Genomic DNA, 57,671 nt, shown 5'->3' on the forward strand with positions numbered 1-57,671 from the left:
TTCTCCCGCAAGCGGGAGAAGGGGACAGCAACCGGATTCTTACTTACCTTCATGCGCGGAACCCTCTACATCGTCGCCGCTCCCTCCGGGGCCGGAAAATCCAGCATCGTCAACGCGGTGCTCGCGCGCGATCCGAACATCCGCCTGTCGATCTCGTTCACCTCGCGCCAGCCGCGTCCGGGCGAGCGTCACGCCGAGCACTACCACTTCGTCAGCGCGCAGGAGTTCGAGGCGATGGTCGAGGCCGGGGATTTCTTCGAATACGCGCGCGTCCACGGCGACTGGAAGGGCTCGGCGCGGCAGTCGGTCGAACCGTTCCTGTCGGCCGGCAAGGACGTGCTGCTGGAAATCGACTGGCAGGGCGCGCGCCAAGTGCGCGCCAAGGTGCCCGACGCGGTCAGCGTGTTCATCCTGCCGCCGTCGCGCGACGCGCTGGAGTCGCGCATGCGTTCTCGCGGCCAGGACAGCGAGCAGGTGATCGGCCAGCGCCTGGACGCCGCGCGCGAGGAGATGTCGCACTACGGCGAGTTCGACTACGTCATCGTCAACGAGATCTTCGACACCGCCGTGGACGAGATGTGCGCGATCTTCCTGGCCAGCCGGCTGCGCCGCGAACCGCAGGTCGCGCGGCATTCGCGCCTGATCACGGCGTTGCTGGCGGATTGATTGGCGGCCGGGATTGGAGATTAGGGATTAGGGATTCGGGATTCAGATAGCCGCGCGGCGGCGAAGTCCGACTAATAGGAGCGGCGCAAGCCGCGACCGCGCCAATCGGTCACTGCGCCACCTCGAGGCCTGTCCGGCCCTGCAATCGCCGCTCGACCCCGCCCCGATAGCGCCCATCCCGGCCTTATCTGGTTGATTCACAAGGCCCCGGTCACCAAAACCTTGCTCCCGCCGGGCACAGCGACTAAACTTCCCGGTCCCCATCCGCATTACAAAGACGGCCGCACCGGCCGCAGGAGCCCCATGGCCCGCATCACCGTCGAAGATTGCCTGGAAGTGGTCGATAACCGCTTCGAACTCGTCATGCTGGCCGCCAAGCGCGCGCGCCAACTGGCCAACGGCGTCGAGCCGCAGCTGGACAACAGCGAAGCCAACGACAAGCCGACCGTGCTGGCGCTGCGCGAAATCGCCGCGCGTCAGGTCAACCCGGAATACATCGACGCGGTCGAGAAGGCCGAGCGCGAGCGCAAGGAACGCGAAGCCCTGGAATGGGCCGCGGCCGAAGTGGTCGCCGACGACGACCTGTCCAAGGGCGACGACTGATCCAAGCGGCTCCGCGCCCGCGCGCGGACGATCCGGATCGACAAACGGCTCCGCCTCGGCGGGGCCGTTTTCGTTTGTGGCCGAGGCCGGGCCGGCATGGAAGCCTGGAGAACCGCACGGGGCGAGGCTTTGCGGACGCGGCCAGCTGGCTTTCCCGACGAGATCGCGTCCGTGCGAGCCTGGTTTCGTGCGCGGCGCTTCGGCGCGACGCGGTCCGTTCCGCTCGAGCTGGAACTTCCCGATAACCTGTTCGAACAGCGCCGGCGCCGGCGCCGCGCCCACAAAGACTTCGGGCAACCGCCTTCAAGCGGCCGGCTTCAGATAACAGATTTGAAGGCCGGATCGGGGCGGGGAGGTCGAATAATCGACCGGCACGTAGCACCCGGAATCGCCCGACAGCCAGGCCCAGCCTGAACCGAACCGCCCGCCAACTGCGCAAGCCGTGACCGTGTGCTTGCGCAGAATCGAGCCGTCGCCACATTCAAAGTACGTAATGCGTTGCGCCATGCGCTCCCGCCCGCGTAAATTTCCGTTATGACCCCTGCCGAGCCCGCGCTGAAAACTTATCCTGCCGCTGCCGAGGACACGGAGCTGCCGGACTACGTGCGCGAGCTCGAGCTCGCCGCGCACTACCTGCCCGAAGCGCAGCGCCATCAGCTGCGCCGCGCCTGGGCGGTCGGCGCGGCCGCGCATGCCGGGCAGACCCGCAAGTCGGGCGAGCCCTACATCACTCATCCGGTCGCGGTGGCCAAGGTTCTGGCCGAGCAGGGTCTGGACGTCGAGACCCTGGTCGCGGCGATCCTGCACGACACCATCGAAGACACCCCGCTGACCCGCGAATGCCTGGCGACCGAGTTCGGTCCGACCGTGGCCGAACTGGTCGACGGCGTCACCAAGCTAGACAAGCTGCAGTTCCGCGATCGCCAGGAAGCGGCGGCCGAGAGCTTCCGCAAGATGTTGCTGGCGATGGCGCGCGACTTGCGCGTGATCCTGATCAAGCTCGCCGACCGCCTGCACAACATGCGCACCCTCGGCGCGCAGAGCGCCGAAGCGCGCGAACGCATCGCACGCGAGACCTTGGAAATCTACGCGCCGATCGCCCAGCGTCTGGGCATGAACCTGATCAAGGCCGAGCTGCAGGACCTGGGCTTCCGCGCGCTGCATCCATGGCGTCACGCCGTGGTCGAAAAGCGCATCCGCACCCAGCCGGTGGTACGGCGCGAGTCGCTGGTGCAGATCGAAGCGCATCTGGCCCAGCGGCTGGCGAAGGAGAAGCTTCAACATCGCCTGATCAGCCGGGTGAAATCGCCGTGGAGCATCTACACCAAGATGCATCACGAGCATAAGAGCTTCACCCAGGTCATGGACGTGTTCGGTTTCCGCATCGTGGTCAAGAGCGTGCCGGACTGTTATCACGCGCTCGGTGTCGCCCATTCGGCGTACAAGCCGCTGGATTCGCGCTTCCGCGATTTCATCGCGATCCCGAAGGCCAACGGCTACCAATCGCTGCACACGGTGTTGTTCGGCCCTTACGGTTCGCCGGTGGAAGTGCAGATCCGCACCGAGGACATGGACCTGATCGCCGAACGCGGCATCGCCGCACACTGGTCGTACAAGCACGGCGGCGAAGGTCCCAACAGCGCGCAATCGCGCGCGCACAGCTGGATCGCCAGCCTGGTCGAATCGCAGCGTTCGACCGGTTCGTCGCTGGAGTTCCTCGAAAACGTCAAGGTCGACCTGTTCCCGGACGAGGTCTACCTGTTCACGCCCAAGGGCGACATCCTGTCGTTGCCGCGCAATTCCACCGCGCTCGACTTCGCCTATGCGGTGCATACCGACGTCGGCAACCGCGCGGTCGCCGCGCGCGTCGACGGCAAGCTGGTGCCGTTGCGGACCAAGCTCGCCAGCGGCCAGCGGGTCGAGATCATCACCGCCAAGTCGTCCACGCCCAAGCCGCAGTGGCTGGAGTTCGTGGTCTCGGGCAAGGCGCGTACCTCGATCCGTCAACAGCTCAAGCAACTCGAACACGAAGACGCGGTGCAGCTCGGCCATCGCATGCTCGACCGCGCGCTGGAAGTGCTGGAGACCTCGCTCGACCGCACCCCGGCGCAGCGGCTCGACGCGTATCTGGCGGAAAATCGTTATCCGCGCCTGGAAGCGCTGCTGGCCGACATCGCGCTCGGCAACCGCATGCCCAACCAGGTCGCGCTAGCGCTGGCGCGCGAAGCACCGGGCAAGGCCCGCGGCCGTTCGATCGATCGCCCGCGCCTGCCCGAAGACAAGATCCTGATCACCGGCGCCGAGCGCGGCGTGATCAGTTTCGCCAACTGTTGCCTGCCGTTGCCGGGCGACGAAATCATGGGCTACCACACCGCCGGCAAGGGCATCGTGGTGCATCGCCTGGATTGCCCGAACGTCGCCGAGTACCGCAAGTCGCCCGACCGCTGGGTCGCGATCGGCTGGGACCGCCAGGTCTCGGGTGACTTCGCCGCCGCGCTGCGGATCGAAGTCGACAACCGCCCCGGCTCGCTGGCCCAGGTCGCGGCCGCGATCGCCGAAGCCGAGTCCAACATCGACCGGGTCGAATACCTCGAACGCGATTCCAACATCGCGATCATGCGCTTCGCGATCGAAGTGCACGACCGCAAGCATCTGGCCGATGTGATGCGGCGGGTGCGCCGGTTGGCGGTGGTGTTGGGTGTGCAGCGGATGTGAGGAGCCGGGATTTGGGATTTGGGATTTGAGATTGGCAAAGGCGCGGCGTGACCGGATTGGCCGCTATCGATCCCGGCTTCGGGCTTTTGCCTTACGATTCCCCAATCCCTAATCCCCAATCCCGGCCTCTCAAATGTCCCGCGAAATCATCCAGACCGACCAAGCCCCGGCCGCGATCGGCCCGTACTCGCAAGCCGTGCGCGTTGGCGACACCGTGTATCTGTCCGGCCAGATTCCGCTGGATCCGTCCAGCGGGTTGGTGATCGAAGGCGATATCGAAGCGCAGGCGCATCGCGCGTTCCGCAATCTGCAGGCCGTGTGCGAAGCCGCCGGCGGTTCGCTGGCCGACATCGCGCGGCTGGGCCTGTACCTCACCGACCTGAGCGCGTTCGGCAAGGTCAATGCGGTGATGGGCGAGTATTTCAACGCACCGTTCCCGGCCCGATCGACCGTCGAAGTGTCGGCGCTGCCGCGCGGGGTCGCGTTCGAGGTCGATGCGATCATGGTGTTGCGCTGAGTCGACCGACGGCGTCGCGGCTTCGCTGCATCGTGTAGGAGCGGCGCGAGCCGCGACCGTGATGTTGTCGATGGCCGCGTCAGTTGGCGCGGGCGCGGCTATTGAAGCGCGGTTGTCGTGATGCTGCGGCGGTGTCGCGGTGATCGGGGTTTCGCGGTCGCGGCTTGCGCCGCTCCTACAGTCCGGAACGCGGGTGCGCTATCTGCGCTCGCCGGCCATCTCGGCGAGCAAATGCTCGCGCAGCGCGCGCGGCGTCTGCCCGGTCAGGCGCTTGAACGCGCGGCGGAAATCGCGCGGGTCCTTGTAGCCGATCGCCGCGCCGACGCTGGCGATGGTCAGGTTGCGTTCGCGCAGCAGGGCGTAGGCGCGGTCGATGCGCAGGCGATCGTGGATGTCGTGGAAGCTGGTGCCTTCGTTGGTCAGCTGGCGCCGCAGGGTGCGTTCGCTGACGTGCAATTGCGCGGCGATGCCGGCCAGCTTCGGGTCCTGCGGCAGCTGCGCGCGCAGCAGGCGCTCGACCGCGGCGGTGACCTCGCCGGGCACCGCGGTGTCGGGCATCTGCGCTTCGCACAACGCCAGCACCTGACGCGATGCGATCGGGTTGTGGGTCGGCAGCGGCACCGCCAGCCAGTTCGCGTCCAGCACCAGCCGGTCCTGCGGTTGTTCGAATGCGACCGGGCAATCGAACACGTCGTCGTAATGCTCGCGATACGCCGGCGCCGGATAACTGAATTCGATCCGCAGCGGCCGCAAGGTATTGCCGACCAAGCCGCGCGCGAGCGCCAGGCAACTGCTGAAGAATTCCTCGGCGACGAAGCGGTGGATGCTCGGATAGGCCAGGGTCATCTGCCCGGCCAGGGCCAACGTGCCGGTTTCCGAGGCGCTTTCGACGAAACGCATCAGGCTGCCGACCACCGGGGTGAAGCGCAGGCCGATCTGCAACGCTTCGCCGAACGTCGCCGCGGTGGTCATCGCCAGCCCGAGCAGGCCGAAATTGCCAATGTGCTGGTCGCGGCCGATATCCAGGCCGATGGTCGGCGGCAACACCTTCAAGGCGCGCTCGACCACCACCGCGGTCGGCCGGTCGGGCAGGCGCACGCCGGGATCGCTGACCTGCGCGCGGCTCAGGCCGGTGCCGGCGAACCAGTCGTCGCTGGGCGCGCCGATCCGGTCCGCGGTCTCGAGCAGACCCCACAACAGGTTCGGCGACATCAATGCGATATCGGGCCGGGCCTTGTCCTGATCGGATGACTGACGCATCGCCTCTCACTGTTGATCGCGGCCGTGTCGTGAACTTGACCGCGAATGCCCCCTTAGTGTGCCGCATTCGCCCTCACGCGCGCTCACACCGGCGGCGGAGACTCGACGCTTAGCCGTCACGGGGTCCGTTCTCGCCATCGGCGCGAACCCGCCCCGGTCGCCAACGATCACGGGGATCACCATGAACCAGCCCATTCGCGCGTCCGTCCTCGCCCTGGCCGTGGCCGCGCTGACCGCCGCATGCGGCCCCGAACAAGCCCAGCACACGCCGACCGCGCAGGTCGCCGCGGGCGATGCGAGTTTCGCCGATACCTTCCGCACCCGCCTGCTCGACGCCAAGGACGGCGACGTGATCGAGGTGCCGGCCGGCCGCTACACCTTCGATCGCAGCCTGACCTTGCGCGTGGACGGCGTGACCATCCGCGGCGCCGGTCCGGACAAGTCGGTGCTGAGTTTCAAGGGCCAGAAGGCCGGCGCCGAGGGCCTGCTGGTCAACGCCAGCCGCTTCACCCTGGAAAACATCGCGATCGAGGACAGCAAGGGCGATGGCCTCAAGGTCAACGAAGGCGAGCACATCACCATCCGCAACGTGCGGGTGGAATGGACCGGCGGGCCGAGCACCAAGAACGGCGCCTACGGCCTGTACCCGGTCAAGACCCGCAACGTGCTGATCGAGAATTCGGTCGCGATCGGCGCGTCCGACGCCGGCATCTACGTCGGCCAGTCGCGCGACGTGATCGTGCGCAACAGCCGCGCCGAGTTCAACGTCGCCGGCATCGAAATCGAAAACACCGTCAACGCCGACGTCTACGACAACGTCGCCACCAACAACACCGGCGGCATCCTGGTGTTCAACATGCCGGCGCTGTCGCAGCAGGGCGGCGCGATCCGGGTGTTCAAGAACAAGGTGTTCAAGAACAACACCGCCAACTTCGGCGCCAAGGGCACGCCGGTGTCGAGCGTGCCGGCCGGCAGCGGCATGGTGGTGAATTCCAACGACGACGTGGAAATATTCGACAACGACATCAGCGACAACGCCACCACCAACATCATCGTCTCCAGCGTCTATTCCACCGGGTACAAGGACGACAAGGCGGCCAAGGATTTCGATCCGTATCCCGAGCGCATCTCGATCTACGGCAATCGCTTGAAAGGCGGCGGCGATTCGCCCGATGGCCTGGACCTCAAAGCGCTCAAGACCGCGATCTACGGCTTGAGCGGACACTTCCCCGACGTGCTTTGGGACGGCTACGCCAACAAGCAACGCAAGGAAGGGCCGCAGATCTGCATTCGCGACGTGTCCGGCGTGGTCAATGCCGACGGCCCCGGCAGCTACAAGAACCCGAGCCAGGACACCAAGCCCTACGAGTGCGACCTGCCGAAGTTGCCGGCGATTGACCTCAAGCGCGGTTGATCGATGCGCCGTACTTGGATGGCTCGTGCTTCGATGGTTAGTACTCCGATGCGTTACGCGTTCGCCGTGGTGATGTCGTTGCTGGTTGCGGGATGCGGCAAGCCGAATGCGGACGTCGCGCCGCAAGCGGCTTCGCAAGCCACGCCGAAAACGGCGAACATCGCGGCCGATTCGCCCTGGCCGGCGGTGCATTTCTTCGCCGATGGCCAGCCGGCCGACCTGGCCGAATGGAACGTGCTGCGCGTCGCCGACGGACGTCTGCGTCTGAATCGCGACGTGCTGCCGTACGACCTCAACACCGCGCTGTTCTCCGACTACGCGCACAAGCTGCGTACGGTGTGGATGCCGAAGGGCCAGGCCGCGCAATTCGATGCGCAACGTGAATTCGATTTCCCGGTCGGCACCATCTTCAGCAAGACCTTCTACTACCCGCGCGGCGAAGGCGATGCGGTGTTGCGCAGCGCCGACGACGGCCCGGACCTGGCCGGCGGCGGCCTGCAGCTGAGCAAGGTGCGCTTGATCGAAACCCGGTTGCTGGTGCGACGCCAGGACGGCTGGATCGCGCTGCCGTACGTGTGGAATGCCGAGCAGACCCAGGCCAAGTTGATGCGCGGCGGCGAACTGGTGTCCCTGCAATTGGTCGCGAGCGACGGCAGCCGCGAAGAAGCGCAGTACACCGTGCCCGATCAGAACCAATGCGCCGGTTGCCACGGCACCGACATGAAGAGCAAGGCGCTGCATCCGCTCGGGCCGCGCGCGCGCCATCTCAATCGCGATTTCGCCTACGACGACGGCGCGGCCAATCAGCTCGCGCACTGGACGAAGCTGGGCTATCTGCACGGCGCGCCCGAGCCGGCGAACGCGCCGCGCGATGCGAACTGGCGCGATCCGGACGCGCCGCTGGACGCGCGCGCGCGGGCCTACCTCGATATCAATTGCGGTCACTGTCACAGCCCGACCGGGCCGGGCAATACCTCGGGCCTGTGGCTCGATGCGGCGACCCAGGAACCGCTGCGACTGGGCCGTTGCAAACTGCCGATCGCGGCCGGCAAGGGCACCGGCGACCGGCGTCACGATATCGTGCCCGGCAAGCCGGACGAATCGATCCTGACCTATCGCATGGTCAGCGACGATCCGTCGGTGATGATGCCGGAACTGGGCCGCAGCGTGGTCCATGCAGAAGGAGTACAACTGATCCGCGATTGGATCGCCGCGCAACAGGGGACGTGCGGTTGATCGCCACCTCGCGGAAAACTTGCGAGGTCTTTTGTGGGAGGAGCTTCAGCCCCGACGCTCTTCGATCCGATCGCTTGTGGTCTCGGGAGGATCTGATCGAACAGCATCGGGGCTGAAGCCCCTGCCACGAGACTTCGAACATTCGCATGTGGAACACAATTCGAAACATCGTCTGATGGAATACAGACCATAGAACGCAACCGCCGCACGCGTTCGAACTAACGACAACGAGAGGGGAGCTTGAGATGTCGCTGCGTAAACACCGTTTGGTCACCGCGACCGCCACCGCCATCGCCGCATTGTGCGGCGGCGGACTCGTACTGGCCGCGCCGGCCGCCTTCGCCCAGTCCGCCGCGCCGAACCAGGCGTCGGCGCCGAAAGAGCTGGACAAGATCACCGTCACCGCGCAGAGCCGCGAGCAGGAACTGCAGGACGTGCCGATCGCGCTGCAGGTGGTGACCGATCAATTGATCGACGATACCGCCGCGCAGGATCTGGGCGATCTCGACAGTTTCGTGCCTGGGTTGGTGGTCGACAGCCAGCAGCCGACCCAGCCCGGGTTCGAACTGCGCGGCATCAGCACCGACGATTTCGGCATCGGCACCGATCCCGCGGTCGGCGTCTACGTCGACGGCGTGTACGCGGGCCGCGGCGGCGGCGTGCTGTTGCCGTTCACCGACGTGGAGCGCATCGAAGTGCTCAAGGGTCCGCAGGGCACCTTGTTCGGCCGCAACACCGCAGCCGGCGCGATTTCGATCATCACCCGCAAGCCCGACGCCAGCGCGACCGAAGTCAAGACCAAGCTGCGCATCGGCAACTACGGCAAGCAATACCTCGAAGGCATGCTTAACTTGCCGACCGGGGACGATTCGGCGTTCCGTTTCAACGCGCTGGTCAATCACGCCGACGGCTGGATCCAGGACGCCGCGACCGGCCGCGATCTCAATCCGGAAAACAACTGGGCCACGCGCGCCGCGTTCAAGACCCGCTTCGGCGAACGCACCAGCGCCCTGATCAGTTGGGATCATGAAAGCCTGGATCAGCTGGGCCAGGCCACCACCGGCATCATCGCGCTGCCGCCGGCGCCGGGTTTGGCGCCGCTGCCGGTGGACGAGTCGGCCTATCTCGACCCGCGCAAGATCCCGACCATGAGCGACGCCGAAGGCAACGAGGAATCGCGGCGCTTCGACGGCGTGACCCTGATCGTCGATCACGGCTTCGACTGGGGCGGTTTCACCTCGACGACGTCGTGGCGCGATTACGACTCGGTCAACCGGGTCGAGGAAGACGGCACCAATCGCAATTACTTGTACGTCGACTCGACCAACACCGAGAGCAATCGCAGCTATTACCAGGAGTTCAAGTTCAGCGGCAGCACCGACAAGCTGGACTGGATCGCCGGCGCGAGCTACTTCAAGGAAGACGCGCGGCAGACCAGCGAGGTCAATGCGCTGACCGATTCGGTCGACACCATCGTGCATAACCTGGGCTTGGCGCCGACGCCCAACGGCTACCTGTTCGGCTACGTCGATCAGCAACTCGACGCCTTGGGCATCCCGATCCATCTGCTCGGCCATCGCTGGAACGAAACCTTCCGCAACACCCTGGACACCAAGGCCTACGCGGTGTTCGGCGACGTGATCTGGCACGCCACCGACAAGCTCAACCTGACCGTCGGCCTGCGCTACACCCGCGACGAGAAGAACTTCAGCTGGCATAACGACCCGCGTTACGCGCCGGGCCTGGACGCGTCGCTGGATCAGCTCGAAGGCCTGGGCTTCTTCGATCTGGCCGGCATCCCGCGCGAGTTCTTCGTGTTCGACATCGCCTTCATCGATCCGCCGGCGATGCTCAACAAGGGCCTGACCAATCGCGACAAGCGCTCGTGGAGCGACTTCAGCCCGCGCTTCGTCGCCGATTACCACATCAACGACGACACCATGGTGTTCGCGTCGTTGGCCAAGGGCTACAAGGCCGGCGGTTTCAACTCGTTGCAGATCGGCAGCAGCTTCGAGAACGAGGACGTGTGGAACTTCGAGACCGGCATCAAGAAGTCGTTCCCGGATCAACGCCTGCAGCTCAACGCCTCGGCGTTCTACTACGTCTACGACAACCGCCAGGCGGTGCGACTCGACAGCAGCACCAGCATCCCGCGTTTCGTCGTCGACACCTCCGACCTGGAAGCCTACGGCCTGGACTTCGACATGCGCTGGCAGGCGACCGACAACTTCGGCCTGGACTTCAACGCCAGCTTCATCGATTCGACCTACAAGAACTACGTCACCTCCGACGGCATCGACGCCAGCGGCGACCCGACCGGGCTGCCGTACTGGTCGGCCGCGGGCGGCGCGTATTACGTGGTGAATATGGCCGATCACGGCGACCTGCGTTTCTCGCTGCGTCACTCGTATCGCGGCAAGGTGCGTTGCAGCGCCGAGTCGCAGGCGCAGAACCGCTGCGGGGTGAGCCCGGCGCTGGACCTGGGCGAGGCGCAGAACCGCACCGACCTGCGCATCGGCTGGACCTCGCCGCAGGGCCGCTGGGGCCTGGCCGCGTACGGCAACAACCTGTTCGACAACCAGTACATCAACTCGCTGGGCACCTACGGCAAGAACGTGCTCGGCACGGTCGGCGCGCGGGTCAGCGAGCCGCGTACGTTCGGGGTGGAGTTCAGCGCGAAGTATTGAGAGCCGGGATTCGAGATTCGGGATTCGTGGGGGCGGGGCCGTCGCGCCTTGGCTTTTGCGAATCTCGAATCCCTAATCACCAATCCCTTATCCTTATGCGATGCCGAGCCGTAAGGACGGGCCCTCCGTCGATCTCCACACGCAGCCGATGCCCCGCATGCCCGGGGTCGGGCCGCGCGTGGCCGAGAAACTCGCCGCGCGCGGGCTGACCACGCTGCAGGATTTCTGGCTGCAACTGCCGCGGCAATACGAAGACCGCACCCAGATCACCCCGATCCGGCTGCTGCAGCCCGGGGTCGCGGCCCAGGTCGAAGGCCGGGTCGAAGGCGTCGAACGCGGGTTTCGTTACAAGCCGATGCTGCGGGTCGCGATCGGCGACGATTCGCGCGCGACCGTGGTGCTGCGGTTCTTCCATTTTCGCGCGGCCCAGGTCGCGCAGTTCCAGGTCGGCGCGCGGGTGCGCCTGTACGGCACGCCCAAGCCCGGTCAGCACGGCCTGGAGATCGTCCATCCCAGCTACCGCGTGTTCGACGACGACAGCGACGAAGTCGCATTGGGCGAACAGCTCGATCCGGTGTATCCGGCGATCGAAGGCATCGGCCCGGCCACATTGCGCCGTTTGATCGGTTACGCGCTTGATCGGTTGCCCGACGACGGCTCGCTGGAACTGATCCCGCAGGAGCTGCGCGAACGCCTGCAATTGCCGACCTTGCGCGAGGCCTTGCTGACCGTGCACCGGCCCGCGGTCGATGCCGATGTCGCGGCGCTGATCGCCGGCCGGCATCCGGCGCAGCGACGGCTCGCACTGGAAGAATTGCTCGCCCATCACCTGAGCCTGCGTCGCCAGCGCATCAGCCAGCAGGCGCACAAGGCGCGGCCGCTCAAGCAGATGCCGTTGGCCGAACGCTTGCGCAAATCGCTGCCGTTCAAGCTGACCGGCGCGCAGAAGCGGGTGTTCGACGAGATCCGCGTCGACCTGGCCAAACCGTCGCCGATGCTGCGCCTGGTGCAGGGCGATGTCGGCAGCGGCAAGACCGTGGTGGCCGCGCTCGCGGCGATGATCGCGGTGCAGCACGGCCGCCAGGCCGCGCTGATGGCGCCGACCGAGCTGCTGGCCGAGCAGCACCTCAACAACTTGCGCCGGTGGCTGGAGCCGCTGGGCGTGCGCGTGGCTTGGCTGGCCGGCAAGGTCACCGGCCGCGCGCGCAAGGCGGTGCTCGAGCAGGTCGCCAGCGGCGAAGCGCAGATGGTGGTCGGCACCCATGCGCTGATGCAGGAAGGCGTGGCCTTCGCCGATCTGGCCTTGGCGATCGTCGACGAGCAGCATCGGTTCGGCGTGCATCAGCGGCTGGCGCTGAGAGACAAAGGCGCCGGCGGCGCGGTCGGCAAGGACGCGATCGTGCCGCATCAGTTGGTGATGACTGCGACGCCGATCCCGCGAACCCTGGCGATGACCGCGTACGCCGACCTGGATGTGTCGGCGATCGACGAACTGCCGCCAGGCCGCACGCCGGTGCAGACCGTCGCGCTCAGCGAGGAGCGTCGGCCCGAACTGGTGCAACGCATTCGCGGCGCCTGCGCCGAAGGGCGGCAGGCGTACTGGGTCTGCACCTTGATCGACGATTCCGACGAGGTGATCGCGCAGGCCGCGCAGACCACGTTCGAGGAATTGTCGGTGCAACTCGCGCCGCTGCGCGTGGGCCTGGTGCATGGGCGCATGAAGCCGAAGGAAAAACAGGAAACGATGCGCGCGTTCAAGGACGGCGAACTCGACCTGCTGGTGGCGACCACGGTGATCGAAGTCGGCGTCGACGTGCCGAACGCTTCGTTGATGATCATCGAGAACGCCGAGCGCCTGGGCCTGGCCCAGTTGCATCAGCTGCGCGGCCGCGTCGGCCGCGGCAGCGCGGCATCGAGTTGCGTGTTGTTGTATCGCTCGCCGTTGTCGGGGCTGGCGCGGCAGCGACTGGAAACCATGCGTCAGACCGTCGATGGTTTCGTCATCGCCGAAAAAGACCTGGAATTGCGCGGTCCCGGCGAATTGCTAGGCACCCGCCAGACCGGCCTGGCCGGTTTCCGCGTCGCCGACCTCGCTCGCGATGCCGACCTGTTGCCGCTGGTGCAGGAACTTGGCGAGAGCATGCTCAAGACTTCGCCGGAACTGGCCGAACGCATCGTTTCGCGCTGGGTGGGTGGTGCGGTGCGCTACGCATCCGCTTGAGCGTCGAAGATCGTGGCGACGCGGACCGATGGGCTTCGCGCCGTCGCAGCGTTCGCGATCCGCTTCCGGTCCAATGGCGGAGCCGCGGTGCTGAAGGACGGCGGCACCCGCCGCCGGAGCACCGGGCCATCGACAGGAGTCTTGCATGCCCATCGCGTTCGATCAGCCGCCCACCGCCGGCGGCGCCAGCGTTCACTCACCCGCGCAGACGCGGTCCATCGCCGATTTCACCTGGAGTCCGGCGACGCGCGCGGCCAACGCGCGGCTGCGGCGCAACGTGCCCGGCCTGTTTTCGACCGTCACCGGCACCGCCGGCGACGATGTGCTGTACGGCAGCCATCAGGTCGACCTCATCGAAGGGCTCGACGGCGCCGACACCTTGTACGGCCTGGGCGGCGACGATGCCTTGTACGGCGGCAGCGGCGACAACGTTCTGCTCGGCGGCAGCGGCGAAGACCAGTTGTACGGAGGCGAAGGCAACGATTTCTATTACTTCAACATCGGCGATGGCCAGGATCGGATCTACAGCGCCGACAGCCTGGGTCAATTCATCGAGGTCGTGCATTTCGGCGCGGGGATCGATCCGACGCTGGTGACGCTGGCGCGCGTGGGCGCCGATCTGATCGTGAACTACGGCAACGGCGATGCGGTGACGGTGGTCGGCTTCTTTCCCGGTGGCGAAGATCCGTGGCCGCGCGGCGTCGATGAAATCTGGTTCCACGAAGGCGCGACCTGGGACGTGGCGGAAATTCTCGCGCGCCTGCCGCCGGGGCAGGGCCTCTGATCGAATCGAGCCGATCCGCGCGCGCCCGGAGGCGGCGCGCGCGGATCGAACGGTCGTGGTGGCCGACGGCGCTTCGCGACGTCGGTTTCAGTATCAACGGCTCCGACTCACGCGGCTGCTCTCTAGTCGCCGCGTACTGCGTGCCGGCCGTGAAACGGTCCGCTGGCGCCGATTACCACAGCGCTCCGATATTTGGCATAGTGGCCCGCCAGCTGGAGCGCCCCACCCGGATGCCGGGAGCCCTTCAAAACGCAGCCACGCAATGGTTCGGACCGGCTTTCGACCGGCTGCACCCCTTGCTGCAGGCGCTGCATCGCAGCGGCGGCACCCTGGGCGGGGAGATCGCCATCTCCACTGGAACCGGAACGGCCGGCCGCATCGGCCGCCGCCTGGCGCGCAAACTCGGCATCCCGATCGATCGCCCGCGACGCGGGTTCCGGGTCGATATCATCCACGACTCACAGCAGATGCAATGGCGCCGCCGCTTCGACGACGGCAGCGAACTGATCTCGATTTTCCGGCCGGTGGGCCGTTATCCCGACGGCTATTGGCTGGAATCCACCGGCCCGGCGCGCATGCGGCTCGGCGTGGATCTCGATGGCGGCGGTTGGCGCTGGCGTTTGCGCGGCGTCGATGTGCGCGGCCTGCGTTTACCGCTGTCCCTGTTTCCGCGTACCGATGCCTATAAGCGCATCGAACCCGACGGCGAGGGCGAACGCTACCGTTTCGCCGTCGCCTTCTCGCTGTTTCCCTTCGGCGAACTGCTGCGCTACGAAGGCGCGCTGCACGCCATCCCGGCCGTTACGGCCTCCTCGGCCGATCCGGCCGGCGCAGCGGTCGCCGCTGCGCACAGTTCCGCAGAACGAGTGATTCCATGACTGATCGTATTCCCTTGCTTATCGACACCGACCCCGGCGTGGACGACGCGCTGGCCCTGCTGATGGCGTTCAACGATGCGCGCCATGAGGTGGTCGGTCTGACCATCGCCGCCGGCAACGTCGGCCTGAAGCACACCGTCGCCAACGCGCTCAAGCTGTGCGAAGTGGCCGGCGTCGACGTGCCGGTGTTCGCCGGCACCGCCGCGCCGCTGCTGCATCCTTCGCCCGATGCGGGTTATGTGCATGGCCAGGACGGTTTCGGCGATGTCGGCTACGAGCCGGCGAAGCGCCAGGTTGAAGCCGAGCATGCGGCGCTGGCGATCCTGCGCCTGTCGCACGAACACGCCGGCAAACTGCTGTTGGTCGCGCTCGGTCCGCTGACCAATGTCGCGCTCGCGCTCAAGCTCGACCCGACCCTGCCGCAGCGCATCGCGCGCCTGGTGGTGATGGGTGGCGCGGTGACCTGCCAGGGCAACATTACCCCGGCAGCCGAGTTCAACATCTACTTCGATCCGGAAGCCGCGCACATCGTGTTCGAAGCGTTCGAACACATCGACCTGGCCGATTGGGAAGCGGTGGTCGCGCACGGTCTGCATCACGATCGCGTGGTCGAGTGGCTCAAGGCCGGTTCGACCCGCGGCCAGTTCTACGAACGCATTTCCGAGAAGACCCGGTTGTGGTCGATCGATCGCCGCGGCGATCACTGGCATGCCGCCGACGCGCTGGCGATGGCGTTCGCGCTGGAACCCGACGGCGCGCTCGACGTGCAGGCGCGGCCGGTTTCGATCGAGTTGGAAGGCACCCACAGCCGCGGCGCGACCATCGTCGACTGGCGTCGCCAGGAAGGGCGGGAAGATCGGGTGGCTATTTTGATGAAGTACGATCACCAGCGATTCGAACGTCTGATCCGGGACGCTCTCGCCGCGTCCCCCGCGTAGTCAGTCGTACTACGACGCAAAGTGCCGAAGCGACCCCATCAAGTCGCCGAGGCACTTCCGATACACGGCGCCCCGCGTAGTCAGTCGGACCACGACGCAAGGTGCCGAAGCGACCCTCTCAAGTCGCAGAGGCACTTCCGATACACGGCGCCCCCTCGTAGTCAGTCGGATACCGGCGCAAGGCGCCGAAGCGACCCACCAAGTCGCCCCCGTTCGGCGGCGCACACACAGATAGTTTGGATAGCGGATCAAAGGGCGCGAAGCGGCCAGCTTGGGCCGCATCCTCGCGCACCCTCAGGCAAGCACGGATTTCGCTGAATCGGCCGAAGCCCAGCCGCGCCGGCCTGGCCCGACAGCGCCCTCGATCGGGCCCCCAAACCCCGCCAAACCCAGACGGCGCGGCCCTCAAGCAGTTTTGACTTTTCCTGCTCGCGAGACTTGCGCCACCCGCCAGGTGGCCGCTATACTGCCCGACTTTCCCGCACATACTAAGGTTGAGTGCCATGAAGGCAGGCATCCATCCCGAATACCGCAGTGTCGTCTTTCAGGACGTCACCACCGATTTCCAGATCGTGACCCGTTCGACTCTGTCGAGCAAGGAAACGATCAAGGTCGATGGCACCGAGTATCCGTTGATCAAGGTCGATATCTCGTCGGCTTCGCACCCGTTCTATACGGGCAAGCACAAGATCATGGACACCAGCGGTCGCGTCGACAAGTTCCGTAAGCGTTACGCGCAGAAGTAATTCTCGCCGGAGCGATCCGGGCGCGACATCGCTGTACGCATAACGGCTGCCCGCAAGGGCGGCCGTTTGCGTTTGCGCGTCAGATCGCGAGCTGCGTCGCTGGCCGCAGCGGTCGGGCAGGGGTGGCGCGAGCTGCGCGACCCGATGGCTGTGGGGCGCTGGGTAAGTGCACAGGTGCGTGCAGCGTTGCGGGTTGCAGCGGGTGGCGCCGTGGCTGTCGATTCGTGGTCGCGGCTTGCGCCGCTCCTGCAGGGGGCGGGCGATATCTGCACGTGGGGCGGCCGGGTTGTTGCCGGGTTGGCGACGGACATATTCGCCGACGAACGCCCCGGCTTTGCCGCATCGGGCCGCGTGCCTGGGCCGGTACGGCGGTTCGCCCGGTTCGACCCAAGGCTGGAACGCAGCAAGGTTCCAGCGGGGGCGCCCCGACCAAAGTCCGAGCTTGGGCTCAGGAAGCGTTGTGCGATAATTCAGCATCGCAACGCAATGCGACCCCCCGTTCCCCTCCTGTCGCGGCCCTCCCTGCGGCAGGCAGACTGAGGAGTGTTTCGTGTCTGAAGATTCCAGCAAAACCCGCCTCGATCAGGTCACCGTGACCGCCGGCGACAAGAACTTCGCCCTGCCGGTGCAGCATCCGGTGCTCGGCGCTCCGTGCGTCGACATCGCCAAGCTGCCGAAAGAAACCGGGATGTTCACCTACGACCCGGGCTTCACCGCGACCGCGAGCTGCAAGTCGGCGATCACCTACATCGACGGCGACGAAGGCGTGCTGCTGTACCGCGGCTACCCGATCGAACAGCTCGCGGAGAAGTCGAACTTCCTCGAAGTCGCCTATCTGCTGATGAACGGCGAACTGCCGACGCAGACCGAGTTCTCCAAGTTCGAACACGAAGTCACGCATCACACGATGATGCATGAGGCGTTCCGCACCTTCCTGTACGGCTTCCGCCACGACGCCCATCCGATGGCGATGCTGGTCGGCATGCTCGGTTCGATGGCGAGCTTCTATCACAACGAACTCGACCTGGAAGATCCCGAACAGCGCCGCCTGGCCGCGATCCGCCTGATCGCCAAGGTGCCGACGATCGCAGCCGCCTGCCATCGTTATTCGATCGGCTGGCCGATCCGCTATCCGAAGAACAGCCTCGACTACACCACGCGTTTCCTGCACATGCTGTTCGAAGTGCCGAGCGAGCCGCTGGAACTGAGCCCGGTCGCCGCCAAGGCGATGGACCTGTTGTTCATCCTGCACGCCGACCACGAGCAGAACGCGTCGACCTCGACCGTGCGTCTGGTCGGTTCCACCGGCGCCAATCCCTACGTCAGCGTCGCCTCGGGCGTCGCCGCGTTGTGGGGGCCTGCGCACGGCGGCGCCAACGAAGCCGTGCTCAAGATGCTCAACGAGATCGGCCGTCCGGAAAACGTCAAGGGCGCGATCGACAAGGCCAAGGACAAGGAATCGGGTTTCCGCCTGATGGGCTTCGGCCACCGCGTCTACAAGAACTACGATCCGCGCGCCGCGCTGGTGCGCAAGATGACCCACGACGTGCTCGGCGAACTCGGCGTCAACGATCCGCTGCTGGAAGTGGCGATGAAGCTGGAAGAGGCGGCGCTGAAGGACGATTACTTCGTCCAGCGCAAGCTCTACCCGAACGTCGACTTCTACTCGGGGATCATCTACAAGGCCCTCGGCATCCCGGTGGAAATGTTCACGGTGATGTTCGCGATCGCGCGTACCGCCGGCTGGGTGTCGCATTGGCTGGAACAGCAGAACGATCCCGAGAACAAGATCGGCCGTCCGCGCCAGATCTACACCGGCCACGGCGTGCGCGATTACGTCGGCGCCGACAAGCGCTGAGTTACCGCGTCATACGATGAATACGAAACGCCCCGCATCCGCGGGGCGTTTTCGTTTGCGCCGATACGTAATGCGGCCGTGGACAAATTTGGGCCGAGGACAGACCGCTCGTTGAGGCGGTTGTTTCAGCCAGTGATGGCTACGACGGTGGGTGTGATGGGTGATGCGGCCTTGCGGTTGCGACACAGTGGTTCGGTGGCTTGTGCAGGGCGGTGCGGAGATGGATACGAAGACGCCCCGAGAGCCCTCACCCGCGCCTTCGGCGCGACCTCTCCCGCGAGCGGGAGAGGGATGCGAGGCAGTTGAAGAATTCGACGCGGCTCCGACTGCGGTCGGCTTGCGAGCGAGGTGTTCAAGGCGGTTTAGGAGTTCGACGCGGCTCCAACCACCTCTCCCGCCCACGGGGCGGGGTGAGGGCCGCGCCAATTTCCTGCGCGCCGATCGATGCCGATGTCGGCAAAGTGTCGCTGCGCCGATGATCTTTCAGACCCGCGGCTTACTCGACCGTGCAGTCCTTCAAATTCAAGTAGTCGGTGCCGCTGGTGAAACCGACCGTGCAGGTCGCGGTGAACTTGGCGCCGATCTTGAGCGCGCCGAGCTTCTTGCTCTGCGCTTCGTCCTCGCCCATCAGGCGGGCGTATTCGGCTTCTTCGCCGGCCTCGGTGGCCTGCAGGATCGGCGTGTCGTCCATCGAGGTGGTCTGGTCGAGCACCACCGCGCTGAAACGCACGCGGGTGTCGTACTCGGCCATCGACAGCGCGCTGTTGCCGGCGTTTTCGTAGCTTTGGTAAAGCTTGGTCAGGCTGGTCGCGGCGGGCTTGTCGGCGGCGACGGCGGCCGACGAAAGCGTCAGCAGGCACAGCAGCGCGGGTCCATCGAATCGCATGAGACGTCCTTGAGTGGGTACGGAAAGATCGCCATTGTGCCGTCGGTACGCGTCGGTGTCTCGCTCATAATCGGCCATGTTTCGCGCAAGTCTCGCCGGATCGGGTTGAGCCTGCGCGAAGCCCGGCGGGTTGCGTGGCCCGTGCTTGTGCTTGCTCGGAGCCTCAGCATTACTTCCTGTCATCATTCCCGCGCAGGCGGGCTCCGCTTTACTTCGGCGAAGCCGAACATCCACTGTCTTTCGTGCGAGAACGCCTGAAGTACTGGATGTACGGCTTAGCCAAACAAAGCGGAGCCCGCCTGCGCGGGAATGACGGTAGGATCGCGCGCGCTCGCGGGAGTGCACGGCTATTTGAGGTCGGGAAAGCGTTCCAGCGCGCATTGCATCAATCGCTCGGACAACCGTGGATCGCGCTCCTTGAAATAGTCCGACATGTCGCGTTGCGCGCCCGGATCGCCGGCTTGCGCGGCGCGCCAGCGCAGCGTCGTGACCAGGTCTCGATCCGCTGGCGAGGCATGGCCGTCTTCGTAGCTGGCGATGGTGCCGTGCAGTTCGGCGAGCTTGTTGTAGCCGGCCGGCGCGCCGCGTTGCAGCAGCCAGGCCACCAAGGGCTGGGCCGATTCCCAGTCTTCGCCGTACATCGCCACGTTGAACAAGGTGGTGACCGCGCGCCAGTTGCCTAATTGAGCTGCCTCGATCAGGACCGGTTCGGCCTGCGCGTCGTACGCGCCGATGCGCCGGGCCTGTGCGTATTTTTCCTGCGCGGTGGCGGTGATTTTCGGCAAGCCAGCATTGCCGGTGTCGCAGGCGAAGTTGTCGGCGATCAGGCGCGCGGCGGGCGTGCGCATCCACGTTTGCTGGTCGCGCATCGCTTCGGAAATGATCGAAACCACGCGCTCGGAGCTCATCGTCGAAGACATCCATGCGGTGCGGGCCGCCAACCGGCGCTTGCGTTCGAGATCCTTGCGCTCGTCTTCGGCTTTTTCCTGTTTCTGCGCCCGGGTGTCCTCACGCGGCCCGATTTCAGCGCAGTCCTCGAACTGCGCCTCCGGTCGCCGCCAACATTCCGCGCTGACCTTGACCGGGAACCGGCCCCATAGCATTTCCAGGACGTAGTGCTCCTGGCCGATGCGCGGGGTCACCGTCGCTCGCGCATCTTCGCCGGTCACGCTCTGGACCAGGACCGTTCCGTCGGCCAGGTCCCAGTGATACGGCTCGTTTCGCCAGTGCCCATCGAGTTGCAACTGGCGCGCGTCGGCGGCGGCAGGCGGTTGTGCGAATGCGTTCGATGCGAGGCCAAGGGAGCACAGCGCGATCGCCATGACGAACCAGCACGGACGGCGAGGGCGATGGGTCATGGTGCGTTGCTTCCTGCGATGGATCGATGTGGATTTATACATGTTCGTGCCTGCGACGACGTAGCGGCGGCCGCGTCTATGGAGCCCGCGCGCTCGTCTGCAGATCGCGGATGAAGTGCGCGTATGCGCCGCGGTCGTCGGCGGCGCTGACTGCGATGCGGTCGAGCTGCGCTTGCGCCTGGCGCGCAGCCTGATCGGCACCGAGGCTGCCGTCGAGCACGCCGTCGCGCAGTTGCCGCATGCGTTGCAGGCTCAGGCCGGACGCGCGGGCGTACTTGTCGTTCTGGGCGAGAAAGAAAGCGACCAGCGTCGTCGGCAGTCTTGCGTCGTCGACGATGTCGCGACGGCCGTATTCGTAAATCTTCGCCTGCTTCCACGGGTCGAAGCCGCGGGTGCCGAAACTGTCGGATTGGGTCAGAAAGATCTGCGTGGTCGGAACCACGATGCGGGTTTCGCGCGGGCTCGACGCGACACGCCATACCGCGACGGTGTGATTGGATGTCGGCCAGAACAAGCCGACGTTGCGTACGCCGCCGCGGCGGGCGAGGAAGGCGTACAGCGCGGACAGCTCGTCGCATTCGGCGGTGGCGGTGATGCCGGTCGGCGTCGCGCCGCGCAGCGATCGCCATTGCGTCCAGATCGCGTCGGAGTTGGGTTCGCGATCGGTGATCGCCCAGTGCAGGTTCCAATAGCCGCCGTCGCGGGTGGCTTCGAACAACATGCGCAGATAGGCGTAGTCGGCGTAAGGCAATTGCGTGGTGCTCACGCGCTGGTCGGCGAGCAGGGTGTCGTAGTCGGCGCGTACGGCAGGGCTGGATTGCGACGCGGCGGCTTGTGCGCGCAGGCGCGCGACCAGGCTGGCGACGGTGTTTGCTTCGGCTGTCGGGGTTGTGTTGGACGCGGCGCGCGGGGCCGGCGGTGTCGCGGTCGCAATGAACGACAGGGTCGACAGAAGTAGGGCGCCGAGCAGCTGGCGTGCGCCCGATGCCGTGTTCCGCATGGTCGAGTCGGTGCGCTGGGGTTGTTTTCGCATGGGTTCGGTCCTTCGAACGGTTGTGTTGCTCGGTTGTGGCTGCGGTTACGAACGCATTCGAAGCACGGGCGGTTTCATAGCGTTCGGTTAGCGATTAATTCTCAGCTTGCGATGATGCTCGACCGTTTTTCGCCGTCATCCCCGCGAAGGCGGGGATCCAGAGACTTCAGAGTCATGCATGGATGAAGCCCTGGATGCCCGCCTTCGCGGGGATGACGGCTGGGAGGTGTCGCGAGGATTTGAGGCGCTCTTTGGTCGCCTGATCGCGATCGCATGCTAAGCGTTCTGGTGAGGCGAAGCAGGCCGAAGAAAGCCGAAGCAGTTCGAAGCAGTTCGAAACAATCCGAAGAAATCTCGACCGACGCGAACCTGCGACGACGGCAAAAACAAATCGCTCTCGCTCCATACCGGCCCGCACCGATCACATCATTTCCATGCACCACGACACCTGCTATCCCCGCTCGAACTCCGAAATCTCCTCATCCGCCAGCAACTGCCGCACTTGATTGGCGCCCGCGCGCTTCATCGGTTTTTCGTCGACCTGCGACAGCGGCGCCTGGCGTAGCACGTCCAGCGGCAGCACGGTCAGGTCGAAGGTCAGTTCCTCGGCGCTGAACACCCACACCGGGAAGTCTTCGCTGCGTTCGCGATCCAGGCGCAGGCGGCGTTCGCGCGCCTCGGCCGGGATCAGGTGATGGTCGAGAAACATCGATACCGCGTCGGGATCGTCGCTGTACAGGTGCAGGGCGACCGGGCTGCGCGCGTCGGCGGTGCCGTCGAGCACCGGGCCGACCAGGCGCGGTTCGAACGGAGCGAAGAACTCCAGCGCGCGCAACGCGGCCTCGCGGCGTTGGCGCAGGCCGTCGAGGTTGTCGCGCTGGAACAGGCGCTGGTATTCGCGCAGCGCGTCCTCGATCTCGCGGTTACGCGGCAGCGAGGCATCGTCGAAGATGCCCAGTCGTTCGGCGGCCTTGAGCTTGGCCTGGTGGTAGTCGCGGATGCCGCTTTCGGCGATCAGCCGGGCGGCTTCGTGGGCGAGGCGATGACGGCGCTCGCGAATGCGGGTCTGCGCATGCTGATGTGCGTGCTGTCGGGCCTGGTGCATCTCGACCTCCGCGGCGGGCACTCACGGCGAGGGCGCTCGCCGCGGCCGGTTGGGGCCGGCAAGAGCAAAGCTAGCACGTTCGTCTATCACGGCAATGTCCACGCGGATACGCCGCTTTCAGCCGCCAGACAGGGCAAGCGCGACGGCAGGCGAACAACGCGGCGGACAAAGAAAAAGGCCGCACGCTGCGCGCACGGCCTTCGTCTTGTCCGGCGCGCGATCCGCGCGCCGTCTTGGGCTGCCCGCGATCAGAAGATATCGAACGATTCTTCCGACGGCGCGGCGTCTTCGCTGCCGTAGTCGGTGTAGGTCTGCATGCGTTCGAGGTCTTCGGCCTTGACCCATTCGATCACGCCGCCGGCGCCGTCGGGAATCAGCGCGCCGTTGCCGGCCACCGACACCTTGACCATGCCCTGCGGCGGTTCGTTCGGCTGGATCGGCTTGTCCTTGAGCGCCACGCGCATGTAGTCGATCCAGATCGGCAACGCGGCCTTGCCACCGTACTCGCGGTAGCCCAGCGACTTGTAGTTGTCGCGGCCGACCCAGACCGTGGTGACGTACGGTCCGCCGAAGCCGGAGAACCAGGCGTCGCGGTGGTCGTTGGTCGAACCGGTCTTGCCGCCGACGTCCTCGCGGCCGAGCACCTTGGCCGCGGTGCCGGTGCCGCGTTTGACCACGTCGCGCAGCATCGACACGATCTGGTAGGCGATGCGATCGTCGATCGCGCGCGGCGCCAGGTTCAAGGCCGCCATTTCGGCCGGGGTGAGCGGCTTCTTTTCCGGTTCGGCTGGCTTCTTGTCCTTGCCGGCCTTGTCCTTCGGATCGGGCTTCTTGGCCGCGCTGTCGGTGCCGGGCGCGGGGCCCAGGTCGAAGCCGTCGACCACGTTGCTGACCGGCAACGCCGCCGACGAGGTGCCGCCGCGACCACCGCACTGCGGGCAGGCGGTGGCTGGCTTTTCCTTGAACACCACCGCGCCGGCGCGATCCTTGACCTCGTCGATGAACCACGGGGTGATGCGGAAGCCGCCGTTGGCGAACACCGAATAACCGCGCGCGACCGACAGCGGGGTCAGCGAGGCGGTGCCCAGCGACATCGACAGGTTGGGCGGCAGCTGCTCGGGATCGAAGCCGAAATGGCTGATGTACTTGCGCGCGAAATCGACGCTGATGGCATCGAGCAGACGCACCGAGACCAGGTTGCGCGATTGCACCATCGCCTCGCGCACGCGCATCGGGCCGGCGAAGTTGCCGCCGTCGTTCTGCGGGCGCCACAGGTGGCCGCGGCGGTCCTTGAACACCACCGGGGCGTCGAGCACGATCGAGGCCGGGTTGTAACCGCGTTCGAACGCGGCCGCGTACACGAACGGCTTGAAGCTCGAACCGGGCTGGCGGCGCGCCTGGGTGGCGCGGTTGAACTTGGCGCCGGCGAAGCTGTAGCCGCCCGACAATGCGCGCAGCGCGCCGTCGGAAGGTTCCAGCGAAACCAGGGCGGCCTGCGCCTGCGGCAGCTGATCGAGACGGTAGGTCACGATCGGCGGCTCGGTCGGGGCTGCGGGTGCCGCCGGTGCGGCTTCGCCAGGCTTGGGTTCCGCCGCCGGCTTGGCCGGGGTTTCCAGGCGCGCGACCCGGACCAGGTCGCCGCGGGTCAGCAGGCTGCCGGGGCTGCGGCCGCCGAAGCCCTGCTTGTCGGTGAGGGTCAGTTCGGTGCCGTCGGCGAGCGCGACCGTCGCCTGCGCGCCGCTGGTCGCCAGGACCACGGCCGGCAGCAGGTTGGCCTGGGCCGGAATGCCGCGCAGGCGCACGCGGATCGCCGCCGCGTCGTCGCCGGCGGCGAGGTCGAAGTGCTGCTCGACGCCGTGCCAGCCGTGGCGGCGGTCGTACACCGACAGGCCGTCGCGGATTGCCTTATCGGCGGCGACCTGCAGGGTCGGGTCGATGGTGGTGGTGACGTGGTAGCCCTTGGTCAGCGCCTCGGCGCCGTAGCGGGCGACCATTTCCTGGCGGACCATCTCGGCCACGTACGGCGCATACACCTCGACCGGCCGCTCGTGCGGGGTCGCGTGCATCGGCACCGCCTTGGCCTGGGCGGCTTCGTCGGCGCTGATGAAGTGCTGCTCGGCCATGCGGTCGAGGATGTAGTCGCGACGGATCTTGGCGCGCTCGGGATTGCTGAGCGGGTTGCCGCTGGACGGGAACTTCGGAATGCCGGCCAGCGAGGCCATTTCGTCGAGCGACAGCTCGCTCATCTTCTTGCCGTAATAGAACTCGGCCGCCGCGCCCACGCCGTAGGCGCGGTTGCCGAAGAAGCTCTTGTTCAAGTACAGCTCGAAGATCTCGTCCTTGCTCAGTTCCTGCTCCATGCGCATGGCCAGCAGCATTTCGCCGAGCTTGCGCTTGTAGCTGTATTCCGAGCTCAGGAAGAACTGGCGCGCGACCTGCTGGGTGATGGTCGAACCGCCCGGCACGCGCTTGTCGTCGGTGGTCGCCAGCAGCCAGACCGCGCGGCCGATGCCTTTGTAGTCGATGCCGTGGTGCTGGTAGAAGCGCGAGTCCTCGATCGCGATGAACGCCTGTTTCTGGCGCTCGGGCACGTCTTCGATCGCGATCGGGTAGCGCCGGGTCTCGCCGAACATCGCCATCAGGCGACCGTCGCGGGCGTAGACATACATCGGTTCCTGCAGCTCGATGGTGCGCAGGGTTTCGACGTCGGGCAGTTTGGGGACGATCAAGTAGTACAAGGTGCCGAGCGCGATGGCGCCCAGCAGGGCCACGCCGATGAACGCGTAAAGCGCCCAGCGCAGCCAACGGCGTATACGGGACATCGAAGCGGGTTCCGGGGTCGGTGGTCGTAGCGGGGAAGTATAGAGGAGCGCGGATCGCGACCCGGGTCCCGGTTTGTTGCTCGGCTGCGGGCGGTCCGTGCGGGGTCGTGGCGGGTTCGCGGTGTGTTCGTGTCGGGTCCGTGCCGGGGTTGGGCGGCCCGGTTTCGCGCAATTGGCGGCCGGAGCGGGGTTTTCGCCAACCGATCCGCGCCGTCGCGAAGGCCGAAATGCCGGCGCCGGCACGGATCGCGTCCCGGCTCTGGCGGCAGGATCGGCAAAGCGCCCTGCGCCGTCGGGCGTTTTACGATTCGGCCGGCGCTCAGGCGTCCGCGCGCGGTTTCGCGCCGGGACGCCCGGCAAGTGGACTGACGGTGGCGGTCACGTGACGTTGAGGGTCAAAAAAGCACGACTTGGTTGGCATTCACGAAAGAAGTGGTTGCCAGCCTGTGAAAAGTCCGTTATCTAATCCGGGGCCACACGAAGTGCGCGTAAGCGCTTGTGGCATGGGGAGATAACTGTGGGACTCATCACAAAAAGCCAGCCGGCCTTGGTCGGCGTGGATATCAGCTCGACCGCGGTAAAGCTGTTGCAGCTCTCAAGAGTCGGCAACCGCTACCGGGTTGAGCACTATGCTGTCGAACCGCTGCCGCCCAACGCGGTGGTGGAAAAGAACATCGTCGAGGTCGAAGCGGTAGGCGAGGCGATCAAACGCGCCGTTGCCCGCTCGGGGACCCGCGTGAAGCATGCCGCCGCCGCGGTCGCCGGTTCCTCGGTGATCACCCGGGTCATCGGCATGCCGAACGATCTCGACGAAGACGAGATGGAGTCGCAGATCGAGCTGGAGGCGGCCAATTACGTGCCGTATCCGATCGACGAGGTGAACCACGACTTCGAGGTCCTCGGGCCGATGCCGGGCGCTTCGGACATGGTCCAGGTGCTGCTCGCGGCCTCGCGATCGGAGAATGTCGAGGTGCGCGCCTCGGCGCTCGAGCTCGGCGGCCTGACCCCCCGGGTCATGGACGTGGAGGCGTTCGCGATCGAAAACGCGTTCGCGCTGCTCGCCGACACCCTCAGCGGACCGCGCGACGGTCTGGTCGCCCTGGTCGATTCCGGCGCGACGATGACCACGCTCAACGTTCTGCGTAACGGCCGCAGCCTGTATCACCGCGAACAGGTGTTCGGCGGCAAGCAGCTGACCGACGAAGTCATGCGCCGCTACGGTCTGAGCTACGAGGAAGCCGGTCTGGCCAAGCGCCAGGGCGGGTTGCCGGAGAGCTACCAGGCCGAAGTGCTGGAGCCGTTCAAGGAAGCGATGGTCCAGCAGGTCAGTCGCCTGCTGCAGTTCTTCTATGCCGGCAGCGAGTTCAACCGCGTCGATCAGATCGTGCTGGCCGGTGGCGGCGCCTCGATTCCGCGCATCGCCGAGATGGTCGAGGAGCAACTCGGCGTCCCGACCACCGTGGCCAATCCGCTCGCGCACATGACCCTGGGCCCGCGCGTCCAGGCGCATGCCCTGGCGCAGGACGCGCCCGCGCTGATGATCGCCTGCGGCCTGGCCCTGAGGAGCTTCGACTGATGGCACGCATCAACCTGCTCCCGTGGCGCGCAGAGCGCCGCAAGGCACGACAGAAGGAATTCGGCGCGATCATGCTGCTGTCGGTCCTGGCCGCGCTGGCGCTGTCGGTCCTGATCGTCTTCTACTACAGCAGCGAAATCAGCGGTCAGCGCAAGCGCAATGCGTTCCTTGACACGCAGATCGCCGAAGTCGAGAAGAAGATCACCGAGATCGAAGAGCTCGACAAGAAGAAGTCCAAGCTGCTCGCGCGCAAGGAAGTGATCGAGAAGCTGCAGTCCAACCGTTCGCAGATGGTGCACCTGTTCGATTCGCTGGTGCGCACGATTCCCGACGGCGCGGTGCTGACCGCGATCAAGCAGGACGCGGAAACGCTGACCCTGGAAGGTCGCGCGCAGTCCAACGCCCGGGTCAGTACCTACATGCGCAACCTCGAAGTGTCCGGCTGGATGACCAAGCCCGACCTGAGCATCATCGAGGCCAAGGGCAACGAGAAGGGCCTGCCGTACGAGTTCAAGTTGCAGGTCAAGCTGGCCAACCCGAACGCGCCCAAGGACGAGGACGGCGACGGCTTCCCGGATGCGCCGGCACCTGGCGACGCGACCGCGATGCCTGCCGATGGCGCGGCTCCGCCCGCGGGAACGACGGCTCCGGCCGGCGCAGCCCCGGCCGGTACCGCTCCCGCGGCTCCGGCTGACGCCAAGCCCGGTGCCGCGCCGGCCACGACGCCCGCCAAAACCGTGCCTGCTCCCGCCCAGCCTGCCGCTGCGCCGGTCAAGCCCGCGCCCGCCGCCCCCACCAAGACAGGAGCCGCGTCGTGAGCAAGAAGGCTTCCATGAAGAATCTCGATTTCAACAATATCGGCGGTTGGCCACGTAACGCGCAGATTCTGTTCTGCGCGGCGATCGGGCTGATCATTGTCGGTCTGGCCTGGTGGTTCTTTGTCAGCGACAAGCGCGAAGAATTGCAAGGCCTTGAGCGTCAGGAAACGGAACTACGTCAGACCTTCGAGACCAAGCAAGGTCGCGCCGCGAACCTGGAACCGCTCAAGCAGCAGCTCGCGCAGATGGAGCAGCAGTTGCAGCAGATGCTGCGGCAGCTGCCGAGCAAGACCGAAATGCCCGACCTGATCGTCGACATCTCGCAGACCGCCTTGGCCACCGGCATCTCCAACGAGCTGTTCCAGCCCGGCGCGGAAGTACCCAAGGAGTTCTACGCCGAGAAGCCGATCGCGCTGCGCATGGTGGGTACCTACCATCAGTTCGGCGCCTTCGTCAGCGGCGTGGCCTCGCTGCCGCGCGTGGTCATCATGACCATGCACGACATCTCGCTGAAGCCCAAGGGCAAGAACAACAAGGACGCGGTCGGCGGCATCACCCCGAACAGTCCGTTGGAGCTGGCCGGTACGGTCAAGACTTACCGCTATCTGGATGAAGACGAGATGGCTGCGCAAACCCAGGCGACTGCGGATGCCGCAGGCGGAGACAAGGGCGGTACAGATAACAGTAAGAAGGCAGACGGCAAGAAGGGGGCTGACTGAGATGGCCAATAGCCTCGCTTTGAATCGCTCCTGGGCCAGCGGCCTGTTCGCGGTCGCCCTGCTGTTGCTCTCCACCGGCTGCTTCCGCACCATCACCAGCACGCCTGGCGAAGCGCCGAACCTGGAAAAATGGGTGGCCGAGGTCAAGGCCAAGCCGGCGCCGCCGCTGGACCCGCTACCGGTCATGCAGCAGTTCGAAACCTTCGAATACACCGCGCAGGACATGCGCGATCCGTTCAGCACCGCTTTCACCGATCAGGACAACGGCTCCGGCCCGCGCCCCGAGAAGGAGCGACGCAAGCAGCCGCTGGAACAGTTCCCGCTCGATGGTCTCGACATGGTCGGGACGCTCGGACGCGGCAGCGGTATCGTGGCGCTGGTCATGGCGCCCGACAAAGTGACTTATCGTGTTCGACCGGGTGCGTACATGGGGCAGAACGACGGTCGCGTGACCAGCGTTTCTGAGGAGCGCATCGACTTGGTGGAACTGGTGCCGGATGGCGCAGGCGGTTGGCTGGAACGTCCGGCTTCCGTGGCGCTGGAAGATCAATGATTAGGGGATAGCATGATGATCGTATTCAACGCCAAATCCATGCCGTCGGCCCGACGCCCCATGGCCTCCGGCGCCCGCATGGTCGGGCTCGTGGTCGGCGTGCTCGCCGGCATCAGCGCTGTCCATGCGGCCCCTCCGGCCGCCGCCGCGGCTCCCGTCGTCCAGCCGCAGGCCCAGTTGCCCGCCGCCGCGACGGTGGCGCCGACGCCGAGCAACGACCCGTCCAAGCAATTGCCGGGCACGATTTCGGTCGCCAACATCGACTTCAAGCGCGGCGACGGCGGCTCCGGCAAGCTGATCGTGCGCTTCAGCGGCGATGGCGCAATGCCGGACATGCGTAACCAGGGCTCGGAAGTGCTGGTCAACGTCGGCAATGCGCAATTGCCGGCGTCGCTGCAGCGCCAGCTCAACGTGGTCGACTTCGCCACGCCGGTGCAGCGCATCGACGCACGCGTAAGCGGTACCGGCACCCAACTGGTGCTCAACGCCAGCGGCGCGTTCGACACGATGGCCTACCAGACCGGTCGAGACTACATCGTCGAAGTCGTGCCGCGCACGGCGCAGGCCGGCAACCGCGCGGTGGGCGCGGCCGCGGGCGCCAAGCCGTCCGGCAATGCCGCGCCGACCTCGGGCACGATTTCGCAGGCGCCGGCCGGCGTGGTCCGCAGCTACTCGGGCCGCCCTGTGACCTTCAACTTCCAGGACGTGCCGGTGCGCACCGTGCTGCAGTTGGTCGCCGAGGAATCCAACCTCAACATCGTCGCGGCCGACACGGTCCAGGGTAACGTCACCCTGCGGCTGGTCAACGTGCCGTGGGATCAGGCGCTGGACATCGTCCTGCAGGCCAAGGGCCTGGACAAGCGCCGCAGCGGCAACGTGGTGTGGGTCGCGCCGCAGGCTGAAGTGGCCAAGTACGAACAGGATCGCGAAGACGCGCGCATCGCGCTCGACAACCGCGTCGATCTGACCACCGAATACATCCAGATTAACTACCACAATGCCGCGCAGATCTATAAGGCGCTGACCGAGGCCAAGGGTATTGGCGGCGGTGGCAGCGGTGGTGGCTCGGGTGGCGAAGCCGGGCAGAACGAAAACGGCTTCCTGTCGCCGCGCGGTCGTCTGGTCGCCGACGAACGCACCAACACCCTGATGATCAGCGACATCCCGAAGAAAGTGACCCAGATGAAGGAACTGATCCGGGTCATCGACCGCCCGGTCGATCAGGTCCTGATCGAGGCGCGGATCGTGATCGCGACCGAAAGCTTCGCTCGCGATCTAGGCGCGCGTTTCGGCGTGTCCGGGCAGAAGGGCGACGTGATCACCAGCGGCACGCTGGAGAGCATCAACAACTATCGCAACACGACGGCGAAGAATGGTTTGATCCGCAGTCAGGCGAGCAGCTTGCTCGATGAAGCGATCGCGGCGGAAAATCGCAACGATGCGGCTAAGGGCACGGCGCTGCGCGACCAAGCCCGTTCGCTGCTGCAGACCTTGACCAATCCGGCGTTCCTGTTTCCGAACAGCCTCAACACCAACCTTCCCGCGGCCACTTCGGGCGGCGCTCTCGCGTTCACCATCCTCGGTAAGTTCGTGGACTTGGACATGGAATTCTCCGCGATGCAGACCGAAGGTCGCGGCGAAGTGGTGTCCAACCCGCGCGTGGTCACCAGCAACCAGCGTGAAGCGGTGATCAGCCAGGGCCAGGAAGTCGGCTACGTGACGATCTCGCCTCAGCAGGGCGGCAACAGCATTCCGATCCCGAACGTTCAGTTCAAGGACGTGCTGATGGAGATGAAGGTCAATCCGACCATCACCAATGACGGCCGCGTGTTCCTGAACATGAGCGTCAAGAAGGATGAGATCGAAGGCTTTGTCGACACCTCGATCGGTCAGGTGCCGCAGATCAACAAGCGCAACATCAATACCGCGGTGCTGGTCGAGGACGGTCAGACCGTCGTGATCGGCGGCGTCTACGAGTTCCGCGATCGCACCGATCTTTCCAAGGTGCCGTTCCTGGCCGACATCCCGTTCCTCGGCAATCTGTTCAAGAAGAAGAGCCGCAGCAAGGAAAAGGCCGAGCTGCTGATCTTCGTGACGCCGAAGGTGATGCAGGTGACGCAGCGCTGAGTCGCGGCACCGGTAACAGCGAAGAGGGCCTACGGGCCCTCTTCGCGTTTGCGGGGTCCTGACTTCGCGATCGGCCTTGGCGACCGGGCTGAACAGCCGCATGCACCGATGCCGCCACCGCGCCCGGCCCAGCGGGGCGGGCGCTCCATGCCCTACCTTCGGCACTTCCCCGCGATCTCCGCGCGCGTCTGAATGAGCCCCGTGATCGCCGAAGTAGAACGACGTTTTGAACCTTGACGGCGAACTTCGGTCAAAATCTGCCCGAACCCCGCCTCGCCCCGCGCTTGCCCGGCGCGTCACCTGGATACCGGATGGACAACGCATCAACCCTTGCCCGCGATCCCGCCATCGCCTCCGGCGCCGAAACCGCGCGCCTGCACGACGCCTTCCGCGCGCTGCGCGATGCGCTGGCGCTGGAAATCGTCGGCCAGGCCGAGCTGATCGAGCGGCTGCTGATCGCGCTGCTGGCCGACGGCCATCTGCTGGTCGAAGGCGCACCCGGCCTGGCCAAGACCAGCGCGGTGCGCGCGCTGGCTTCGCGCCTGGAAGCCGAGTTCGCGCGCGTGCAGTTCACCCCCGACCTGCTGCCGGCCGACCTGACCGGCACCGAGGTGTGGCGCCAGCAGGAAGGCCGTTTCGAATTCCAGCCCGGGCCGATCTTCCATCCGATCCTGCTCGCCGACGAAATCAATCGCGCGCCGGCCAAGGTGCAATCGGCGCTGCTCGAAGCGATGGGCGAGCGCCAGGTCACCGTCGGTCGCGCGACCTATGCCCTGCCGCAGTTGTTCCTGGTCATGGCGACCCAGAACCCGATCGAGCAGGAAGGCACCTTCCCGCTGCCCGAGGCGCAGCTCGACCGCTTCCTGATGCATGTGCGCATCGGTTATCCGGAAGCGGCCGCCGAAACCGAGATCCTGCGGCTGGCCCGCGAGCGCGCGCGGCAGACGCTCAAGACCGCGCCGGCGCCGGTGGCCAAGATGCCGCTGGCCGACGTGTTCGCGGCGCGCGAATCGGTGCTGGACCTGCATGTCGCGCCGTCGGTCGAACGTTATCTGGTCGAAATCGTGCTTGCCTCGCGCGACGCCGCCCGCTACGACCCCGCGCTCGCGCGCCGCATCGCCTGGGGCGCGAGCCCGCGTGGCTCGATCGCGCTGGAGCGCTGCGCGCGCGCGCATGCCTGGCTGGCCGGACGCGACTTCGTGACCCCGGACGACGTGCGCGCGATCGCGCCGGAAGTGCTGCGTCATCGCATCCTGCCGAGCTACGAAGCCACCGCCGAAGGCTGGGACGGCGATCGCCTGCTCGGCGAATTGCTCAAGAAGGTGCCGTTGCCTTGAGGCCGGGATTCGCGATTTGGGGCTCGGAATTCGTACCGGCGGCGCTCGCGATGGTGGATGAATCGACGAGCGAACGTAGTGTCGGATCTGGAGTTCGTGGCGGTTTGGGCGGCAACGGAATCGTTTGATGAGTGATGGCGTCGTTCCCAGCTTGGCCGAGTTAGTCGCGCTGCGCGCCGCCGTCAGCGGCCGTCGCAGCGCGCGTCTGGGCCGTCACGGCGTCAGCGGACAGGCGCTGTCGCCGCTGCGCGGGCGCGGCATGGAGTACGCCGAGTCGCGTGAGTATTCGCTCGGCGACGACGCGCGCCATATCGATTGGCGCCTGACCGCGCGCACCGGCCGCGCGCATACCAAGTTGTTCCAGGCCGAACGCGAACGATTGACCTTGATCGTCGCCGACACCGCGCCGTCGTTGTATTTCGGCACCCGCGTGCGCTTCAAGTCGGTGCAGGCCGCGCGCGCCGGCGCGGTCGCGGCCTGGGCTGCGGCGCGCGACGGCGACCGTATCGCCGCGCTGCGCGGCAGCCTGCGCGAAGCGCCGGTGACGCCGGCCTCCGGCCCGCGTGGCGCCCTGCGCGTGCTCGATGCAATGGTGCGTTGGTACACCCAGCCGCCGGCCGAGGACGCCGGGCTCGGGGTCGCGCTCGATCACGCCGCGCGTCTGCTACGACCGGGCTCGCGCCTGATCGTGCTGGCCGATCCGGCCAGCATCGCCGCCTTGCCGCAGCGTCGCTGGGCGGTGCTCGCCCAGCATCACGAAGTGATCGTGCTGCTGCTGACCGATCCGATCGAAACCCAGCCGCCGTTGTCGGCGTTGCCGTTCAGTCGCGACGGCCAGCGCATCGAACTCGATCTTGGCGTGGATGCGCAGCGCAAGCGTTGGCACGACAGCTTCGTCGCGCCGGTCGAAGTCGCGCTGGACAAACTGCCGCTGCGCGGCGTGCGCGTGCAGGCGCTGTCGACCGACGCGGCGAGCGAATCCTGGCTGCCGTTGCTGGGCCGCGCGCGGCCGCTGGTGGCCTGATGTCGGCGCCGCTGGCTTTGCGCGATGTGCATAACACCCTGGCGCCGTCGTGGTGGCCGTTGGCGCCGGGCTGGTGGATGGTGATCGGCGCGCTCGCGTTGATCGCGCTGGCGCTGTATGCGCTGCGGCGCTGGCGCGAACGCCGTCGCCGCCGCATGAACGACGTGTTCGATCGTGCGCTCGCCGATGCCGACACGCCCGCGGCCGAAGTGGCGGCGATGTCCGAATTGCTGCGTCGCGCCGCGCGCCGCCGCGATCGCGATGCCGATCGCCTGCAAGGCGAGCAGTGGCTGGAATTTCTCGATCGCGGCAGCAAGCGCCGCGATTTCGCCGACGGCGTCGGCCGACTGCTGCTCGACGGCGGCTATCGTCGCGAGGTCGATCCCGAACAGGCCGGCGCGTTGCGCGAACTCACGCGCAAGCGTTTCCTGCGTTGGATGGGCGTGTCCTGATGCCGTGGTGGAACAGTCTCATCGCCGACGCGCGCGAGTTATTCGCATGGCCGTGGTATCTGGCCGCGTTGCCGTTGCCGTTGCTGGTGCGCTGGTTGTTGCCGGCGGCGCGCGACGGTTCGGCCGCGCTCAAGGTGCCGTTCGGCGAACGCCTGGACGCGGTCGCCGCGGCCGGCGGCCGCAGCCTGCGCGGCGGCGGGGCCGGCGTACTCGCGTGGCTGGCCTGGGCGCTGCTTTGCATCGCCGCGGCGCGGCCGCAGGAACTCGGCGACGCGGTGCAGCCGCCGCAGGTCGGCCGCGACATGATGCTCGCGCTGGATTTGTCCGGCAGCATGAGCGAGCCCGACATGACCTTGGGTTCCTCGCCGGTCGATCGCCTGACCGCGGCCAAGGCGGTGCTCGCGGATTTCCTCGATCGCCGCGCCGGCGACCGCATCGGCCTGCTGGTGTTCGGCCGCCGCGCTTACGTGCTCACGCCGTTGACGCTCGATCGCGACACCGTGCGCGATCAGCTCAAGGACAGCGTGGTCGGCCTGGCTGGACAGGAAACCGCGATCGGCGACGCGATCGGCCTGGCGGTCAAGCGATTGCGCGAACAACCGGCCGGGCAGCGCGTGCTGATCCTGCTGACCGACGGTGTCAACACGCCCGGCACCGCCGATCCGCAGCGCGCCGCGCAGATCGCACGCGACGACGGCGTGCGCATCCACACCATCGCCTTCGGCGGCGACGGTTCGATGTCGCTGTTCGGTTTCAAGATCGCCATTCCCGGCGGTGAGGCCGAGATCGACGAAGACGCCTTGCGCAAGATCGCCGGACTTACCGGCGGGCAATTCTTCCGCGCCCGCGATACCGCCGAACTGGTCGGCATCTATGCGCAGATCGATCGGCTGGAACCGGTGAAACGCCCGGGCAAGGCGGTGCGTCCGCGTATCGAACGTTATGCCTGGCCACTCGCGGGCGCGTTCGCGTTGGGCTTGCTGGCATTCGTGTTGCCGCGACGGAGGCGGGCATGAATCCGTTGCCGTGGTTCGGCGATGCGAGCCTGGTCGTCCTGCGCCCGCATTGGTTGTGGGCGCTGCTGGCGTTGCCGCTGCTGGGCTGGTTGTGGCGCAGTCGGCGCAAGCGCAGCAGCGTCTGGCGCGGCGCGGTCGATGCGCATCTGCTGCCGCATCTGCTCGAGTCGCGCGGCGGGCGGCGTTCGCGTTTCGCGGTCATCGCCGCCGTGCTCGCTTACCTGATCGCCGTCTTTGCGCTCAGCGGCCCGAGCTGGCGTCAGAGCGAACAACCGCTATGGCAAGGCAAAACGCCGCTGGTGATCGCGTTGGATCTGTCAAGCCGCATGCTCGCCAGCGATCTGCCGCCAAGCCGTCTTGCTCAGGCGCGGGCCAAGCTGGCCTCGTTGCTGCGCCAGCGCAGCGGCGGCCAGATCGGCCTGGTGGTGTACGCCGACGACGCCTACACGGTCGCGCCGATGACCGACGACCCGCGCAATCTCGCGGTGTTTCTCGACGCGCTCGCGCCCGACGTGATGCCCGGCGATGGTCAGCGCGCGGACCGGGCGATCGAATGGTCGGTCAAACTGTTGCGTCAGGCCGGTTTCGAACGCGGGCAGATATTGATCCTGAGCGATCGCGCCGACGGCAACGAACGCCGCGCCGCGGCCAAGGCCGCGGCCGACGGCTACACGGTGTCGGCGCTCGGCCTGGGCACCGCCGCGGGCGCGGCGTTCCAGCGCCCCGACGGACGCATCGTGATGGCGCGCATGGACGTCGATTCGCTGCGCGGGCTGGCCGCCGACGGCGGCGGCCGCTACGCCGCGATCAGCAACGACGACAGCGACCTGCGTAGCTTGCGCATTCTCGCGCCGGGCGCGGCCGACGCCGGCACCGCGCAGGGCGAGAAGACCCTGACCCGCGAAGACAACGGCTATTGGCTGCTGCCCGCGCTGATGCTGCTGGCCTTGCTCGCGTTCCGTCGTCGCAGCGGCGTGGCCGCGGTGCTGTTGCTATGTCTGTGGCTGCCGATGGCGCCCGGTCATGCGCAGAGCCTGTGGAAGCGTCCCGATCAGGCCGAACACGAACGCATGGAGCAGGGCACCCAGGCCTATCGCAAGGGTGAATTCGAACGCGCCGCGCAGCTGTACCAGCGCAGCCAGGGCGCCGATGCGCACTACAACCTCGGCAACGCGATGGCGCGCCAGGGCCGCTACGAAGAGGCGATCAAGGCCTACGACAGCGCCTTGAAACTGCAACCGGGCATGGCCGACGCGATCGCCAACAAGCGCGCGGTCGAGGCGGCGATGAAGCGCAAGCCGCCGCCGAAGAACGGCGACAAGGGCGATTCGAAATCGCAGCCCAAGGACGGCAAGGACAACCAGGACGATAAAGGCAAGGGCGACTCGCCGCCGCAGGGCGATCCGTCGCAACAGCCGCCCAAGCCGTCCAAGCCCGACGATGCGAAGCAATCGAATGCCGAGCAGCCGCCCAAGGACCCCGAAGCGCAGCGCAAGGCCGATGCCGCGCAGCGCGAGAAGATCCAGCGCGAACTCGAACGCCAGGCCAAACAGCCCGGGCAAAAGACCGCCGCGACCGAACAAGCCAAACCGCTCACCCCCGAACAGCGCGAGCGCCGCGTCGCCAACGACGCCTGGCTCAAGCGCGTGCCCGACGATCCGGGCAGCCTGCTGCGGGAAAAATTCAAGATCGAATACGAGCGGCGCCAGAATCAGGCGCTGCGGGGAGATTGAGGCCGATGTCGCGATTGCTGGTCAAACTCGGGTTGTGCCTGGCGCTGATGACGTTCAGCGTCGGCGCCTTCGCGCAGGTGCGCGCGTGGCTCGATCGCGATCGCATCAACGCCGACGAGAGCCTGGTGCTGAGCATCCAGCTCGAAGGCGTGGCCGGCAGCGGCCCGAACTACGGACCGTTGCTCGGCGACTTCAAGCTGATCGCGAGCAACGCCGGCACCAGCCTGGAACCTGGGCGCGGCGGCATGGTGATGCGCACCTTGTTCCTGGCTTCGTTGCGGCCGCTGCGCAGCGGGCTGCTGACGATTCCGTCGCTGCAGGTCAACGGCATGAGCACGCGGCCGCTGAGCGTGATGGTCGTCGGCAACGCGCCCGAGCCGCCGCCGCAAGCGCAACCGGTGGCAACCGGCGCGGACGTGTTCATGGAAACGCTGGTCGACGATGACAGTCCGTATGTGCAGCAGGCGGTGGGTTTGACCGTGCGGTTGTATTCGGCGCTGACCTTGGTCGGCGGCAAGCTCGATCAGCCCACCCCGCAGGGTGCGTCCCTGACTCGGGTTGGCGACGACAACCAATACGAGCGCGACATCAGCGGGCGCCGTTACACCATCGTTGAGCGCCGTTTCCTGCTGGTGCCCGAACGCAGCGGACCGATGGCGTTGCCGCAGGCGCGGTTCGACGGACGCAGCGCGCCGGGTCTGTTCGATCAGCTCACCGGCAGCGGCGGCGACGATCAACACGCGCGTTCGCGGCCGCGCACCCTCAACGTGCTGGCCGCGCCGGCGAATGCGCCGCAGCCGTGGTTGCCGTTGCGCAGCGTGACCATGCGGTATCGCAGTACGCCGCAAGGCCTGCGCGTGGGCAGCGCGGCGGCGGTGGTGGTCGAAGCCACCATCGACGGCGCCAACGCCGCGCAATTGCCCGAATTGCTGCTGCCGCCGATCGATGGCATGCAGGTATTCCCCGAACCGGTCCAGGCCGACGAGGGCTTCAACGAAGGCCGGCCGCGGGTGCGGCTGACCCGCAAATTCTCGCTGGTGCCGTCGCGTCCGGGCCCGGTGCGGGTGGACGGTCTGCGCATGGATTGGTGGGACGTGGTCGGCGGCGCGGCGCGCAGCACGACCTTGCCGCCGTTGAACCTGACCGTCACTGGTGTCGGCGGTGCGACGGCTACCGCGCCCGCTACCGGCGGCGCCCTGGCGCCCGACGCGGCGAACACGGGCGCGGCGATTGGTACCGATGCGACGGCCGCATCCTCATCGCCGTTCGGCAATGCGGCGTGGGCGGGCGCGGCGTTGTTGTTTGCGGTGCTGTGGTTGATCACCCTGTTCTGGGCGCTGCATCTGCGCGGCCAACCTTCGCGCGCGCCGGCTGTGGCCGCGGCGACGGGTGCCGCGCCGGCCGCGGCCGGATCGCGCTCGCTGGCCTTGAACCTGCCGGCGCTCAAGCAATTGATCGATGTCGGCGATTTCGAACAGATCGCCACGGTGCTGCGTTCGCTCGCGCGTCCGCCCGCGGCCGACGACGACGAACTGGTCGAGCGTCTGGCCGATCCGGAGCAACGCGAGGCGGTGCAGGCGCTGCGGCGCGCGCGCTGGGGCGGCGGCGACGGCGTCGCCGCGCGCAATCTGCTGCGTGCGGCGTTCGCGCGTCCGCCGCAGTGGCGCGAGGTCGTGGTCGAGGCGCCTTCGGTATTGCCGCCGTTGTATCCGCCTCGGGGTTGATGGCCGGGCTGAGTAACAGCAAGGCGAAGTAGCGCAGAGCAAAAGCAAAGCAGGGCAGAGCAGAGCAAAAGCGAATCCCCCCTGGCCCCCCTTTTGCAAAGGGGGGAACCCCTTCGGGATGTTGCGGGGCGTGGTGATGGCTCGTGGGCTTGACTTGCCCTCGCACTAGCTCTCGCATTTGCTATCGGCATCGGCATCGGCATCGGCATCGGCATCGTCTCGCCTCGCCTCGCCATCCCCATCCCCATCGCCATCGCCATTGCCATTGCCATCAAACTCGAGTTTGCTTTCGGCTTTCGGCTTTCGGCTTCGGCTTCGGCTTCGGCTTCGGCTTTCGGCTTTGGCCCTGGCCCTGGCCCTGGCTCTGGCCGTGCTGTGACCGTGGCATAGCGACCAACATCAAAACGGCCGCCGCTCCTCCCCCAAGCAACTCGTGCTTTCCCCCCCCTTTGCAAAAGGGGGGCAGGGGGGATTCGCTTCTCGCTTTCGCTTCCAGCCAGCGATCACCCCGCGCCGACCCCACCGCCCCATCCCCCAGCCAAGCCCAAAACCCCCTGGTGTATCCTGCCGATTGTTTTGGCCAGGCCCCTTTAGGAGCGCGACTATGAGCAAAACCATGAGCGCAGCCCGATGAGCGACACCGCATCCGCGCGCAAGCCGCTGCCGCTGCACTGGAAGATGGCGATCGGCTTCCTGACCGGTCTGGTGCTGGGCTTGATCGTCTATGCCGCCGGCATCGGCAGCGTCACCTGGGCGCAACTGGTCGGCGACGCCTGCCCGGCCGCCGCGACCGGTAGCGACGTCGCCTGGCAGTGCCGACCGTTGCTGAAGCTGTTCAGCGAGACCGTCACCGGCCCGGCCGGCGAGATCTTCCTGCGCCTGATCTTCATGCTGGTGATCCCGCTGCTGTTCTCGGCCCTGGTCATGGGCGTGAGCGAGATGGGCGACATCCGCTCGTTCGGCCGGGTCGGCTGGCGCACGCTGGGCCTGACCGTGGCGATGTCGGCGATCGCGGTCGTGCTCGGCCTGGTCATGGTCAACGTGTTCAAGCCCGGCGCGGGCGTCGACCCGACCACGGCTCAGCAGATGATGAGCGAGAACGCCGAGCGCGCGCAAAGCATCGTCCAGGGCAGCGCCGACGCGCCCAAGGGACTGCAGATGCTGATCTCGATCGTCCCCAACAACGTGATCAAGGCCGCCGCCGACGACGCCATCCTGGCGGTGATGTTCTTCGCCCTGATGATCGGCATCGGCATGGTGCTGACCAAGTCCAAGGCGGTCGACACCCTGCGCGACGGCATCCAGGGTCTGTTCGATATTTCGATGACCCTGATCGGCCTGGTCATCAAGCTGGCGCCGTACGCGGTGTTCTGCTTCATGTTCAACCTGGCCTCGCAGTTCGGCTGGGACTTGCTGTTCAAGCTGGCCAAGTACGTCGCCGTGGTCGTCGCCGCGCTGGCGATCCACTTGTTCGTGGTGTACGCGCTGGCGCTGAAATTCGTCGGTGGGCGCTCGCCGATCGAATTCTTCCGCGCCGTGCAGGAAGCGATGGTGCTGGCGTTCTCGACCGCGTCGAGCAACGCCACCCTGCCGACCGCGTTGCGCGTGGCCGAGGACGAACTCAAGCTGCCGCGGCGCGTGTCGCGCTTCGTGCTGACCGTCGGCGCGACCGCCAACCAGAACGGCACCGCCCTGTTCGAAGGCGTCACGGTGATCTTCCTGGCCCAGTTCTTCGGCGTCGACCTGAGCCTGGGCCAGCAGGTGATGGTGATGCTGGTGTGCATCCTGGGCGGCATCGGCACCGCCGGCGTCCCCTCGGGTTCGCTGCCGGTGGTGGCGATGATCTGCGCGATGGTCAACGTGCCGCCGCAGGGCATCGGCCTGATCCTCGGCGTCAACCATTTCCTCGACATGTGCCGGACCACGCTCAACGTGACCGGCGACATCGCGATCGCGGCGATGGTCTCGCGCGGGGTCGAGGACCCGCCGGCGGAGCGGATGGAGGACTGAGGTCCGGTCCGCGCGGCGCAATCCGAAGGCCCGCCGTAATGGCGGGCCTTTTGTTTATGTCGCCGTGGACGCGGCCGCGCGCAGACCGCGAGGTTCTTCCGCTTGAGCGAGCCCGACAGCCCAAGTTCGTCAATTCGCCGCCGCCGCGGTCCGCGAAGCCGCGCTCGCTCGACCATGCCGATCCTGTCCGCAACCCAGGCCCGACGCGGCCCGCGCGCCGCCGCGGGCGCCCGGTCGGCCGCGCTCCATACGCTCGCGCGCGACAGCGCCGGCCAGGGGTGGGACAATGGCGGCTCTTCGCCGGCTCCGCCCCAGATCGCCCGCGCTCTGGCCCGGGCCCGGCTTTCAAGACCGGCCTCTCAGCCCTCAGACCGCAGACCCTCATGACGACGCCCAGCCGCCGCGACCTCGCCAACGCCATCCGATTCCTCGCCATCGACGCGGTGCAGGCCGCCAACTCCGGTCATCCGGGCATGCCGATGGGCATGGCCGACATCGCCGAGGTGCTGTGGAACGACTACCTGACCCACAACCCCGGCAACCCGAAGTGGTTCAATCGCGACCGCTTCATCCTCTCCAACGGCCACGGCTCGATGCTGCAGTACGCGCTGCTGCACCTGTCGGGCTATCCGTTGCCGATCGAGGAACTCAAGCGCTTCCGCCAGCTGGGTTCGATGACCCCGGGCCATCCGGAAAACTTCGAAACCCCCGGCATCGAAACCACCACCGGCCCGCTCGGCCAGGGCTTCGCCAACGCGGTCGGCATGGCGCTGGGCGAGAAGCTGCTGGCGCAGCGCTTCAACCGTCCCGAGCACGAGATCGTCGATCACCGCACCTGGGTGTTCATGGGCGACGGCTGCCTGATGGAGGGCATCTCCCATGAAGCCGCGTCGCTGGCCGGCACCTGGGGCCTGCACAAGCTGGTCGCGTTCTGGGACGACAACAAGATCTCGATCGACGGCAACACCGACGGCTGGTTCACCGACGACACCCCGGCGCGGTTCGAGGCCTACGGCTGGCGCGTGATCCGCAACGTCGACGGCCAGGACGCGGTCGAGATCAAGACCGCGATCGACACCGCGCTCAAGCACAGCGACAAGCCGACCCTGATCTGCTGCCGCACCGCGATCGGTTTCGGTTCGCCGAACAAGGCCGGCAAGGAGTCCTCGCACGGCGCGCCGCTGGGCAAGGACGAAATCGTCGCGACCCGCGCCGCGTTGAACTGGCCCTATGCCGAGTTCGAAATCCCGCAGGAGATCTACGACGGCTGGCGTTCGCACAGCACCGGCGCGGTGCGCGAGGACCAGTGGAACCGTCTGTTCGACGCCTACGCCGCGCAATACCCGGCCGAAGCCGCTGAGCTGACCCGCCGCTCGCACGCCGATCTGCCCGCCGATTTCCTGAGCCAAGCCGACACCTACATAGCCAAGCTGCAGGGCGAAGGCCTGACCATCGCCTCGCGCAAGGCTTCGCAGATGGCGATCGAAGCCTTCGCGCCGCTGCTGCCGGAACTGATCGGCGGCTCGGCCGACCTCGCGCATTCCAACCTGACCCTGTGGAAGGCCAGCAAGTCGGTCGCCAGCAGCGATCCGAACGCGAACTATGTGTATTACGGCGTGCGCGAATTCGCCATGACCGCGATCAGCAACGGCCTGCAGCTGCACGGCGGCTTCATTCCGTTCGACGCGACCTTCCTGGTGTTCAGCGACTACGCGCGCAACGCGGTGCGCATGAGCGCGCTGATGGGCGCGCATGCGATCCACGTCTACACCCACGACTCGATCGGTCTGGGCGAAGACGGCCCGACCCACCAGCCGATCGAGCACCTGGCCTCGCTGCGCTACATCCCGCACAACGATGTGTGGCGTCCGTGCGATGCGGTCGAATCGGTGGCGTCGTGGAAGGCCGCGATCGCGCGCAAGGACGGCCCGAGCTGCCTGGTGTTCTCGCGCCAGAACCTGATCCACCAGCCGCGCGACGCGCAGCAGGTCGCGCAGATCGAACAAGGCGGCTACGTGCTGCGCGACAGCGAAGGCACCCCGGACGTGATCCTGATCGCGACCGGTTCGGAAGTCGGCCTCGCCACCCAGGCCGCCGACGTGCTGAGCGGCGAAGGCGTCAAGGTACGCGTGGTGTCGATGCCGTCGAGCGACGTATTCGACCGCCAGCCGCTGGAGTACCGCCAGTCGGTGCTGCCCAACGCGGTGCGCAAGCGCGTCGCGGTCGAAGCGGGCGTCACCGATTTCTGGCGCAAATATGTCGGCCTGGACGGCGACGTGGTCGGCATCGATACCTTCGGCGCCTCGGCGCCGGCCGAAGCCCTGTTCCCGCATTTCGGCTTCACCGTCGAGCATGTGGTCGCGGCGGTGAAGGCGCTGGGCTGAGTCTTCGCCAAGGCTTCATAACGGAACGGTAAATCCGGGGCGGTGACGCCCCGGATTTTTCGTTTCGGGCTTATGGCACATGGCAAACTCGCCGTGTCCATGGGGCTTGAAAGCAGTGCCGATCGCACAGGTGTAGGGCGCGTGCCGCCCACAACTTGTCGCAGCGGTGAAAGTGTGGACGGCAGTAGCCTTCGTTCAATGTGGGGAAACGATCTTGATGTCGACCGCTCCGGCCACCGATTCGCAACAACGCCTGCCGCAGCTCGACGCCCTGCGCGGCATCGCCGCGCTGTACGTGGTGATCTATCACGTCATGGCGATGCCCGACCCGGATTTGTCGGTGCCGGCCTGGGCGCTGCCGATCGTCGGCATGGGCGGCAGCGGCGTGGTGCTGTTCTTCGTCATGAGCGCGTTTTCGCTGTGCCTGACCTGGCCGCGTCACGCAGCATCCGGGCTGCCATTGCGCAGTTTCTATCTCAGCCGCCTGGCCCGGATCGCACCGTTGATGCTGGTTTTGCTGAGCGTGATGGTGTTCAAGGACCAGTTCCGCGCTGTGCCCTTGCGCGGTTACGACGAGGTGGCCTGGAACTATTCGCTGCTGTTCGGCCTGTCGCCGCAATGGCAGCAGGGCATCGTCATGGGCAGTTGGACGATCGGCGTGGAGATGCTGTTCTATGCGATCTTCCCGTTGATCGCCCTGTACGTGCGCGGCCTGTGGCCGCAACTCGCGCTGCTGGTGTTGAGTTATCTACTGGCCTTGTGGGCCAAGACCGGATTGCCGGCCGGCTGGGCGCATTTCGGCGGACACGTCGGCCTGCTGCGGCAATTGCCAGTGTTCGCATTGGGCTGCGTGTTGTTCGAGCTGTGGCGGCGTTTGCGCGAGCTGCCGCAACGACGCAAACACATCGTAGGCGTGAGCCTGCTGTTGCTGGGCGTGCTGGCGCAGGGCTTGTTGTTCTACGGCCGCCTGCCGCCGATCCCGGGGATTGTCGACAGCTGGTACCTGTCGGCGCTGTTCTACGGCCTGATGCTGCTGGGCCTGCTTTTGGCGAGCAACCGCGTGCTGGTCAATCGCGCGACCTGTTTTCTCGGCACGATCAGCTATTCCTTGTACCTGGTGCACCCGTTCGTGGTGTCGCGATCGTACGGTGTGTTCGCGAAGTTCTATGCGGCGCTGCCGGAGGGCACCGCGTACTTCGCCTGCCTCGGCTTGAGTCTGGCGCTGGTCGTTCCGGCCTCGTGGCTGACCTATCGCTTTATCGAGAAGCCGGGCATTCGCCTGGGACATCGGTTGTTTGCGTGGGTGCGGGCGCGGCGGTCGCCGGTTGCGGACGAACGTGGGGCGAGCGGGCTGGCATCTTGAGTCGAGGTCGCTTCGGATCGCCCGGTTTCGTTTGTGTGGGTACGAGCGGAAAGCGTCGGATCCGAAGTCCGTCCCACAAAATCCTGTCGAAGCGTGGCGGTCGGCCGCTGCGTGGCTTGCGTCATGCTTGTGTGTCGATCGTATTTGCCACGCAAAACGCCGCGTGAAAGACCATGGCGATGCCAATAGCGCCAACCGCATCAATCGCGAAGCGGCGAAGTCTTTTGTGGGGCTTCAGCTCCGACGCTTTTCGCTCAGACGCATCGTACGCGCCACGCCAGACGCGCTTAGGGATTTTCCGATTCGGTAGCGCAATCAACCCTGATAGAAAGTAGATGCGTGCGGGCCAATCATGCCTGCATGAACTCACCCGACCATCAGCCAGGCTATCGAGCGATCCGACGCGGCCGCTGGTCCGAACAACAACGCATCTACCTGGTCACCACCGTCTGCATCCGCCGACGCCGTATCTTCGCCAGCGACCTGTGCGCCGACATCGCCGCGCGCGCCATCGCCGATCCCGGGAAGTGGTTGGGCGCGACCCTGCTGTGCTGGGTGCTGATGCCAGACCACTGGCATGGCCTGATCGAACTGCACACCGACATACGCCTTGAAAGCGTGGTGGCCTCATTGAAAGGCCGAGCCGCGCGAGCGGTCAATCGCAGTCTGCACCGCAAGGGAATGGTGTGGGCGCCGGGTTTCCACGATCATGCATTGCGCGAAGACGAAGATGTGTTGCAGGCGGCGCGTTACATCGTCGCCAATCCGAAGCGGGCCGGTTTGGTGCAGCGGGTCGGCGACTATCCGTATTGGGATGCGGTGTGGCTGGAACAAAAGCGTCGGGGCTGAAGCCCCACCCACGAAAATCCTGCTGATTCGGGATGATCGGCTGCTTCATCGCTCCTGCGAATTGCATACGTCAGTTGTCTTTGGTGGCATGGGCTTGTCCCGACGCTCTTCGATCAGTGCGCCGCGCTTTCCTGCAAACCCAGCGCAACCAACTTGGCTTCGACACGCTCGCCCAGGCCGGACGGTTGCTCCAGGCCCATGCGTTGCAAGGCCTCGTGGTCCTGGCTCGCCGGCGCGAACAGCGCACGCAGCACGGTTTTTATCTTCGTGCCCTTTGTGGCCGTGTTGGCCTTCAACCAGCCCAGCCCCTTGATCAGCCGTTGCTCGACCTCATCGAAGTCGCTTCCGAGCGGATAGTCGGGCAGCGTGCCGTCGCGGCGGAACGGCGCCAGCGTTTCGCGCAGGCGCTCTGGGTTGTTGTGGGTGCTCACGCGCGGCACGAACCGCGGCAGTTTGCCGCTGTCCATCGCGGTCGACAGCAGGCCGGCGATGAAGCGCGAGTCGGCGACGGCCGCCATCGCGCGGATGCAGTCCTCGTCGGTCTTGCCGCGCAGGTCGGCGATCCCGTATTCGGTGATGTAGATATCGCGCAGATGACGCGGGATCGTGGTCTGGGCGTAGTTCCAGACCACGTTCGAGCGGACCTCGCCGCCGCTCTCGCGGCTGGCGCGCAGCATCAGCACCGAACGCGCGTTGGGCAGCGCGTGGGCCATCGCGACGAAGTTGTACTGCCCGCCGACGCCCGACACCACCCGGCCGTCGTCGAGCGTGTCCGACACCGCCGCGCCGAGCGCGGTGGCCATCATGCAGCTGTTGAAGAAGCGCGCGTCGCGGCGTTGCAGGCGTTCCAGGGTTTCGTTGCCGCCGTACAGTTCGTTGACCTCGCTGATCCGGCGCATGCTGATGCCGCGGCGCTGGTCGTCGGGCAGATGCCGCAGCCATTGGTAGAAATCCGGCGAGCCCAGATAGAAGCCGCCTTGCAGGAATTCGCCTTCGCGTTCGAGCCGGGCGAGGTCTTCGGAACTGGCGTCGCCGTCGTGCACGCGGCGCATCACTTCCAGATCGTCGACGACCTTGCGCTTGATCACGCCGACTTCGACCAATCGCCGGAAGCCTTCGTTGATCATTTCGGAACAGCCAAAAAGCCCAACGCTAAATGGACCAAGCGGCGCGACTGGCGCCTTCGCGTTACGGTCTGCGACCAGGTCAACTTCGCTCGAAGCGGTTTGGCCGAGCGGCGCGGCTTCCGCCTGAGAACCAACCCCCAACGCCGCAATCACCTGCAGATACGCCGCATTGTCCGTATGCCGCAGCGCCAGCGCATGACACAGCGCATCGGCCAGCGTGCCGATGCCGATCTGCAAGGTGCCGCCGTCGCGCACCAGGGTGCTCGCGTAAAAACCGATCGCGTAATCGGCATCGCTGACCGGTTGCCGCGGCAGGCCGAACAGTTTCGGATACGGTCCCGGCGGCGTCACCACCGCATCGAAGAAATTCGCCTCGACCGCCGCGCTGCCGTCGAGCCACGGCAACTGCGGATCGACTTCGGCGATCAATATCGGACGCGGCAGGCCGCGCGCGACGATCGCGTCGATCGCATCGAAGGTCAGGTCGGTATTGCACGACAGCGACAGGCGCGTGCCACCGCTCGGATCGGCGGCGACTTTCTGCACGATCGCGTTGACCCCGCGATCGGCAAGCGCGCGCGCGACGTGGGTGTAGTTGAGGCTGGCGTAACGGCGCTGGGTCGCGCTGGCGTTGAGCAGCGCGCCCGATTGCAGATAGAACTCCTCGATCTCGACATGCGCCGGCAAGCTGTTGCGCTTGAGCGCCTGCACATAGCGCAGGCGCGGGAAGTCGTCGCCGAAATGGCGCTGCGCGAACGGCCCGATGAAGCGGCCTTCCAGACCCTTGCCCGCGCCGGGCGGGTCCAGCGACAGCGCGGTGTACAGGTGCAGCGGCCGCTGGGTCTCGCGCTCGGCGCGTTCGTACAAGGCGTTGAGCAAGCGATGCGGCTTGCCCAGGCCGAGCGGCGCGCCGACGTGCAGGGCGCCGTCGAGACGCTGGTAAAGAAGGTCGACGGCGTCGGCCAGGGATTGGAAGCGGGCGGGTTCGTTCATGCGACCAGTATCTCAATCCGGGCAAATTGGTGCTTGCAATTTTCGTTTACGTGCGTAATCTCAGGAAAAATTACGGATGTAAACGATGCAGATCAGCGAAGCCGAGTCGGTGGTGATGGACGTGCTGTGGCAACGCCATCCGCGCAGCGCGGAGGAGGTCGTCGCCGCGCTCGCCGACAGCCAGTCCTGGCAGGAGCCGACGGTCAAGACCTTGCTCAACCGCTTGTTGAACAAAGGCGCCATCCGCGCCGAGAAAGAGGGGCGGCGCTATCTCTACGCGCCGGTGCTCAAGCGCGAGGACTGGGTGTTGGAGGAAAGCCAGGGCTTGCTGGAGCGCTTGTTCGGCGGACGCGTGGCGCCCTTGGTCGCGCATTTCAGCGAGCACCGCAAGCTCAGCCGCAAGGACATCGCCGAGCTGCGCAAACTGCTGGAGGATCTCGACGATGAGCCGCGCTGAGTGGCTTGGGGTTTTGCTGGAAACCAGCGCGGCGATGAGCGTCGCCGTGGTCGCGGTGCTGCTGTTGCGAAAGTGGTTGCGACGATGGTTCGGAGCGGGCGTGGGGTACTACGCTTGGTGGATCGTTCCGGCGGCTGTATTGGCGACGCAGTTGCCCACGTCTTCGCGCACAGTGTTGCCGATGGCGGAAGGTTTCTGGTCGCTGGACCTCGCTGGTGCCGCACCTGTCGCCGTGTCGGCGACGTTTACGAGGGACAATGGCGCGTTGGCGATCGCGATCTGGCTGCTCGGCGCGGTCGCGGCTGCCGCCTGGATGATCCGGAATCAACGCCGCTTCCGCGCGTCGCTCGGGCGATTGTCGGTACACAGCGACGGCTGCTTGCGATCGCAGTGCGATGCCGGCCTGCCCGCGGTGATCGGCTTGTGGCGCTCCGCGATCGTGCTGCCGCAGGATTTCGAACGCCGCTTCGACGCGCGCCAATGCGAACTGATCCTGGCCCACGAGCGAGTGCATCTGAGAAGGGGCGATCTGCGGCTCAACGCGCTCGTTGCGGTGCTGCGTTGCGTGTTCTGGTTCAACCCATTATCGCATTACGGCGCCGCGCGCTTTCGCCACGATCAGGAATTGTCCTGCGATGCGCGGGTGATCGCGCGGCATCCAGGCGCGCGGCGGGCTTACGCGCAGGCTTTGTTCACTATCCAGCTCTCGGCGCAGGCCACGCCTTTGGGCTGCCATTGGGGTCACACCCATCCTTTGCAGGAGCGAATCCAAATGTTGAAACGAAACACGAATACGCCGTTGCGCCGCAGGGTCGGCGTCATCGCGGTCACGGTCTTGGCCTGCGCCGCGGGCGCGATAGCTTGGGCCGCGCAACCGGCGCGACCGGCGCCATCGGCCAGCGCGCCGGCGCCGGGCACGGTGACGATGGACTTCGTCGCCAAGGTCGGCGGCCATGAGCGGCGTTTCACTCAGATCGAGCCGGTCGGACGAGCCTTCTCGATCCGTGATGCCGGCGGCGACGCGCAATGGAGCATCGATGGCGTGGTCACGGTCGGCGAGGACAAAGCCGTGTATCCGGGCTCGACTCGCGACACGGTCTGGCTGGCGATGACGCTGCGCAAGAACGGCGAAGTCGTCGCAACGCCCAAGGTGGCGGTGAAGAACGGCAGTACGGCGCGTATCGCGCACGGCGGAAAACCCGGTGCCGGCGATGCGGATCTGGAGTTGCAGATCAAGCTGACCGCGGCGCAGGCGGTCGCGGTGTCGGCGCAGGGTACGGTGGCCCGATAAGGTCTACGCAACGGATGTCGCGGCGACGGCCGCGCATCCGTTGCCGCATCAATCGACGGTATGCACTTCCTCGGCGATGCGCCGCACTTCTTCCGGGTAATGGCTGACGTAGATCATCGGCAATGACGTCTCGTCGCGCACGCGTTGCAGGTACGGCAGCAGTTCGTCGCGACGGTTCATGTCGAGCATCGACAGCGGTTCGTCCAGCAGAAGGATGCGCGGCTGCGAGAGCAGGGCGCGGCCGAGCGCGACGCGCTGCATTTCGCCGCCGGACAAGCCAGCGGTGCCGCGTTGCAGCAGCGGGCCGATGCCTAGCAGTTCGACGATCGCGTCGAGTTCGAAGCGCGGCGCGCGTTTCGCCTCGCCCCGTAATCCGTAAAGCAGGTTGCGGCGCACGTCCAGGTGCGGAAACAGACGCGCGTCCTGGAACACGTAGCCGATATGGCGGCGATGCGCCGGCAGATCGATGCGCGCATCGCTGTCGTACAAACAGCGGCCGGCGATTTCAATGCGTCCGCGCAGCGGCCGCAGCAGGCCGGCGATCGCATGCAGCAACGAGGTCTTGCCGGCGCCGGAGTCGCCGACCACCGCGATCACGCGCTGCTCGCTGCGGATCGCGAACGAGCGGGTGAAGCCGCCGCGGCGCAGTTCGACGTCGATCAGAAAGCTTGCGGCGTTCATCGTCGCGCTCATCGCTGCGCACTCGCGCGCTGGCGTTGCACCAGCCATTCCGACACCAGCACTGCGGCGAACGAGATCGCCACCGCGACCACCGCCAGCCGCAACACGCCCGACTCGCCGCCGGGCACTTGCATCAGGCCGTAGATCGCCGACGACAGGGTCTGGGTTTCGCCTGGGATGTTCGAGACGAAGGTGATGGTCGCGCCGAACTCGCCGAGCGCCTTGGCGAACGACAGCACCGCGCCAGCCATCAACCCCGGCCATGCCAATGGCAGAGTCACGCCGAAGAACACCCGCCAGCGGTTGGCGCCGAGGGTCGAGGCGGCTTGTTCCAGACGTTGATCGACCGCTTCGATCGACAGCCGGATCGCGCGCACCATCAGCGGAAAGCCCATGATCGCGCTGGCCAGCGCGGCGCCGGTCCAGCGGAACGCGAAACTGATGTGCAGATACTCGGCGAGGAAGCGGCCGATCGGCCCTTGCGAACCGAACGCGATCAGCAAGGCGTAACCGGTGACCACCGGCGGCAACACCAGCGGCAGGTACAGCAAGGTGTCGAACAGCAGCTTGCCGGGAAAGCGCGTGCGCGCCAGCAACCAGCCGAGCGCCACGCCGAGCGGCAGGCTGCACACGGTGGCGACCGTGGCGACCTTCAGGCTCAGCGCGATCGCGGTGAGTTCGGCCGGGCTGAAGTCGAACATCGAGCGCGTCAGTCCAGCGCGGTGAAGCCGTGGCGGCGGAAGATCGCGCTCGCGGCCGGCGACTTGAGCCACTTCACGAACGCGGCGGCGTTGGGCTGCTTGCTCGCGTTCAATCGCGCGATCGGATAGACGATCGGCGGGTGGCTGTTGGCCGGGAAGGTAGCGAGCACGCGCACGTTCGGTTCGGCCTTTGCGTCGCTGCCGTAGACCACGCCGAGCGGGGCTTCGCCGCGCGCGACCAGCATCAGCGCGGCGCGCACGTTCTCGGCTTCGGCGACCTTGGGTTGCAGCTGATCCCACACGCCCAGCGAGGTGAACGCCGCGCGCGCGTACTTGCCGGCCGGCACGCTCGCGGTCAGCGCCAGAGCGATGCGGCCGTCGCCGAGCAGCGGCAGCAGCTTCACCCCGGGCTTGAGCGCGACGGCCTTGGCTTCACTCGTCTTCGGCGCGATCAACACCAGGGTGTTGCCGAGCAGATTGCGCCGGCTGCCGTCGTCGATCAGCTTGCGTTCGTGCAGGTAGTCCATCCAGTCCAGATCGGCCGAGACGAATACGTCGGCCGGCGCGCCTTGTTCGATCTGACGGGCGAGCGCGGAGCTGGCGGCGTACGACACCCGCACCGGTTGCGCGCTGGCTTTCTGGTACGCGGCTGCGGCTTCGTCGAAGGATTCCTTGAGGCTGGCGGCGGCGAACACGGTGATCGGTTCGGCGGCCGGCGTCTGCGCGGCGGCGAAACCCGCGGCGAGCAGACAGGTCACGGAACACAGGGTTTGCAGCCAGCGGCGACGAATCGGATTCATGACGGGCCTGATCGGTTGGGGGTGCAGGCAGAGTACCGCCAGCGGGTGAGGGTGGGATGCGCGCCGCTCAGCGCGCGTCGATCACCCGGATCGATTCGACCTGGCGCACCCAGCGCGCGGGCCGCGATTCGCCCGGCGCGATCAGTCGCCACGGACCGTCGTCGGCCGGCAGCGCCTTGCCGTCGCAACGACGGGTCAGCACGACCTGGCGATTGCCCAGGCTGGGATCGAGTTCGCCGAGTGAGAACGCCGCGCGGTAGCCGTCGCGGGCCTGCACCACGACCACGCGCGCGAGTTGCGGGCCGCGCAGCGGCTCGGCCGGGATCGCGCCGCTGGCGCGCAGCAGTTCGTGCAGGGCGACGCCTTCGCAGCTGAGTTTTTTGCCGTGCGCTTCGCCTTGCGCGCTGATCTGCGGCAGGTGCGCGATCAGCGCTTCGTCGAGCTTGACCTCGACCGGCGCGATCGGCGCGGACGGTCTGGGCGCTTCGTGCCGGTGCGGCGGGGGAGCGGTTTTGTCGTCGGCCCGGGCGACGCCGAGCGACGCGAGCGCGATCGATACGACCAGCGAAACCTGCAGACGGATCATGGGCGCTCCTGGGTGAGGACGGGTTTTGTGGATGGATCGAATCGCGGCGATGGATCGGCCGGGCGATCCGCGAATATCGGTTTGCGGTGGCGCCGCGAACGCGTCGCGCAAGCGTGGTTCAGAACTGATCGAGCGGCAGTTTCAGATAGCGTACGCCGTTGCCCTCGGCCTCGGGCAGCGCGCCGCCGCGCAGATTGACCTGCAACGCCGGCAGGATCAGCGCCGGCACCGCCAGGGTCGCGTCGCGCGCTTCGCGCAGGGCGACGAATTCGGCCTCGCCGGTGTCGGCGCGGACGTGGATGTTGCCGCGCTTCTGTTCGCCGATCGTGGTTTCGCAGGCGACCTCGCGGCCGCCGGGGCCGTAGTCGTGGCAGACGAATACGCGGGTGGTGTCGGGCAATCGGTACAGCCGCTGGATCGACTGGTACAGCATCGCCGCGTCGCCGCCGGGAAAGTCGCAGCGTGCGGTGCCGCTGTCGGGCAGGAACAGCGAGTCGCCGGTGAACAAGGCATCGCCGATCAGATACGCCAGGCTGTCCTGGGTGTGGCCGGGCACCGGGATCGCCTGCGCCGACAACTCGCCCACCGCGAACGTGTCGTCGTCGTCGAATAGTCGATCGAAACAAGATGCCTCGGTTTCGGCCAGGCCGAACACCGGCGCGAAGAACCGTCGCACCTCGCCGATGCGGCGGCCGATCGCCAACTGCGGCGCGTGTCCGCCATCGGCCTGCAGGCGCTGGCGCAAGACATGCGCGGCGCTGAGGTGATCGGCGTGGGCGTGGGTTTCCAGCAGCCAGTCGACCCTCCATCCGCGGCCGCGCGCTTCGCTCAGCAGCCGTTGCGCGCTGTCGGTCGCGGTGCGGCCGGCGCGCGGGTCGAAGTCGAGCACCGGGTCGATGATCGCCGCCGCGCCGCTGACCGGATCGGCCACGAGGTAGGACCAGGTGCCGGTATCGGCGTGGTGGAACGGCACGACCTGCGGCGACATGCGGATCTCCTGAGCGAACGACGGGCGCGGCTGGCAAGCGTACGGGTAGCAACGCGGCGCGGGCAGATCAAGGGACGGCTCGTCCCCCGGATCAGTCTTTAGCGCGGCTTGGCGAACGCCGCGTTGAGCACTTCGGCCAGATGCTCGCCGCCCATGCGCAACTGGGTTTCGGCGACCGGGCGCCAGGTGGTGACGTAGTCGGCCGGCAGCTTGTGTGCGGGCTTGCCCGACGGCGTGAGCGGATAGAACCCCGGCTGCAGCACCAGCTTGCACGAGCTTTCGGCCCAGCCCGGCGAATCCGGCGGCAGACCGGCGCCGCCGACCCGCGGCACTTCGATCGTGCGCAGGCGTTCGAGGTAGGCGTCGTCCTTGAGTTTGTTCATCGACAGCATGGTGCTGTCCCACAGCGAATGCAGATTGGCGCCGTAGCCGTCCGGGCGCGCGGGCTGGCCGGGGATCGACAGCTGGAAATCGTTGCCGCCCTTGTCGTGGCCGAACCCGGCGTGCAGCGGTTGATGCACGTCGCCGACGAAATGGACCACGAACTTCAGCGCCTGTACGCGCTCGTCCTGCGGCCTGGAGCGATCGGCCAGGATCGCGGCCTGGGCGCGGATCGCCTCGACCACGCAGTTGCCGCCCGGGCAGTGGCGGGTGGCGTCGTAATGGCAGTCGTCCTCGGCGATGTTGACGTAATGCCACTTGCCGCTGCGCCGGCCGAGGTCGGGGTCGTTGGCGCGCAGCTCGTCGGCCCAGTTGGCGATGGCGGGCAGCGGATCGTCGCTCGACGCCGCATCGGGTTCGCCGGCCAGCAGTTGCTGGATCTGGCTGCGCACGTCGGGACGCAAGTCGTCCCAGGCCAACGCGGCGACCAGGCGATGGCCCTGCGGGCCCCAGGCGAGGGCGTTGAGCGGCAGCAGGAGCAGCAGCGCGGCGAACCGGCGCAGGCGACGGCGGGCGGGACGGGAGGCGTCGATTGGCATGTTTTTCATGGCCGCCACTTTACCGGAGCGGCCGCGGCGGCCGCTGTCCGAACGTGGCGGTGCGAGCAACGTTGGCGAGCCCACCGTGCTTTTCCCCCCTTTGCAAAAGGGGGGCAGGGGGGATTCGCTTTTGCTCTGCCGTCGCAAGCAAAAGCAAAAGCAAATCCCCCCGCGATCGCTACGCGATCCCGGCCCCCTTTTTTAAAGGGGGCGAACTGCAAAGGCCACGAAAGGCGACGGCAAGGATTCGTACAGTCACGCGGCCGAGAGCCGCATCAACCCGCCGCCCGACCCGCTCAGAACTTCATCACGTACGCCAGACCGAACACGGCCGGATCGATATCGGCCTTGCCGATCTTCTCGCCGTTGAGCTCGACATCGCTCTCGATGTCGATCCAGCGCGCGTCCACCCGGATCGAGCTGCGCTCGGTGATGATGAAGTCGATGCCCACATGCGCGGCGACGCCGACCGAATCGTCCAGCTTGAGGTCGTTGCCGCGCAACGGGCCGCTGGTCTTCTCGCTGAAGAAGGTCGTGTAGTTGATGCCCACGCCGACGAACGGCGAGACCGTGCCGCGGCTGTTCCAGTGGTACTGCAGCGAGAACACCGGAGGCAGGTGCTTGGTCGAGCCGACCTTGCCCAGGCCCCGGATCTCGATGTCGTGCTTGAACGGCGTGGCCGCCAGCACTTCGATGCCCAGGTTCTCGCGGATGAAGTATTCGAAGGTGATGGTCGGCTGGACGTCGTCGCCGATTTCCAGCTGCGCGGTGCCCCCGAGCAGGCTGCCGTTGTCGGACTTGGGCGTGACCTGGTGGGCGCCGATGCCCAGGGTGTAAGTGCCGGCCTGCTGGGCCAGGGCGGGCTGGGCCGCGCAGGCGAGGGCCGCGGCGACGGCGGCGCCGATCAGTCGATGGTTCATTCCTTGAGTCCCCTAGGTTCGTCGGTGAGTGCCGGAATTGTAATCTTGCTGAACAGGCCTTGGCCTGTTTGGCACTCTAAATATGCATTAGAACGGCAAACCTTGATTGTCGTCGCAGTCCCGCGCGCGCTCACCCAAGCTCTCGGCCGGGCAACGGCCGGACTGCGACGCCGGCCACGCCTTGCTAGAATGGCGGTTTCCCCACTTCGAACCGCACGCGCGGCCGCAGGAGTTAGCTCAATGACGATCAAGGTAGGCATCAACGGCTTCGGCCGCATCGGACGCAACGTCCTGCGCGCTGCCGTGCAGAACTTCGGCAGCGAGATCGAGATCGTCGCCATCAACGACCTGCTCGAGCCGGATTACCTGGCCTACATGCTGCAGTACGACTCGGTCCACGGCCGTTTCAAGGGCGAGGTCAAGGTCGAAGGCAACACCCTGATCGTCAACGGCAAGCCGATCCGCCTGACCCAGGAACGCGATCCGGCCAACCTGAAGTGGGATGAAGTGGGCGCCGAAGTGGTGATCGAGTCGACCGGCCTGTTCCTCGACAAGGTCACCGCGCAGAAGCACCTCGACGCGGGCGCCAAGAAGGTCGTGCTGTCGGCGCCGTCGAAGGACGACACCCCGATGTTCGTGTTCGGCGTCAACGACAAGACCTACAAGGGCGAGGCGATCGTCTCCAACGCCTCGTGCACCACCAACTGCCTGGCGCCGCTGGCCAAGGTCATCAACGACAAGTGGGGCATCAAGCGCGGCCTGATGACCACCGTGCACGCCGCCACCGCGACCCAGAAGACGGTCGACGGCCCGAGCAACAAGGACTGGCGCGGCGGCCGCGGCATCTTGGAGAACATCATCCCGTCGAGCACCGGCGCGGCCAAGGCGGTCGGCGTGGTGATCCCGGAGCTCAACAAGAAGCTCACCGGCATGTCGTTCCGCGTGCCGACCTCGGACGTGTCGGTGGTCGACCTGACCGTCGAGCTCAACAGCGAAGCCAGCTACGCCGAGATCTGCGCGGAAATGAAGGCGCAGAGCGAAGGCGCGCTGAAGGGCGTGCTGGGCTACACCGAAGACAAGGTCGTGGCGACCGACTTCCGCGGCGACGCGCGCACCTCGATCTTCGACGCCGAAGCCGGCATCGCGCTCGACGGCACCTTCGTCAAGCTGGTGAGCTGGTACGACAACGAGTGGGGCTATTCGAACAAGTGCCTGGAAATGGTCAAGGTCGTCGCGGGCAAGTAAGCCGCGATGCTCACGCCGCCGGTGACGGCGGCGGTCAACGAAAAGCCCCGCGATTGCGGGGCTTTTTGTTTGTGGTGCGTTGTTTGCGCGGGTGTCTTCTTTCGTTGAAGCGCGGTAACGGTATCCGCCAGCAAGAACGAATCATTTTTGTCCTCCTTCAAACTAGGACGTCCGCATCGCAATGCGGCGACCGGCGTGCCGCGTCGGCACGAAAAGGAAGAAAAAATACGTCTTTTCGGACTAGTCCCAACTCCTTGCTCACTCAAGTGGCTGAGTATCGGCAGCGACATCGCCAGTTGGAGCGCCTGTTCGCTCCGGTCGCGTCCGATAACCCTTCAACCTCCGCCGTTCCGCACGGGTCGTGGCGGACATCGAGGCGATATGAGCAAGCTGGTCCTGGACGGCGTCTTCAAGTACTACTGGAACAAGCCGGTTCTCAATAAGGTGAGCTGCAGCTTCGCACCCGGTCTGACCCTGCTGGTCGGCCCCAGCGGCGCGGGCAAGTCGACCTTGCTGCGGCTGATCGCGACAGCGGAGAAGCCGAGCAGCGGCCGTATCGTCTGGAACGACGAGCCGCTGCCAGGCGCGCGCGACAAATTGAGGCAGACGCTGGGCTACGCGCCGCAGGCCGTGGAGCTGCCCGACGACCTCAGCGCGCGCGAATTCGCCATGCACATGGCGGCGTTGAAGGGGCTTGACCTGAGCGCGGCGGATCTGCAGTTCGGCGCGATCGCCGAGCGCATCGGCCTGCACGCCGACATCAACCGTCCCATCGCGACCTTCTCCGGCGGCATGCGGCGAAGGCTGATTTTCGCCCAGGCCATGCTCGGCGCGCCGCGGGTGATCGCGCTCGACGAGCCGACCGCGGAACTCGATCGCGAGACCGCGCAACGGGTCGGCGCGCTGATTCTCGAACGCGCCGCCGAGGCGATCGTGGTGATGACCACCCACCTCGCCGACGAACTCGCGCCGCGAGCGGTGGATGTGCTGCGGATCGAAGCCGGCGTGCTCGGCTCCGCCCGCGCGAGCGGCGAGCAGGAGGTCGCTTGAGCGCGCTCGCGGTCGCGCGTTCCTCGTTCGCGACCTCGCTGGTGCGCTACCGCCGCAGTTGGGGGCTGTGGCTGCTGTTGCTGGTCGCGCCGGTCAGCGCGCGCTACTGGATCGCCGGCAAGGACGCGGCGAGCGCGGCGATCGTCGTCAACGGCAAGGCGCCGGTGCTGACGTCGGCGGTGGTCGGCTTGTCGCTCGGCGTCATTCTTTCCACCGTGCTGCTACCGGTCATTTTCATTTACCTGCGTTCCAACACCACCCGGCGTCAGCCTTGGCAGATCGAAGAGACGACCGCGGCGTCGCGGGTCGCGATCGGCTTCGGACGTTTCGGCGCCGATAGCGCCGTACTCGCGGCGGTGCTGGCGGCCCTGACGCTGGCCGGTTGCCTGCTGGCCTGGGTGATCGGCGCGGTCGACGGAGTACGTCCGCTCGACATCGCC

47 protein-coding genes (1 of these 47 cut by a window edge) are annotated in these 57,671 nt (G+C 66.5%); 33 read left to right on the forward strand and 14 right to left on the reverse strand.

Going from position 1 to position 57,671, the window contains the following annotated elements:
• Positions 1 to 51 precede the first annotated feature (51 nt).
• The 4 genes from gmk to ASD86_RS04095 all read left to right on the forward strand — a co-directional run bounded on the left by gmk (position 52) and on the right by ASD86_RS04095 (position 4,501).
• Positions 52 to 666 carry a guanylate kinase gene (gmk, locus tag ASD86_RS04080; protein ID WP_056107239.1) on the forward strand — a complete coding sequence of 205 codons (615 nt, stop codon included), beginning with the start codon at positions 52 to 54 and terminating at the stop codon, positions 664 to 666.
• Between the two features lie 303 nt (positions 667 to 969).
• Positions 970 to 1,269, forward strand: coding sequence for a DNA-directed RNA polymerase subunit omega (gene rpoZ, locus ASD86_RS04085; RefSeq protein ID WP_036108756.1), 300 nt, complete (start codon positions 970 to 972; stop codon positions 1,267 to 1,269).
• A gap of 534 nt (positions 1,270 to 1,803) precedes the next feature.
• Positions 1,804 to 3,984, forward strand: a complete 2,181-nt coding sequence (locus tag ASD86_RS04090) for a bifunctional (p)ppGpp synthetase/guanosine-3',5'-bis(diphosphate) 3'-pyrophosphohydrolase (RefSeq protein ID WP_036108754.1) — start codon at positions 1,804 to 1,806, stop codon at positions 3,982 to 3,984.
• A gap of 133 nt (positions 3,985 to 4,117) precedes the next feature.
• A complete protein-coding gene (locus ASD86_RS04095; RefSeq protein WP_036108751.1) occupies positions 4,118 to 4,501 on the forward strand; it encodes a RidA family protein in 384 nt (127 codons plus the stop codon).
• Positions 4,502 to 4,699: 198 nt separating this feature from the next.
• Here the strand turns inward: ASD86_RS04095 and ASD86_RS04100 are convergent, their stop codons facing one another.
• Positions 4,700 to 5,761, reverse strand: coding sequence for an AraC family transcriptional regulator (locus tag ASD86_RS04100; RefSeq protein WP_056107243.1), 1,062 nt, complete (start codon positions 5,759 to 5,761; stop codon positions 4,700 to 4,702).
• Between the two features lie 181 nt (positions 5,762 to 5,942).
• Here ASD86_RS04100 and ASD86_RS04105 point away from each other — a divergent pair, with 181 nt between their 5' ends.
• From ASD86_RS04105 to ASD86_RS04145, 9 genes are all read left to right on the forward strand, one after another.
• A complete protein-coding gene (locus tag ASD86_RS04105; RefSeq protein WP_200957205.1) occupies positions 5,943 to 7,175 on the forward strand; it encodes a parallel beta-helix domain-containing protein in 1,233 nt (410 codons plus the stop codon).
• 33 nt (positions 7,176 to 7,208) lie between these two features.
• Entirely contained in the window at positions 7,209 to 8,411 is a 1,203-nt protein-coding gene (locus ASD86_RS04110) for an SO2930 family diheme c-type cytochrome (protein ID WP_235567662.1), read from the forward strand.
• Between the two features lie 245 nt (positions 8,412 to 8,656).
• A complete protein-coding gene (locus ASD86_RS04115) occupies positions 8,657 to 11,098 on the forward strand; it encodes a TonB-dependent receptor (protein WP_056107245.1) in 2,442 nt (813 codons plus the stop codon).
• Positions 11,099 to 11,198: 100 nt separating this feature from the next.
• On the forward strand, positions 11,199 to 13,319 hold the full coding sequence (gene recG, locus ASD86_RS04120; protein ID WP_056107250.1) for an ATP-dependent DNA helicase RecG: 2,121 nt from the start codon (positions 11,199 to 11,201) through the stop codon (positions 13,317 to 13,319).
• A 145-nt stretch (positions 13,320 to 13,464) separates the two neighbouring features.
• The gene (locus tag ASD86_RS04125; protein ID WP_056107253.1) at positions 13,465 to 14,103 is read left to right on the forward strand and encodes a calcium-binding protein; all 639 of its coding nucleotides are present in this window, start codon (positions 13,465 to 13,467) and stop codon (positions 14,101 to 14,103) included.
• A 140-nt stretch (positions 14,104 to 14,243) separates the two neighbouring features.
• Entirely contained in the window at positions 14,244 to 14,981 is a 738-nt protein-coding gene (locus ASD86_RS04130; RefSeq protein ID WP_157476123.1) for a DUF4166 domain-containing protein, read from the forward strand.
• A complete protein-coding gene (locus ASD86_RS04135) occupies positions 14,978 to 15,919 on the forward strand; it encodes a nucleoside hydrolase (RefSeq protein WP_056107258.1) in 942 nt (313 codons plus the stop codon). The genes ASD86_RS04130 and ASD86_RS04135 overlap by 4 nt, the downstream gene beginning before the upstream one ends.
• Positions 15,920 to 16,422: 503 nt before the next feature.
• Positions 16,423 to 16,665, forward strand: coding sequence for a type B 50S ribosomal protein L31 (locus ASD86_RS04140; protein WP_056107261.1), 243 nt, complete (start codon positions 16,423 to 16,425; stop codon positions 16,663 to 16,665).
• 550 nt (positions 16,666 to 17,215) lie between these two features.
• On the forward strand, positions 17,216 to 18,523 hold the full coding sequence (locus tag ASD86_RS04145) for a citrate synthase (RefSeq protein ID WP_157476125.1): 1,308 nt from the start codon (positions 17,216 to 17,218) through the stop codon (positions 18,521 to 18,523).
• 496 nt (positions 18,524 to 19,019) lie between these two features.
• On the opposite strand, the gene ASD86_RS04150 is transcribed toward ASD86_RS04145, so the two are convergent.
• The 5 genes from ASD86_RS04150 to ASD86_RS04170 form a co-directional block, all read right to left on the reverse strand.
• Entirely contained in the window at positions 19,020 to 19,409 is a 390-nt protein-coding gene (locus ASD86_RS04150; RefSeq protein WP_056107267.1) for a hypothetical protein, read from the reverse strand.
• 347 nt (positions 19,410 to 19,756) lie between these two features.
• Positions 19,757 to 20,767, reverse strand: a complete 1,011-nt coding sequence (locus ASD86_RS04155) for a hypothetical protein (protein ID WP_157476127.1) — start codon at positions 20,765 to 20,767, stop codon at positions 19,757 to 19,759.
• A 76-nt stretch (positions 20,768 to 20,843) separates the two neighbouring features.
• A complete protein-coding gene (locus ASD86_RS04160; protein WP_056107273.1) occupies positions 20,844 to 21,800 on the reverse strand; it encodes a hypothetical protein in 957 nt (318 codons plus the stop codon).
• Between the two features lie 451 nt (positions 21,801 to 22,251).
• Entirely contained in the window at positions 22,252 to 22,905 is a 654-nt protein-coding gene (locus ASD86_RS04165) for a hypothetical protein (protein ID WP_056107613.1), read from the reverse strand.
• Positions 22,906 to 23,153: 248 nt separating this feature from the next.
• Positions 23,154 to 25,727 (reverse strand): penicillin-binding protein 1A, encoded by a 2,574-nt coding sequence (locus ASD86_RS04170; RefSeq protein ID WP_056107275.1) that lies wholly within the window; start codon positions 25,725 to 25,727, stop codon positions 23,154 to 23,156.
• A gap of 517 nt (positions 25,728 to 26,244) precedes the next feature.
• Between ASD86_RS04170 and ASD86_RS04180 the strand changes: the two genes are divergently transcribed.
• The 15 genes from ASD86_RS04180 (at position 26,245) to ASD86_RS04250 (ending at position 45,412) form a co-directional block, all read left to right on the forward strand.
• Complete coding sequence (locus tag ASD86_RS04180; protein WP_046655550.1) at positions 26,245 to 27,303, forward strand: pilus assembly protein PilM; 1,059 nt, start codon at positions 26,245 to 26,247, stop codon at positions 27,301 to 27,303.
• Complete coding sequence (locus ASD86_RS04185; protein WP_056107280.1) at positions 27,303 to 28,121, forward strand: PilN domain-containing protein; 819 nt, start codon at positions 27,303 to 27,305, stop codon at positions 28,119 to 28,121. The genes ASD86_RS04180 and ASD86_RS04185 overlap by 1 nt, the downstream gene beginning before the upstream one ends.
• Positions 28,118 to 28,840 carry a type 4a pilus biogenesis protein PilO gene (pilO, locus tag ASD86_RS04190; RefSeq protein ID WP_056107283.1) on the forward strand — a complete coding sequence of 241 codons (723 nt, stop codon included), beginning with the start codon at positions 28,118 to 28,120 and terminating at the stop codon, positions 28,838 to 28,840. Before ASD86_RS04185 ends, pilO begins: the two co-directional genes overlap by 4 nt.
• A gap of 1 nt (position 28,841) precedes the next feature.
• Complete coding sequence (locus ASD86_RS04195; protein ID WP_056107286.1) at positions 28,842 to 29,393, forward strand: pilus assembly protein PilP; 552 nt, start codon at positions 28,842 to 28,844, stop codon at positions 29,391 to 29,393.
• 60 nt (positions 29,394 to 29,453) lie between these two features.
• A complete protein-coding gene (pilQ, locus tag ASD86_RS04200; protein WP_235567663.1) occupies positions 29,454 to 31,520 on the forward strand; it encodes a type IV pilus secretin PilQ in 2,067 nt (688 codons plus the stop codon).
• Positions 31,521 to 31,831: 311 nt separating this feature from the next.
• Complete coding sequence (locus ASD86_RS04205; protein ID WP_036108726.1) at positions 31,832 to 32,857, forward strand: MoxR family ATPase; 1,026 nt, start codon at positions 31,832 to 31,834, stop codon at positions 32,855 to 32,857.
• A gap of 127 nt (positions 32,858 to 32,984) precedes the next feature.
• Positions 32,985 to 33,881 (forward strand): DUF58 domain-containing protein, encoded by an 897-nt coding sequence (locus ASD86_RS04210; protein ID WP_036108725.1) that lies wholly within the window; start codon positions 32,985 to 32,987, stop codon positions 33,879 to 33,881.
• Positions 33,881 to 34,333: a DUF4381 family protein gene (locus ASD86_RS04215; RefSeq protein WP_056107289.1), complete on the forward strand. Its 453-nt coding sequence runs from the start codon at positions 33,881 to 33,883 to the stop codon at positions 34,331 to 34,333. The genes ASD86_RS04210 and ASD86_RS04215 overlap by 1 nt, the downstream gene beginning before the upstream one ends.
• On the forward strand, positions 34,333 to 35,349 hold the full coding sequence (locus ASD86_RS04220) for a VWA domain-containing protein (RefSeq protein WP_056107292.1): 1,017 nt from the start codon (positions 34,333 to 34,335) through the stop codon (positions 35,347 to 35,349). The genes ASD86_RS04215 and ASD86_RS04220 overlap by 1 nt, the downstream gene beginning before the upstream one ends.
• Positions 35,346 to 37,082 (forward strand): VWA domain-containing protein, encoded by a 1,737-nt coding sequence (locus ASD86_RS04225; protein ID WP_056107295.1) that lies wholly within the window; start codon positions 35,346 to 35,348, stop codon positions 37,080 to 37,082. Before ASD86_RS04220 ends, ASD86_RS04225 begins: the two co-directional genes overlap by 4 nt.
• A 5-nt stretch (positions 37,083 to 37,087) precedes the next feature.
• Positions 37,088 to 38,806: a BatD family protein gene (locus tag ASD86_RS04230; protein WP_056107298.1), complete on the forward strand. Its 1,719-nt coding sequence runs from the start codon at positions 37,088 to 37,090 to the stop codon at positions 38,804 to 38,806.
• Between the two features lie 630 nt (positions 38,807 to 39,436).
• Positions 39,437 to 40,816: a dicarboxylate/amino acid:cation symporter gene (locus ASD86_RS04235; RefSeq protein ID WP_056107301.1), complete on the forward strand. Its 1,380-nt coding sequence runs from the start codon at positions 39,437 to 39,439 to the stop codon at positions 40,814 to 40,816.
• A gap of 383 nt (positions 40,817 to 41,199) precedes the next feature.
• Positions 41,200 to 43,200 carry a transketolase gene (gene tkt, locus ASD86_RS04240; protein WP_056107304.1) on the forward strand — a complete coding sequence of 667 codons (2,001 nt, stop codon included), beginning with the start codon at positions 41,200 to 41,202 and terminating at the stop codon, positions 43,198 to 43,200.
• Positions 43,201 to 43,417: 217 nt separating this feature from the next.
• Positions 43,418 to 44,563, forward strand: coding sequence for an acyltransferase (locus ASD86_RS04245; RefSeq protein ID WP_056107306.1), 1,146 nt, complete (start codon positions 43,418 to 43,420; stop codon positions 44,561 to 44,563).
• 360 nt (positions 44,564 to 44,923) lie between these two features.
• Positions 44,924 to 45,412: a transposase gene (locus ASD86_RS04250; protein WP_157476129.1), complete on the forward strand. Its 489-nt coding sequence runs from the start codon at positions 44,924 to 44,926 to the stop codon at positions 45,410 to 45,412.
• Between the two features lie 113 nt (positions 45,413 to 45,525).
• On the opposite strand, the gene ASD86_RS04255 is transcribed toward ASD86_RS04250, so the two are convergent.
• Positions 45,526 to 47,532 carry an acetyl-CoA hydrolase/transferase C-terminal domain-containing protein gene (locus ASD86_RS04255; protein WP_056107310.1) on the reverse strand — a complete coding sequence of 669 codons (2,007 nt, stop codon included), beginning with the start codon at positions 47,530 to 47,532 and terminating at the stop codon, positions 45,526 to 45,528.
• An 85-nt stretch (positions 47,533 to 47,617) separates the two neighbouring features.
• On the opposite strand from ASD86_RS04255, the gene ASD86_RS04260 reads away from it, so the two are divergent.
• Together ASD86_RS04260 and ASD86_RS04265 are read left to right on the forward strand one after the other, a co-directional pair.
• Positions 47,618 to 47,989 carry a BlaI/MecI/CopY family transcriptional regulator gene (locus ASD86_RS04260; RefSeq protein WP_056107313.1) on the forward strand — a complete coding sequence of 124 codons (372 nt, stop codon included), beginning with the start codon at positions 47,618 to 47,620 and terminating at the stop codon, positions 47,987 to 47,989.
• Positions 47,976 to 49,280 carry a M56 family metallopeptidase gene (locus tag ASD86_RS04265; protein ID WP_082578056.1) on the forward strand — a complete coding sequence of 435 codons (1,305 nt, stop codon included), beginning with the start codon at positions 47,976 to 47,978 and terminating at the stop codon, positions 49,278 to 49,280. The genes ASD86_RS04260 and ASD86_RS04265 overlap by 14 nt, the downstream gene beginning before the upstream one ends.
• Positions 49,281 to 49,328: 48 nt before the next feature.
• Here ASD86_RS04265 and ASD86_RS04270 read toward each other — a convergent pair whose 3' ends face one another.
• From ASD86_RS04270 to ASD86_RS04300, 7 genes are all read right to left on the reverse strand, one after another.
• Complete coding sequence (locus ASD86_RS04270) at positions 49,329 to 49,961, reverse strand: ATP-binding cassette domain-containing protein (protein WP_056107623.1); 633 nt, start codon at positions 49,959 to 49,961, stop codon at positions 49,329 to 49,331.
• Positions 49,962 to 49,969: 8 nt separating this feature from the next.
• Positions 49,970 to 50,662 carry a molybdate ABC transporter permease subunit gene (gene modB / locus ASD86_RS04275; RefSeq protein ID WP_056107320.1) on the reverse strand — a complete coding sequence of 231 codons (693 nt, stop codon included), beginning with the start codon at positions 50,660 to 50,662 and terminating at the stop codon, positions 49,970 to 49,972.
• A gap of 8 nt (positions 50,663 to 50,670) precedes the next feature.
• On the reverse strand, positions 50,671 to 51,462 hold the full coding sequence (modA, locus tag ASD86_RS04280; protein ID WP_056107323.1) for a molybdate ABC transporter substrate-binding protein: 792 nt from the start codon (positions 51,460 to 51,462) through the stop codon (positions 50,671 to 50,673).
• A gap of 67 nt (positions 51,463 to 51,529) precedes the next feature.
• Positions 51,530 to 52,048, reverse strand: coding sequence for a hypothetical protein (locus ASD86_RS04285; protein ID WP_056107326.1), 519 nt, complete (start codon positions 52,046 to 52,048; stop codon positions 51,530 to 51,532).
• Between the two features lie 118 nt (positions 52,049 to 52,166).
• Entirely contained in the window at positions 52,167 to 53,036 is an 870-nt protein-coding gene (locus ASD86_RS04290) for an MBL fold metallo-hydrolase (RefSeq protein WP_056107329.1), read from the reverse strand.
• A 98-nt stretch (positions 53,037 to 53,134) separates the two neighbouring features.
• A complete protein-coding gene (locus ASD86_RS04295; RefSeq protein WP_082578079.1) occupies positions 53,135 to 54,025 on the reverse strand; it encodes a S1/P1 nuclease in 891 nt (296 codons plus the stop codon).
• Positions 54,026 to 54,312: 287 nt separating this feature from the next.
• Entirely contained in the window at positions 54,313 to 54,936 is a 624-nt protein-coding gene (locus ASD86_RS04300) for an OmpW family outer membrane protein (RefSeq protein ID WP_056107333.1), read from the reverse strand.
• Positions 54,937 to 55,176: 240 nt separating this feature from the next.
• Here ASD86_RS04300 and gap point away from each other — a divergent pair, with 240 nt between their 5' ends.
• The 3 genes from gap to ASD86_RS04315 form a co-directional block, all read left to right on the forward strand.
• Positions 55,177 to 56,181, forward strand: coding sequence for a type I glyceraldehyde-3-phosphate dehydrogenase (gap, locus tag ASD86_RS04305; RefSeq protein ID WP_056107336.1), 1,005 nt, complete (start codon positions 55,177 to 55,179; stop codon positions 56,179 to 56,181).
• Positions 56,182 to 56,562: 381 nt separating this feature from the next.
• The gene (locus tag ASD86_RS04310) at positions 56,563 to 57,231 is read left to right on the forward strand and encodes an ATP-binding cassette domain-containing protein (protein ID WP_056107339.1); all 669 of its coding nucleotides are present in this window, start codon (positions 56,563 to 56,565) and stop codon (positions 57,229 to 57,231) included.
• A protein-coding gene (locus ASD86_RS04315) for a hypothetical protein (RefSeq protein WP_056107342.1) crosses the window boundary here: on the forward strand, positions 57,228 to 57,671 show its beginning. Its footprint extends 963 nt past the window's final position; 444 of the gene's 1,407 nt are visible here — the first part of the coding sequence; it begins with the start codon at positions 57,228 to 57,230; the stop codon falls past the right edge of the window. The genes ASD86_RS04310 and ASD86_RS04315 overlap by 4 nt, the downstream gene beginning before the upstream one ends.

This window comes from Lysobacter sp. Root690 (genome assembly GCF_001427785.1).
Taxonomy (GTDB): Bacteria; Pseudomonadota; Gammaproteobacteria; order Xanthomonadales; family Xanthomonadaceae; genus Lysobacter.

Bases quoted from the DNA above. Each gene is read 5' to 3' on its own strand.
- ASD86_RS04290 (WP_056107329.1), bottom strand. From the start codon at position 53,036: ATGTCGCCGCAGGTCGTGCCGTTCCACCACGCCGATACCGGCACCTGG.
- ASD86_RS04100 (WP_056107243.1), bottom strand. From the start codon at position 5,761: ATGCGTCAGTCATCCGATCAGGACAAGGCCCGGCCCGATATCGCATTG.
- ASD86_RS04185 (WP_056107280.1), top strand. From the start codon at position 27,303: ATGGCACGCATCAACCTGCTCCCGTGGCGCGCAGAGCGCCGCAAGGCA.
- ASD86_RS04165 (WP_056107613.1), bottom strand. From the start codon at position 22,905: ATGCACCAGGCCCGACAGCACGCACATCAGCATGCGCAGACCCGCATT.
- ASD86_RS04140 (WP_056107261.1), top strand. From the start codon at position 16,423: ATGAAGGCAGGCATCCATCCCGAATACCGCAGTGTCGTCTTTCAGGAC.
- ASD86_RS04150 (WP_056107267.1), bottom strand. From the start codon at position 19,409: ATGCGATTCGATGGACCCGCGCTGCTGTGCCTGCTGACGCTTTCGTCG.
- ASD86_RS04090 (WP_036108754.1), top strand. From the start codon at position 1,804: ATGACCCCTGCCGAGCCCGCGCTGAAAACTTATCCTGCCGCTGCCGAG.
- ASD86_RS04260 (WP_056107313.1), top strand. From the start codon at position 47,618: ATGCAGATCAGCGAAGCCGAGTCGGTGGTGATGGACGTGCTGTGGCAA.
- ASD86_RS04285 (WP_056107326.1), bottom strand. From the start codon at position 52,048: ATGATCCGTCTGCAGGTTTCGCTGGTCGTATCGATCGCGCTCGCGTCG.
- recG (WP_056107250.1), top strand. From the start codon at position 11,199: ATGCCGAGCCGTAAGGACGGGCCCTCCGTCGATCTCCACACGCAGCCG.
- ASD86_RS04125 (WP_056107253.1), top strand. From the start codon at position 13,465: ATGCCCATCGCGTTCGATCAGCCGCCCACCGCCGGCGGCGCCAGCGTT.
- ASD86_RS04230 (WP_056107298.1), top strand. From the start codon at position 37,088: ATGTCGCGATTGCTGGTCAAACTCGGGTTGTGCCTGGCGCTGATGACG.
- ASD86_RS04160 (WP_056107273.1), bottom strand. From the start codon at position 21,800: ATGCGAAAACAACCCCAGCGCACCGACTCGACCATGCGGAACACGGCA.
- ASD86_RS04310 (WP_056107339.1), top strand. From the start codon at position 56,563: ATGAGCAAGCTGGTCCTGGACGGCGTCTTCAAGTACTACTGGAACAAG.
- ASD86_RS04210 (WP_036108725.1), top strand. From the start codon at position 32,985: ATGAGTGATGGCGTCGTTCCCAGCTTGGCCGAGTTAGTCGCGCTGCGC.
- ASD86_RS04205 (WP_036108726.1), top strand. From the start codon at position 31,832: ATGGACAACGCATCAACCCTTGCCCGCGATCCCGCCATCGCCTCCGGC.
- ASD86_RS04170 (WP_056107275.1), bottom strand. From the start codon at position 25,727: ATGTCCCGTATACGCCGTTGGCTGCGCTGGGCGCTTTACGCGTTCATC.
- pilQ (WP_235567663.1), top strand. From the start codon at position 29,454: ATGGCCTCCGGCGCCCGCATGGTCGGGCTCGTGGTCGGCGTGCTCGCC.
- ASD86_RS04135 (WP_056107258.1), top strand. From the start codon at position 14,978: ATGACTGATCGTATTCCCTTGCTTATCGACACCGACCCCGGCGTGGAC.
- ASD86_RS04220 (WP_056107292.1), top strand. From the start codon at position 34,333: ATGCCGTGGTGGAACAGTCTCATCGCCGACGCGCGCGAGTTATTCGCA.
- ASD86_RS04235 (WP_056107301.1), top strand. From the start codon at position 39,437: ATGAGCGACACCGCATCCGCGCGCAAGCCGCTGCCGCTGCACTGGAAG.
- ASD86_RS04095 (WP_036108751.1), top strand. From the start codon at position 4,118: ATGTCCCGCGAAATCATCCAGACCGACCAAGCCCCGGCCGCGATCGGC.
- ASD86_RS04250 (WP_157476129.1), top strand. From the start codon at position 44,924: ATGAACTCACCCGACCATCAGCCAGGCTATCGAGCGATCCGACGCGGC.
- ASD86_RS04300 (WP_056107333.1), bottom strand. From the start codon at position 54,936: ATGAACCATCGACTGATCGGCGCCGCCGTCGCCGCGGCCCTCGCCTGC.
- ASD86_RS04225 (WP_056107295.1), top strand. From the start codon at position 35,346: ATGAATCCGTTGCCGTGGTTCGGCGATGCGAGCCTGGTCGTCCTGCGC.
- ASD86_RS04245 (WP_056107306.1), top strand. From the start codon at position 43,418: ATGTCGACCGCTCCGGCCACCGATTCGCAACAACGCCTGCCGCAGCTC.
- ASD86_RS04255 (WP_056107310.1), bottom strand. From the start codon at position 47,532: ATGAACGAACCCGCCCGCTTCCAATCCCTGGCCGACGCCGTCGACCTT.
- ASD86_RS04215 (WP_056107289.1), top strand. From the start codon at position 33,881: ATGTCGGCGCCGCTGGCTTTGCGCGATGTGCATAACACCCTGGCGCCG.
- ASD86_RS04195 (WP_056107286.1), top strand. From the start codon at position 28,842: ATGGCCAATAGCCTCGCTTTGAATCGCTCCTGGGCCAGCGGCCTGTTC.
- ASD86_RS04270 (WP_056107623.1), bottom strand. From the start codon at position 49,961: ATGAACGCCGCAAGCTTTCTGATCGACGTCGAACTGCGCCGCGGCGGC.
- ASD86_RS04105 (WP_200957205.1), top strand. From the start codon at position 5,943: ATGAACCAGCCCATTCGCGCGTCCGTCCTCGCCCTGGCCGTGGCCGCG.
- gap (WP_056107336.1), top strand. From the start codon at position 55,177: ATGACGATCAAGGTAGGCATCAACGGCTTCGGCCGCATCGGACGCAAC.
- ASD86_RS04115 (WP_056107245.1), top strand. From the start codon at position 8,657: ATGTCGCTGCGTAAACACCGTTTGGTCACCGCGACCGCCACCGCCATC.
- ASD86_RS04265 (WP_082578056.1), top strand. From the start codon at position 47,976: ATGAGCCGCGCTGAGTGGCTTGGGGTTTTGCTGGAAACCAGCGCGGCG.
- gmk (WP_056107239.1), top strand. From the start codon at position 52: ATGCGCGGAACCCTCTACATCGTCGCCGCTCCCTCCGGGGCCGGAAAA.
- tkt (WP_056107304.1), top strand. From the start codon at position 41,200: ATGACGACGCCCAGCCGCCGCGACCTCGCCAACGCCATCCGATTCCTC.
- ASD86_RS04295 (WP_082578079.1), bottom strand. From the start codon at position 54,025: ATGAAAAACATGCCAATCGACGCCTCCCGTCCCGCCCGCCGTCGCCTG.
- rpoZ (WP_036108756.1), top strand. From the start codon at position 970: ATGGCCCGCATCACCGTCGAAGATTGCCTGGAAGTGGTCGATAACCGC.
- ASD86_RS04155 (WP_157476127.1), bottom strand. From the start codon at position 20,767: ATGACCCATCGCCCTCGCCGTCCGTGCTGGTTCGTCATGGCGATCGCG.
- modA (WP_056107323.1), bottom strand. From the start codon at position 51,462: ATGAATCCGATTCGTCGCCGCTGGCTGCAAACCCTGTGTTCCGTGACC.
- modB (WP_056107320.1), bottom strand. From the start codon at position 50,662: ATGTTCGACTTCAGCCCGGCCGAACTCACCGCGATCGCGCTGAGCCTG.
- ASD86_RS04110 (WP_235567662.1), top strand. From the start codon at position 7,209: ATGGTTAGTACTCCGATGCGTTACGCGTTCGCCGTGGTGATGTCGTTG.